This window comes from Polaribacter sp., assembly GCF_965660385.1.
Lineage (GTDB): Bacteria > Bacteroidota > Bacteroidia > Flavobacteriales > Flavobacteriaceae > Polaribacter.
The window spans coordinates 1-57,671 of record NZ_CBFHZT010000015.1 but is presented as its reverse complement, the minus strand read 5'-3'; the positions used below and the strand labels follow the sequence as shown (position 1 = coordinate 57,671).

Below are 57,671 nucleotides of genomic sequence, written 5' to 3'. Positions count from 1 at the left end.
CTTTTTTATTTTGCAACGCGTTATGAGGATGAAGTTACTAGTAATTCATGGGATGCTCCTAATGCATCAGAAAGCAATCCATTAAATGGTACAAATGACCAGGTGTTTGAAAACTGGTATATAAAATTATTATATAAATGGCATACTAATGACCCAGTTAGTCAAAGAGAAAATGTTAGGAACAATGAAGCCTTTAAATTTCAAGGAAATAGGAATCCATTTATAGACCATCCAGAATATGTAAGTCAAATATGGGGTTCTGTTTTGGCTACTGAATCTTTTTTGTCTTTAAAAGATGTAAGCGTATATCCTAACCCTTCAAAGACAAATCGTATCACAATTTCTACTCCAGATACAGTTCAGATAACATCAATTGTCTTGTTTTCTGTAATTGGTTCTAAAATTTATGAAACCAAAAATCCTAAACTCAAAAATCAAAAAATTAGTATACCAAACTTAAAAACGGGGCTTTACATTTTAAGAATAAGTGATGCAAATAGTAGCTTAACTAAAAAAATTATCATAAATAATTAAAATAATAACAAAAGTGGCTGTCTGAAAAGTGTTTTAAACTTATCAATTATTGTTTAATAAACTTTTTTGTAATTATTTTTTTTGAATCCAAATTTTGAAGCTTTAAAAAGTAAATTCCTTTTCTTAAACGATACAAGTTCATAGCATCAGATTCACTAATATTTTGTTCAAATACTTTTTTACCATTCAAATCAAATATAGTTACTAAATAATCTCCTGTATTTACTTTTATATTTAAGTGCTCTTTTACAGGGTTAGGAAATAAGGTAACTGTTTGCCCGAATTTATGATCGTCTGTAGCCAAAGAATTACCAATTAAAGATATATTTTCATTAGCATCAAAAGGGTTAGACCATTTCTCGTTGGTATAAACATCAACACCTGTAAGCGTTTTTAGAAAAGCTTCTAAGGCTAATTTTTCTGTATTTGTTAAATTTAATCTTTGAGTGTTTCCTCCAGGACGTAATCTATTATCTAAATCTGTATTTGCAGCATTATTTGGTATTTCGTTATAGTGATTAATAACCTCCATTAGCGTGGTTAAACTTCCATCGTGCATTAAAGGACCGTTTAAATTACCATCCGGATTTACCAAATCTCTTAATGTTGGTGCCTTGAAATTGGTAAGATCTATAGATGTGCTCCCTGCAACACCAATAATACCATTGTTTCTAGAATTTGGATCAATATCAAACTCATCTCCTCTATGACATCCTAAACAACCAGCTCCTCCTAAATTCGGTGGATCCCTAAACAAACGTTTTCCTTGATTTTCTTGGGCTGTAAAATTTGGAAAATTAGTATTTGGATTAGTTACCATTGCTCTACCAATATCATATTTAGAGTCAAAAGACTGAATGCTTCTAATAAATTGAGATAAAGCCAATTGAATTCTTTCTTCTGTAATAGTTTTATCGCCGAAAGCAAAATTGAACAATTCTGAATAATAATCTATTTCTGATAATTTAACTATTAAATCGTTAATATCTTCTTGACCATTAGTTCCGCTAAAACCCATTTCTGTATGATCTTGAATAGGTTGTGTAGTTTGGTTTTCTAAAGAGACTGCCCTTTCGTCCCAAAAGAATTTTTCTTCATCTGAAAAACGAGCATTAATTAAACGCATGGAATGCCTCCCTGTTAAACCTCCATCTAAACCAATACTTTGTGTAGCATCATCTCCAAAGGCATTTTCTTGTTGATGACAACTTGCACATGCAATAGTGTTGTTGGCAGAAAGTTTTTTATCATAAAATAAAACGCGCCCTAGAGTAGCTGTTTTATCATTTATAACATTATTTTGAGGTGTGTTGTCTTTAACAATGTAAATTGGTTTAGTTTGGTTGGCATAATTAAATAGATTGTCTAAATCTATAGTACCACTAATTAAAATAAATGCTAGCCCAATCAAGGCAAAGGTGTGAGGTGCTTTATTATTCATAATATTGGTTGATTTTAATACTTAGACACAACTAAACTAAAATAGTTTGAAAACTTTTGATTTTTATTTTTAAAGTCATTCGTTCTGCAATGTTAAACGATAATTAATAAATATCTTTTTTCATTATAATAAACCCAATTCATTTTAAAGAAAAAAAGTAAATTTGCACTTTTACAACAATTAGCAAACACAACTTATAATGATTCATTTCTTTGGAAACAAAAACAGCAAGGTATTTGCCGTTCAAACAACAAAAGAATTATCTGCGGAAACTATTTCTAAATTAACTTGGTTATTTCATAGTCCTGAACTTGGTGCAGGAGCTCCTAAAATAGAAGCGTCTACAATCGACGCTTTTTTTATTGGACCAAGAGCTGCAATGATTACACCTTGGAGTACCAATGCTGTAGAAATCACTCAAAATATGGGGATTGCTGACATTGTTAGAATTGAAGAATTCACAGCGTGTTCAGAAGATTTTGCTGATTTTGACCCAATGATTTCAGAAAAATTCAAAGGTTTACACCAAGATACTTTTACTATTTATATTAAACCAGAACCAATTCTAGAAATTGATGATATTGCAGCTTATAATGCACAAGAAGGTTTGTCTTTAAGTGATGAGGAAGTAAGTTATTTAGAAGGTGTTGCAAAAAAAATAGGAAGAAAATTAACAGATTCTGAAGTTTTTGGATTTAGCCAAGTCAACTCAGAACACTGTCGTCATAAAATATTTAACGGTACGTTTGTAATTGATGGAGAAGAACAACCTACTTCTTTATTTAAAATGATTAAAGAAACTTCGAAACAAAATCCTAACGATATTGTTTCTGCGTACAAAGACAATGTGGCTTTTATAAAAGGCCCAAAAGTGGAGCAGTTTGCACCTAAAACTGCTGATAAACCAGATTTTTACCAAACGCAAGATTTTAATTCTGTAATTTCTTTAAAAGCAGAAACACATAATTTTCCTACAACTGTTGAACCTTTTAACGGAGCTGCAACAGGTTCTGGAGGAGAAATCAGAGACAGGTTAGCTGGAGGTAAAGGTTCTTTGCCTTTAGCAGGAACAGCTGTATATATGACTTCTTATTCTCGTTTAGAAGAAAACAGACCTTGGGAGCAAAAGTTTGAAGCCAGAAAATGGTTGTATCAAACTCCTATGGATATTTTAATAAAAGCCTCAAATGGAGCTTCCGATTTTGGTAATAAATTTGGACAACCCTTAATTACGGGTTCTGTATTAACTTTTGAGCATGAAGAAAATGCAGCTTCTAGCAATGCAAAAGCAAGAAAATTAGGTTTTGATAAAGTGATTATGCAAGCTGGTGGTATTGGATATGGAAAAGCAGAACAAGCCCTAAAAGATACGCCAAAAGAAGGAGATAAAATTGTAATTCTAGGTGGTGAAAACTATAGAATTGGTATGGGTGGTGCTGCTGTTTCCTCTGCAGATACAGGTGAATTTGCTTCAGGAATTGAGTTAAATGCAGTACAACGTTCTAACCCAGAAATGCAAAAACGTGCTGCAAATGCAGTTCGTGGAATGGTAGAAAGTGATGAGAATTTTATCGTTTCTATTCATGATCATGGTGCAGGTGGCCATTTAAATTGTTTGTCTGAATTGGTAGAAGATACTGGTGGTAAAATCGATTTAGATAAATTACCTGTTGGAGATCCTACCCTATCATCCAAAGAAATTATTGGTAACGAATCTCAAGAAAGAATGGGATTAGTCATTGCCGAAAAACATACCAAAACCTTACAAAAAATTGCAGAACGCGAGCGTTCGCCAATGTATACTGTGGGTGATGTTACTGGTGATGACAGGTTTACGTTCGAATCGAAAACCAATGGTGCAAAACCTATGGATTTGGCGATGGAAGATATGTTTGGTTCATCTCCTAAAACTATATTAACAGATCATACTGTTAAGAGGAACTACAAAAATCCAAGATATAAAACGAAAAACTTACAGGTTTACTTAGAGCAAGTTTTACAGTTAGAGGCTGTGGCTTGTAAAGATTGGTTAACGAATAAAGTAGACAGATGTGTGGGTGGTAAAGTTGCCAAACAACAATGTGTTGGTCCTTTACAGATTCCTTTAAATAATGTTGGAGTTATGGCTCTAGATTATAAAGGTAAAGAAGGTATTGCTACTTCCATTGGGCACTCTCCTATTTCTAGTTTAATTCACCCAGAAGCTGGTAGTAGAAATTCGATTACAGAAGCCTTAACCAATATTATTTGGGCTCCTTTAAAAGATAATTTAGCATCTATTTCTCTTTCTGCCAATTGGATGTGGCCTTGTAAAAACGAAGGTGAAGATGCGCGTTTGTACAAAGCTGTTCAAGCAGTTTCAGAATTTGCCATAGATTTAGGAATCAACGTTCCTACAGGAAAAGATTCATTGTCTATGAAGCAAAAATATCCTGATGGTGATGTAATTTCTCCAGGAACTGTAATTATCTCTGCTGCTGGTAATTGTAACGAAATCAACAAAGTTGTAGAACCTGTTTTACAAGCTGATGGCGGAAATTTGTATTACATCAATATTTCTCAAGATGATTTTAAATTGGGTGGAAGCTCATTCAACCAAGTGTTAAATACCATTGGTAATGAAGCTCCTGATGTAAAAAATGCTTCTTATGTAAAAACTGTTTTTAATACAATTCAGAAATTAATTAAGGCTGATAAAATAACAGCTGGACATGATGTTGCCTCTGGTGGATTAATCACAACTTTGTTAGAAATGTGTTTTGCTGATATAAATTTAGGAGCTGATTTTAATCTATCTTCTTTACATGAAGAAGATTCAATTAAGGTTTTATTTGCAGAAAATTCTGGAATTGTTTTTCAGGCAGATGCTTCTGTAGAAACCATTTTATCAGAAAACAATATTGAATTTTATACGATTGGAACTGCAAATACTTCAGGAAAAGTAAACATCAAAAATAATGAGGATAATTTCTCTTTTGATGTTGCTGAACTAAGAGATGTTTGGTACAAAACATCGTTCTTATTAGACCAAAAACAAACGGCTAATAATTTGGCTGAAACGCGTTTTAACAATTATAAAAATCAACCTTTACAGTATACTTTTCCAAAGAAATTTACAGGTAAATTGCCTGTCATTTCGAGCTCACGTCCAAAAGCAGCAATCATTAGAGAAAAAGGTTCTAACTCAGAACGTGAAATGGCAAATGCAATGTATTTGGCTGGTTTTGATGTAAAAGATGTACACATGACCGATTTAATTTCTGGTCGTGAAACGCTAGAAGATATTCAGTTTATTGGTGCTGTAGGTGGTTTTTCAAATTCTGATGTATTAGGTTCTGCTAAAGGTTGGGCAGGTGCATTTATGTATAATGAAAAAGCAAAAAAGGCATTGAGAAATTTCTTTGACAGAGAAGATACCTTATCAGTAGGAATTTGTAACGGATGTCAATTATTTATGGAATTAGAGTTGATAAACCCAGAACATACTGTTCATGGAAAAATGCATCATAATGATTCTCATAAACATGAAAGTTCTTTTACCTCTGTAAAAGTTCAAGAAAATAACTCAGTTATGTTAGGTTCTTTAGCAGGCACAGAATTAGGTGTTTGGATTTCTCATGGAGAAGGAAAATTCAATTTACCTGAAAGTGAAAGTAATTATAACATTGTTGCTAAATATGGCTATGAAGGTTATCCCAATAACCCTAATGGTTCTGATTTTAATACAGCTATGTTGTGCGATAAAACGGGACGTCATTTGGTAACTATGCCACACATTGAAAGATCAATTTTTCAATGGAATTGGGCAAATTACCCACAAGGAAGAAAGGACGAAGTTTCTCCTTGGTTAGAAGCATTTACAAACGCTAAACTTTGGATTGATAATAACTAAAACCTAATAAACATACATTTCGTCTACAAATAACTTTCTTTCAACGAAGCTAAGTTCTTGTTTTTTTATTATTTCAATATATTTAAATTCCCAAATCCTCTATTAGCCTATGGAAATTAAATGTTTTGAATTAAAGGACAAAAATAATTTGATTAACAAATTGTTTAAAATCTCTTACGCTGAAGAAGATTTACCCTATAAATCTATTTATATGCCCTCTGGATTTACAACATTAAGTTATAGCAGCGCTAAAACAAATGTCGAAATGCCTAAAGGCATACAGAAAAACGATATAGGTTTAAGATTAACTGGACAACATTTTCGCAGTTATGATTTTACTATAAACTCAGAGGGAATAATTTTTGGTGTAGAATTTCATCCTACTGCATTCTATAAAATATTTAAAACTGATTTATCTACTTTATCGAACAAACACATTGATTTAGATTTAATTGACAAACATAAATCTGAACAGTTTATGCAAGTTTTTCAACACGCCAATGGCAATGAAACTGTATTTATAAACGATATGGTTGCTTTTTTAGAAAATATTGACATTTATCAAGACGAAGATATTTTCCAAATTGATAAAGCAATCCATTTAATTTTTAAAAAGAAAGGAATTTTGCACCTTAGTGATGTATTAAATTTAGTTCCTTTTAGTCAAAAAACATTAGAAACTAAATTCAAAAAAATAATTGGTTTAACACCTGGAAAATATATCAGACTAATTCGTTTTAGATCTTTAATGAAAGCATACGAAAAATGTAAAATAGACCTTAAAACTTTAATGTATGATTACAACTATTACGATGAATCCCACTTAAAAAAAGACTTTAAACAATTTTTAAACAAAACACCGAACGCTTACTTAAAAGAAGATTATCCGATTATTAAAAAATATTTACAAAACTAACATATCTTAAAGATTCTTAATATTCATTTGATTCTTTTTCGACTACTATTAATAGATTCATAAAAATAGGTATCAATATTTTTCTTTCATATAATTTTTAGTACAAATACAATATTATCAATAAAATGATTAATTGAATGTTAATTTACGATTTTTTACCCTCTAAATATAAATTATAATATTATTTTTGGGTATGATTATATAAGTTTTGGGGGAAACTAATAATTAACTATAAGAGAGCTAATATTTATATTAGCTCTTTTTTTATTTAAAACTGTCACAATTTTATTTTGTTGATGTCTTTATAAAAAACACTTAAACTTACAAAATGAAATCTAAAATTATCTTTACAAGCTGCCTTTTTTTAACCCTTTCTTTATTTGCCCAAAAAACAATTGAAGCTTCTGATGTGATGAAAGATATTAAAAATGGTAAAGATATTTCTTACCAAAATGCAACTATTGTTGGTACTTTAGACTTTACCTATATGGATGAAGCTTTAGAAAAATTGCCCACAAAAAAGAAAAATAGTTGGTGGAATAACGATAATGACAATCATATAAAAAAAGTAATTGAAGTTAGTATTTCTTTTACAAATTGTGTTTTTAAAGATGATGTTTTAGGCTATATACCCGATGAAAGTTCTGGTTATACATTTACTGCTGATTTTGAAAATAGTGCAGTTTTTAAAAACTGTGATTTTCAAGGTAAAAGTATGTTTAAATACTCTCGTTTTGAAAAAAACACTAATTTTTCTGGAGCTATTTTTAAAGACGACACCACTTTTAAATATGCTGAATTTGAAGAAAGTGCTAGTTTTGAAAACACAAAATTCAAAGAAACAGCTAGTTTCAAATATACCAAATTCAGTAAAAATGTAAGCTTTGCAAATTCAATTTTTGAAGATTCCGCAATTTTTAAATACACTGAACTTAAAAATGGTATTTCTTTTCAAAACACCATTTTTGAAGAAGATTTAAATATAAAATATATGAACGTTTCTGGGGAATTTAATATTTCAAAAATGAAAGTTGGTTATGATATTGACTCAAAATACACCAAAATAAATGGAAAAAGTTTCAATAAATATGTTTTAGAAAGTAGCAATTAAATTACAACGTGATTTCTGCTTAAAAAACACTCTTTAGTAAATAGTTACGTTTTTAATATTTGATACGAATGTCATTTTTATTGAAAACGAAGAAATCTTAGTCTGAATTTGAGATTTCTCAACTACACTGTGTTTCGTTCGAAATGACAACAAGTTAATTTTCAAACAAATAACCTATTTCAGCCTGAGAAGTTAATTCGAACTCACTTTTATTCTTTCATCAAAAGATATATTTAAAAAATGCTATTTAATTTGATGAAAATTATAACATAAAAAGAGGTGTCTGAAAAGTGTTTTAAACCTGTCATTTCGACTTCAATGTTAGCTTCGCTAGCTACTTTCTATCAAAATATATATTGATTTCAGTAATGCTCAAAATGACAAAATTTAGTATTTTTCAGACAGCCTCTTTTTAATGGCCATTATTTGCAATAATTAGCCTATTATTTGCTAGCAAAAAGTTTTACATCGTTTCCAGAAACTTGTTTTTCACCTAAAATAATCAAACGTTCAACTACATTTCTTAGTTCACGAATATTTCCAGTCCAATCGTATTTTTGCAACAATTGAATAGCTTCATCAGAAAATGTTTTTTGAGGAGTACCTTGCTCTTGAGATATCTTTGTCGCAAAAAAATCTACCAATAAAGGAATGTCTTCTCTCCTGTCATTTAATGCGGGTACTTTTATTAAAATCACGGCTAATCTATGGTATAAATCTTCTCTAAATCTACCTTCTGAAATTTCCGTTTTCAAGTCTTTATTGGTTGCAGCAACAACCCTAACATTTACTTTAATATCTTTATCAGATCCTACTCTAGATATTCTGTTTTCTTGCAAAGCGCGTAAAACTTTGGCTTGTGCAGATAAACTCATATCACCTATTTCATCTAAAAAAATAGTACCTCCATTTGCAGCTTCAAACTTACCTGCTCTATCTTTATTGGCACCTGTAAACGAACCTTTAACATGACCAAACAACTCACTTTCAATTAATTCTGATGGTATTGCTGCACAATTTACTTCAATCATTGGTGCTTTAACACGATCAGACTTTTCATGCAACCAATGGGCAACTAATTCTTTACCTGTTCCATTTGGCCCAGTAATTAAAACTCGAGCATCTGTAGCAGCAACTTTTTCTATGATTTCTTTAATATGATTGATGCTATCACTCTCACCAATCATTTCGTAATTTTTACTTACTTTTTTCTTGAGTCTTTTATTCTCTACTACCAATACTTTTCTATCTAAAGCATTTCTAACGGTATTTAATAGCCTATTTAAATCTGGTGGTTTAGAAATATAATCAAAAGCACCTAAACGCATTGTGTTCACAGCGGTATCTAAATCGCCATGACCAGAAATCATAACAATAGGTATTTCTGGTTTTATTTTTTTTGCTTTTTCCAAAACCTCAACACCATCCATTTTTGGCATTTTAATATCACATAAAACCAAATCGAAATCATTATTTTTAATCATTTCAATACCTTCTAAACCATCTTCAGCTTGCTCTACATGGTAAGCATCATTTTCTTCAGAAATAATTTTTGATAACACTCTTCGAATTGCAGCTTCGTCTTCTATGATTAATATTTTACTCATTATTTAGATTTTTAGATTCAAGACTAAAAGAAAAAAGATTCCTTTCTTGCTTATGTTATTTTAATATTTTTTGAAAGCCAGAAATCATTTTTTGAAGTTCTTCTATTTTAAGTTCGGTTTTCTTTAATTCAATTTGATTTATATAATTTTTGTAACGGGATAAAATAATTTGTGTTTGTAATTCAAACAAAGAACCTAAAGATATTTCTAAAAATCTATTAAAATCTTTATTTGAACTTCTACTAGAACCTTCTGCAATATTAGATGCAACTGAAACTACAGAACGATTTATTTGAGATGTTAAGGAATAGACTTCATTTTTAGGAAAAGTATTTGTCAATTTAAAAACTAAATCACATAACTCCATTGAACTTCTCCAAATTTTCAACTTTTTAAAATTATGCTTACTCATATTCTTGCCTCTTTTCTCTAATTATCTTTTGTCTTTAAGATATGAACATCTCTCTGTGGAAATGGTATGGTTACATTATTTTCTCTAAACGCTTTATCAATCTCAAAACGAATATTACTTTGTGTAAAGCGGACTTCAAAACTATCGTTTAAGGTAAAAACCAATCGAAAATTGAGTGAACTATCTGCAAAATCTGTAAATAAAACAACTGGAGCAGGACTTTTTAAAACAGTTGGTTGTGCATGAGCAATATCAAGTAAAATTTTCTTTACCAATGCTACATCAGATCCATAAGCTACACCAACCTCTACAACCTCTCTTGTTTCTGTTCCATTTTCTGTCCAATTGAATAAAATGTTTGTTAAATACAAATGATTAGGAATCACTAAAACCTTATTATCAATAGTTACAGCTCTTGTTGTTCTTAATCGTATATCCAAAACCCTGCCAACTTTTCCTTCAAGCTCAATAATATCACCAACATGCACAGATTGATCTACTAATATAAAAATGCCAGACAAAATATCTTGAAAAAGGGTTTGCAGTGCCAAACCTACACCAATCAATAAGGCAGCAGACGCAGCAAAAACAGCTGTAACATCTACACCAGATGCGTTCATAGCGATTAAGAAAATTATTAAAAACACAAACCACCTGATATAACCAAAAACTGTTACAAATTTTTGTTTGTTATTCTCTGGCATATTCCTAGTGATAAACCTTCGAGATAATTTTAATACAAAAGAAGTAACAATAAGCGTTAAAATAATAAATATTAACCCTTTTACAGTAATACTTATTTCTTCACTAAAAACAAATTTATAATCTAAAATAGAGGTAGCTTCATCAACTATTGTATTTTTAACTGTATCAATTGTGTCTTGCATTTATCCTTTGTATTTTAACCATTTATACAAATCTTTATAGGTTGGTTTCTTGCCATACATTAAGATTCCTACTCTGTAGATTTTTGCTGCTAACCAAACCATAAATACAAAGGTTACAACCAATAAGGCCATTGAAATTGCCAATTCATACCAAGAAACCCCAAAAGGTACACGCATTAACATTACTATTGGACTGGTTAATGGAATATAAGAAAATGCCAGAGAAACTGGTCCATGAGGATCATTAATTACAGTTGCAAAGCCTACGTAAACTCCTAAAATTAAAGGCAACATTATAGGTAACATAAATTGTTGGGTATCTGTTTCATTATCAACAGCTGCACCTACAGCCGCAAATAAAGAACTGTACAACATATAACCTCCTAAAAAGTAAAAAATAAATAAAAGGAACATTTTTAAAATTGGCAATCTTAAAATTTCTTGAATAACTAATTGCATTTTATCGCCACCAGCTACTTGCTTTGCTGCCTCTAACTGTTCTGATGATAACCTATCCGCTTGCATTTCTGCCATATCAATTCCGAAAACAGACGATGCTATTGTAGAGATGATAAACAACAAAAGTCCCCAAATAAAGAACTGTAACAAACCTGCAGAAGCATTACCAATAATTTTACCCATCATTAATTGAAAAGGTTTTACAGAGGATACAATAACTTCTATAATTCTACTTGTTTTTTCTTCGATAACACTTCGCATTACTGAAGAACCATAAATGATTACAAACATCATTAATAAATAACCAGCAATAGCACCAACCCCAATTTTTAGACCATTGATAAGTTTTGAAGATTCTTCACCCGAAAAATTATACATTTTAATATCAGACTGAATTTTAGAGGCATTAATCTTATCGATATCAATACCAAAATCATTCAATTTTTGATTTCTAATTTTTCGTTCAATCTTATTCTCAATAGTATTCATTATAGATAAACCTGGCGAATCTTTAGAGTAAAATTCAATAGATTTTGCTAATATTTCTAAACTATCTTGTTTCGGAATAATTAAGGCACCATAATGGTTTCCTTCTTCTACTTTCTGTTTGGTTTCTTCGATTCCTAATGCTGTGAAATCTTGATAATGTACCGTTTTTGTGTCTTTAAAATCTTCTTTAGAGAATAAACCAGACTCATCTACGTACACAATTTCTTTTACTTTTTCGTCATTTTTTTTCATCAAAAAATACACCAAAGCCCCCATACCAATCATAATTAACGGACTCAAAAAAGTCATCACTATAAACGATTTATTGCGCACTTTAGCAATAAATTCTCTTCGTATAATTAGTTTTAACTTGCTCATTTTCTTAACTATTTTTATTTACGGCTTGAATAAAGATATCATTTGCACTTGGTATCAGTTCTACAAAATGTTGTACTTCTCCTCTACTGGTTAAAAACGATAACAGATCGTTGGCAGAATCGGTTTTTCCTAATTTTACGTTCATGGTCAATTCATTTCCTAACAAATTAAAATCTGCTGGATATACCTCAAAATTGGCCTCTATTTCAGATTTCACTTCATTAGAATGAGCAGTATTTAACCCAACCTGAAAAGTATTGGTTCTAAATTCTCGTTTAATATCGTTTAATTTTCCATCTAAAATTAAGTTCGATTTATTAATCAAGGCAATTTCATCGCACATTTCTTCTACAGATTCCATTCTATGTGTAGAAAAAATAATTGTAGCCCCTTCATCTCGTAATTGCAAAATTTCTTTAGCAATTAATTGTGCATTTATAGGATCAAAGCCAGAAAAAGGCTCATCAAAAATTAATAATTTAGGATTGTGCATTACAGTTACAATAAACTGTACTTTTTGTGCCATTCCTTTCGATAATTCTTCAATTTTTTTGCCCCACCAAGCAGAAATATCAAATTTCTCAAACCAATATTTTAAACGTTTTTTAGCCTCAGTTTTGCTCAACCCTTTTAACTGCGCTAAGTACAAAGCCTGCTCACCAACTTTCATTGATTTGTATAAACCTCTTTCTTCTGGCAAGTAGCCAATATCTGCTGTATGTTTTGGCGCTAGTGGTTCTCCATCTAACAAAATAGCACCTGCATCTGCCATGGTGATTTGATTAATAATTCTGATTAAGGATGTTTTCCCAGCACCATTTGGGCCTAACAAACCATAAACACTCCCTTTAGGAATGTGAATGGAAACATCATTTAAAGCTGTAAAATCTCCATATTTTTTTGAAACATTATTAATTTCTAGTAAGTTACTCATTAAATTCTGTTTATTTTTTCTTGAAAAATTTGCTTTATAACAAACTTACATATTTTCTATCTATTAGATAGAAGATATGTAAGTTTGTTACAGGAAAATCCTTAATAATTTCAAAAAAAATAATAACTTTAAACAAATTTCTAGCTATGTTAAAAAAAATATTTTTTTCTTCTCTATTTCTCTTTTTTACCGCAAATTTGATCTCTCAAGAGTACAAACCAATCCTTAAAGAAGGTTCTTTTTGGGATATTGAAACTATACAACAAGGTTTTGATGGCCATAATTATTTAAGAAGAATACAGGTTGATGGTGAAATTAAAATTAATAATAAGAGATACACAAAACTAAAACAAACTATAATTACAGATAGTAATAAAAATACTTTTAATATCACGCCTCCTTATTTCATTAACCCGTCAGAATTTAAAATAATTAAAGATATATATTTAAGAGAAGATGTAAATGAAAAAATCTTATACATATATTTTATAGACAAAGAATATGTTCTTTGTAATTTTAACTTAAAAAAAGGCGACAAACTAGAAAATGTGTATTTACCATATACAGAGGAGGCAGACATATTTATTACAGATGTAATTATAAATAAAAATGGTAAAAAAGTTTTCTACACAGACCAAGGTATTTTTTATACAGAAGGCATTGGGAAAAGTGATAATAATTTAACTCCCTACATCAATACTTTAGATGGTATTTTAGAGAAACTAAATTGTTATGGAAACGCTCAAAATCAAAATAACTGTGCAAAAACTTTAAGCACACAAAACAATCAATTAAATTATGTAAAAGTTTTTCCAAATCCAGTAAAACATATTTTACAAATACAAAACACAGAAATTTTAGATATAAAAATTTATAATGTAATTGGTGCTTTATTAAAAAAAGTAACATCTATTTCTAAAACAGAGATTGATCTTTCTACTTTTAAAAAAGGAATATATATCCTTGAAATATCTAATAAAAAGGGTACAAAAAGACAAAAACTTCTTAAAATATAATCCTAAACTTTTTCTTGTAATTTTATTAACGAAGTAAACTTTATGTTAAAATTTATTATGCACGCATAACTTTTTGCAATTTACTATGCATGCATAGTAATATTTTAATATCTTTGGCAAAATGGATAAAAGTATTTCAATAGATCATCAATTAAGAGCCACTTGGCAAGCGGTTGCCAAAATGTATAATGAACAAGCTGCAAAACACGATAGCACAATGGCTACAGCCTTTGTTTTATTAACTATTGATAAAATAAACGGAACACCATCAACAGCACTTGGGCCCTTAATGGGTATGGAACCTACAAGCCTTTCTAGAATCTTGAAAAATATGGAGGAAAAAGGGGCAATTTGTAGAGAAAAAAATCCTGAAGATGGCAGAAGCGTTATTATAAAATTAACGGATTATGGAATAGAAATGCGAAAAGTTTCAAAAGGGCATGTGTATCAATTTAATAATGTAGTTAGAGAATATGTGACACAAAATGACTTGGATGCATTTTTTAAAGTGATGAAAATTATAAATACATTAATTGCTGAAAAGAAAATATTCGATAAATAAATCAAGATAAATTAGTAGTTAAAACGAAATATAAAATGACAAGAAGAATTAAAAAAGTAGCAATAATAGGATCTGGAATTATGGGATCTGGTATTGCAAGTCACTTTGCTAATATTGGTGTAGAAGTTCTTTTGTTGGATATTATTCCAAGAGAATTAACTGATAAAGAAAAAGCAATGGGACTTACGTTGGAAGACAAAGTAGTTCGTAATCGTTTAGTAAATGAAGCATTAGCTACTTCTTTAAAATCGAAACCATCTCCTATTTATAATCAAAAATTTGCAAGTAGAATTACAACTGGTAATTTAGATGACGATTTACATTTAATTAAAGATGTGGATTGGGTGATGGAAGTTGTTGTAGAACGATTAGATATTAAAAAATCTGTTTTCGAAAAAATAGAAAAATTCAGAACTCCAGGCACACTAATTACTTCAAACACTTCTGGAATTCCTATTAAATTTATGAACGAAGGCAGAAGTGAAGATTTCCAAAAGCATTTTGCAGTTACTCACTTTTTTAATCCACCAAGATATTTAAAACTTTTTGAAGTAGTTCCAGGACCAAATTGTAAGCAAGAAGTTACAGATTTCTTAATGCTATATGGTGATAAATTTTTAGGTAAAACTTCTGTTTTAGCCAAAGATACTCCAGCTTTTATTGGAAATAGAATTGGGATTTTTGGAATCATGAGCTTATTCCATGTTGTAAAAGAGATGGACTTAACTATTGAAGAAGTTGATAAATTAACGGGTCCAGTTATTGGTCGTCCAAAATCTGCAACTTTTAGAACTATTGATGTTGTTGGGTTAGATACTCTTGTACATACTGCAAATGGAGTTAAAGACAATTGTCCTGAAGACGAGATGAGAGCGCAGTTTGTGATTCCTGATTTTATAAATCACATGATGGAGAACAACATGTTAGGTAGTAAAACTGGCAAAGGTTTTTATAAAATGACAAAAGATGCTAATGGTAAAAAGAACATTTTATCATTAGATTTAAATACATTAGAATACAGGGAAAAGAAATCAGCAAAATTTGCAACTTTAGAATTAACAAAATCAATTGATAATGTTGCTGATCGTTTTAAAGTGTTAGTTGGTGGCAAAGACAAAGCAGGTGAATTTTATAGAAAATCATTTGCTGCAATGTTTGCCTATGTACAAAATAGAATTCCAGAAATCTCAGACGAATTATATAGAATTGATGATGGTTTAAGAGCAGGTTTTGGTTGGGAACATGGACCATTCCAAATTTGGGATGCCATTGGTGTAGCTAAAGGTATAGAAATCATGAAAGCTGAAGGTCATGAAATTGCATCTTGGGTAGAAGAAATGTTAGCAAACAATAACGATTCTTTTTACACAATTAAAGATGGTGCAACCTATTATTATGATGTTGTTAGCAAAACACAAACTAAAAAACCAGGCCAAGATGCATTTATCATTTTAGATAATATTAGAAAATCAAACGAAGTTTGGAAAAATTCTGGTGCAGTTATCGAAGATTTAGGTGATGGAATTTTAAACTTAGAGTTTCAATCTAAAATGAATACCATTGGTGGTGATGTTTTAGCAGCTGTCAATAAAGCTATTGATTTAGCTGAAAAGAATTATCAAGGTTTAGTAGTTGGTAATCAAGCAGCCAACTTTTCTGTAGGTGCCAATATTGGTATGATTTTTATGATGGCTGCAGAGCAAGAATATGATGAGTTAAACATGGCTATCAAGTACTTTCAAGACACAATGATGCGTATGCGTTATTCAGCAATACCAACTATTTCTGCTCCTCATGGAATGGCTTTAGGTGGTGGTTGTGAAATATCTTTACATGCAGATAAAGTTGTTGCAGCTGCAGAAACGTACATGGGATTAGTTGAATTTGGAGTAGGTGTAATTCCTGGTGGAGGTGGTTCTAAGGAAATGGCTCTAAGAGCATCAGATTTATTTCATAAAGGTGATGTTCAGTTAAACGTATTACAAGAACATTTCTTAACAATTGGAATGGCAAAAGTTGCAACATCTGCCTATGAAGCTTTTGACTTAGGGTTATTACAAAAAGGAAAAGATGTAGTTGTTGTTAATAAAGACAGACAAATTGCACAAGCTAAGAAACATGCAGTTTTAATGGCAGAAGCTGGTTACACACAACCAGTTAAGCGTAAAGATGTTTTAGTTTTAGGTAAACAAGCTTTAGGTATGTTTTTAGTAGGAACAGATTCTATGCAAGACAGCAATTACATTTCTGAACACGATCAAAAAATAGCAAATAAACTAGCTTATGTTATGGCTGGAGGAGATTTATCTGAACCAACAAAAGTATCAGAGCAATACTTACTAGACATAGAACGTGAAGCTTTTTTAAGTTTATGTACAGAACGTAAAACTTTAGAAAGAATTCAGCACATGTTAAAAACGGGTAAACCACTTCGTAACTAAAGCTACTTAGCTATAAGCCTTAAGCTGTAAGCTATAGGCAAAATTAAATAACAACTAAAGCTTAAAGCTTATTGCTTAAAGCCAAAAGCACAAAAAAATGAAAACAGCATATATAGTAAAAGCATACAGAACAGCAGTTGGTAAAGCACCAAAAGGTTTGTTTAGATTTAAAAGAGCTGATGAATTAGCTGCGGAAACCATTCAATATATGATGAATGAACTGCCTGATTTTGATAAAAAGAGAATTGATGATGTAATTGTTGGAAATGCAATGCCTGAAGGTTCTCAAGGTTTAAACATGGCACGTTTAATTTCTTTAATGGGATTAAAAATTGAAGATGTTCCTGGAGTAACTGTAAACCGTTTTTGTTCCTCAGGATTAGAAACTATTGGAATGGCAGTTGCAAAAATTCAATCTGGAATGGCAGATTGTATAATTGCAGGTGGTGCAGAAAGCATGAGTTCTGTTCCTATGACAGGTTTTAAGCCAGAATTAAATTATGATACAGTAGCAGCTGGACATGAAGAATATTACTGGGGAATGGGTAATACTGCAGAAGCAGTTGCTAAAGAATTCAAAGTTTCTAGAGAAGACCAAGATGAATTTGCCTTAAACTCACATTTAAAAGCCTTAAAAGCTTTAGAAGAAAATAGATTCCAAGATCAAATTGTGCCTATTGATGTAGAGCAAACCTTTGTAGATTCTAATGGAAAAAAAGCAACAAAAAAATATACTGTAAATAAAGATGAAGGTCCACGTAAAGGATCTAATATTGAAGGCTTAGCCAGATTACGTCCTGTATTTGCAGCAAATGGTAGTGTAACAGCTGGTAATTCATCTCAAATGAGTGATGGTGCAGCTTTTGTTATGGTAATGAGTGAAGATATGGTTAAAGAACTAAAACTTGAGCCAATAGCAAGAATGGTTAGTTATACAGCTGCTGGTGTACCTCCAAGAATTATGGGAATTGGACCTGTTGCTGCAGTTCCTAAAGCATTAAAGCAAGCTGGTTTACAACAAAATGATGTAAACTTGATTGAGTTAAATGAAGCATTTGCTTCACAATCATTAGCTGTAATTCGTGAATTAGGCTTAGACAATAACATCGTTAATGTTAATGGTGGTGCAATTGCTTTAGGACATCCATTAGGTTGTACAGGCGCAAAACTATCTGTTCAATTATTTGATGAAATGCGCAAAAGAGACATGAAAAACAAATACGGAATGGTAACCATGTGTGTTGGTACAGGTCAGGGTGCAGCAGGTATTTTTGAATTTTTAAATTAAAAAGCCCATCTAAATCTTCCCAAAGGGAAGACTTTTAACAAGCTAATGAATAAAAAACATACAATAAATTAACGATTAAAACCTGCAAAACCCTTGGCAGGACGTTTTCCCCCTTTGGGGGACAGGGGGCTTATTATGGAAACAACAAAGAAAGACATTTTAAGAGGAGGACAATTCCTTGTAAAAGAATCAAAATGTGAAGATATTTTTACTCCAGAAGATTTTTCTGAAGAGCAAATAATGATGAAAGAAGCTGTAAAAGAATTTACAGATAGAGAAATTGTTGCTAACAGAGATCGTTTTGAAGCGAAAGATTATGCTTTAACAGAGGAAGTAATGAAAAAAGCTGGTGAACTTGGCTTTTTAGGTGTTGCTGTACCAGAAAAATATGGTGGAATGGGTATGGGTTTTGTATCAACAATGATTACTTGTGAGTACATTTCTAGTGGAAATGGTTCTTTAAGTACTGCTTTTGGTGCACATACAGGAATTGGTACTATGCCAATTACATTATATGGTACTGAAGAACAAAAACAAAAGTATGTTCCTAAATTAGCTACTGGTGAATGGATGGGTGCTTACTGTTTAACAGAACCAGGTGCTGGTTCTGATGCGAATTCAGGAAAAACCACAGCTGAATTATCAGAAGATGGTAAATCATATAAAATCAACGGTCAAAAAATGTGGATCTCAAATGCAGGATTCTGTAATTTGATGATTGTTTTTGCTCGTATTGAAAATGATAAAAACATAACAGGTTTTATTGTAGAATATGATGATGCAAATCCAAATGGTATTACTTTAGGTGAAGAAGAACACAAATTAGGTATTCGTGCATCATCTACAAGACAAGTATTTTTTAATGACACAGTTGTTCCTGCAGAAAATATGTTATCTGTTAGAGGTGGTGGATTTAAAATTGCAGTAAATGCATTAAATGTTGGTCGTATTAAATTAGCAGCTGCATGTATCGATTCTCAAAGAAGAGTGTTAACTACTGCATTACAATATGCTAATGAAAGAAAACAATTTAAAACACCTATTTCAGATTTTGGAGCTATCAAAGCAAAATTAGCAGAAATGGCAACAAACTGTTATGCTGGAGAATCTGCAAGTTACAGAGCTGCTAAAGACATTGAAGATAGAATTGCTATGCGAATAGCAAGTGGAAATACACACCAAGAAGCAGAATTAAAAGGTGTTGAAGAATATGCTATTGAATGTTCTATTTTAAAAGTAACCGTTTCTGAGGATGTACAAGCTTGTGCAGACGAAGGAATTCAGATTTTTGGAGGAATGGGATTCTCTGAAGAAACACCAATGGAAGCTGCTTGGAGAGATGCTAGAATTGCTAGAATATATGAAGGTACTAACGAAATTAACAGAATGTTATCTGTTGGTATGTTAGTTAAAAAAGCAATGAAAGGTCATGTTGATTTATTAGGCCCTGCAACTGCAGTTGCTGATGAATTAATGGGTATACCTTCTTTTGATACTCCAGATTACTCAGAATTATTTGCTGAAGAAAAAGAGATGATAGCAAAGATGAAGAAAGTATTTTTGATGGTAGCTGGATCAGCTATACAAAAATATGGTCCAGATTTAGAGGAACATCAACAATTATTATTAGCAGCTGCTGAAATTTTAAACGAAATTTATATGGCAGAATCTACTTTATTACGTGCGGAGAAAAATGCGAAACGTTTTGGAGAAGATGCACAAGAAGGACAAATTGCAATGGCAAAATTATACCTTTACAATGCAGTAGAAATCATAACTAAAAAAGGTAGAGAAGGTATTGTTTCTTTTGCTGAAGGTGATGAACAACGCATGCTATTAATGGGCTTAAAACGATTCACGAAATATGCAAATTACCCAAATGTTATTTCATTAAGAAACACAATTGCTGAAAAACTAAAAGCAGAAAATAAGTATTGTTTTTAATTTGTTACCCTCACAAAAAAAAATCGAAACTTAAAAAAAATTTAAAATTTAGTTGTTTATTCAAAAAGACCATTATTATTAATGGTCTTTTGTTATATTTGTGACCGAAAATTCCCTAATTGATTTAAAAATATGTTACAACTATGAAAAAAACATTTTCAGTTGTTGCTTTTTTGATAGTATTCGGGAGCTGCAAGGAACCTAAACAAATAGATATTAATACTGAAAAGTTATTAGAAACTATAAAAACGCTTTCTGATGATTCTTTTGAAGGTAGAGCATTTTCTAGACCTGGTAGCAAAAAAGCACAACAATTTATTATTGATAAATTTACAGAATTAGGATTAAGACCTGCTGTAAATAATAACTACCTGCAAGAGTTTTCGCATACATTTAAAAGAAAACCAAGACACGAAGTTTTTCCTGTAGTAAAACCTAAACCTTTAAGTGATTTTTCTAATGTGCCAGATACTACAGCAACTGGAGCAAACATCATTGGTATGCTTAAAGGAAAAACAAATAAAGATTTTATAATTACTGCTCATTATGATCATTTAGGAGTTAGAGAAGGGAAAATTTATAATGGTGCTGATGATAATGCATCTGGTACTGCTGCGTTATTTACAATCGCAGAATACTTTAAAGATAAGCCAACAAAACACAATTTAATTTTTGCAGCTGTAGATGCCGAAGAAATTGGGTCGTTAGGTGCTGACTATTTTTTAAAAAATTATAATAATAAATCAAATATTGCTTTAAATATAAATTTAGACATGATTGCTCATAGCGATTATGATCCAGAGTTATTTGTATCTGGTTTATATCATCACCCAGATTTAAGAGATCCTTTAGAAGCTATTTATTCTGAAAAAATTATGTTGCTTTTTGGCCATGATGATCCTGAAAATAAAGAACAATCAGACTGGACTCTTTCTTCTGATCATAGAGTTTTTTATAAAGAAAAAATACCTTTTATTTATTTTGGTGTTCCAGATCATAAAGACTATCACAGAGATACGGATACTTATGATACTATTAATGAAGATTTTTATATAGAAGCAGTAAAAATTATCATACAAGCCATTGAAAACTTTGATGAAGAATTAGCCGAAAAATAAGATTATCAAGCAATTTAAAAATTCATAAACGATAGATTTTACAATAAATCTGTCGTTTTTGTTTTTTTACAAAGTAAATATTGATAGAATTGTAAGTTTTCCTTAATTTCGGAACATAAATTCTCAACTTACACATACATTATGAAAAAAATTCTACTCTTTTCATTGATTTTGGCATTTTTAATTCCAACGGAAATGGAAGCTCAAAAGAAAAAATCAAAAAAAAACCAAACTGAACAAGCGCCTGAAAAGCCCAAAAAAAGTAAAAAACCTAAATACACAGATTTTGTAAAAGCAACAACTAAAACTGATGACGGTCTTTTTAAGGTACATCATAATAAAAGTTCTTATTTGTATGAAATTCCAAAAAATCATTTTGGAAAAGAAATGCTTTTGGTGACAAGAATCAAAGAAATTCCTGCTGGTTTAGGAGGTGGTTATGTAAATGCAGGATCTAAAATAAATACACAAGTTATTGTTTGGGAAGAATTTCAAAATAAAATTTTATTAAAAGTAAAATCATACAATGCCATAGCAAATGATTCGCTACCTATTTATCAATCTGTAAAAGTGAATAATTTAGAGCCTATTATTTATGCTTTTGATGTAAAAACACAAAACACAGATTCTACTGCTGTTTTAATTGACGTCACCAAATTTTTCTCATCAGATATTAAAGCAATAACAGCATTACCTGCAAGGTATAGAAGAACCTATAAAGTAAGAAGATTAGATGCTTCAAGAAGTTTTATCAACTCTATAAAAAGTTATCCAAAAAATATTGAGGTTGTACAAGATTTTACTTTTGATGCAGATGCACCACCAAGTAATTCAAGAACCAATACCATTACAATTCGCGTAAACCAATCTATGATTGTACTACCCGAAGATAAAATGATGCCAAGACTTTATGATAAAAGAGTTGGATATTTTTCAATTGGTAATGTAGATTATAGTTCTGAAGCCTTAAAAGCAGATGATAAAAGGTATATTAGGCGTTGGCGATTAGAACCAAAAGATTTAGAAGCATACAATCGTGGAGAATTAGTAGAACCTATAAAACCTATTGTTTATTATTTAGATCCTGGAACTCCAGATAAATTAAGAAAATACATTAAACAAGGTGTAGATGATTGGGCTAAAGTTTTTGAAACAGCTGGTTTTAAAAACGCAATCATGGCAAAATATCCACCAACTAAAGAAGAAGATCCCGAATTTAGTATGGAAGATGTTCGTTATTCTTCTATAAGATATGTAGCAAGTACTACAAGAAATGCAGTTGGCCCAAGCGTTTCTGACCCAAGAACTGGAGAAATCATAGAAAGTGATATTATTTGGTATCATAATCATTTACGTTCTTACAGAAATCGTTATTTATTAGAAACAGGCGCTGCAAATCCTTCTGCAAGAACTTTAAATACACCTGATGAAGAAATAGGAGAAATGATGCGCATGGTAATTTCTCACGAGGTTGGTCATGCCTTAGGTTTACCACATAATATGGCTGCTAGTTTTGCATATCCTGTAGATTCTTTACGTTCTGGAAAATTTACTCAAAAAATGGGAATTGCAGCTACCATAATGGATTATGCACGTTATAATTATGTTGCACAACCAGGTGATGAAAATATCAGATTTATTCGTCAGCTTGGACCTTATGACCATTATGCTATCAATTGGGGATATCGTAAAATTCCAAATGCAAAAACCCCATTTGACGAAATAAAAACACTAGATAAATGGATTGAAGAAAAGGCAGATAATCCTATTTATAGATTTGGAGCTCAACGTTTTGACCCATCAGCACAAACAGAAGGTATTGGAAATGACCAAGTAAAAGCATCTACATATGGAATAAAAAACCTAAAAATAGTAGCTGAAAATTTACCTGAATGGACATCAGATCAAACCAATAATTACGAAGATTTATCTGAATTATATGGTGAATTATTGGGAGTTTGGAGCAGATATGTAGGACATGTAACAGGAAATATTGGGGGCATTTATGAGTACAATAAAAAACCGAGTCAAGATGGTTTGGTTTATCAACCAGTAGCTAAAGAAAAGCAAGTTGAGGCAATGGCTTGGTTGCAAAAAAATGCTTTTAAAACACAAGATTGGTTGTTAACACCTAAAATTTTAGCAAATATTAATGAAAGTGGATACACTGCAAGAATGTTAAGTTTACAAAACAGGCAGTTGTACAGTATTTTAAATTCAACTAGATTATCTAGAATGATTGATGCTGAAATTATAGACTCAAAATCCTATAATGTTATTTATATGATGCGTGATTTACGATCAGGAATTTTCTCTGAAGCAAGATATACCAGAAATGTAGATGTGTTTAGACGTAATCTACAAAAGTCTTTTATAGATCGATTAGGAATGTTATTGAATGATAAAAATTCTAAAAACTCTGATATTTCTTCAATTGCAAGAGGCGAGTTAGAAACATTAAATTTTCAACTTACCATTGCTAAGAATAGAAAAGTAAACAGAATTACCAAATATCATTATAGAGATTGTTTGGCAAAGATTAAAGAAATTTTAAATCCTAAATAGTATATAAAAAAATTGATTTTTATTTTTTTAAAACATTTAATTGTACTTTTTACGAGTGTAATTAAATGTTTTTTTATGTTTAAAAGTTATCCATAATAAATTTATTTCAAAATACTGTAACCTTCACACAAAAGTATTCGTCAAAGCTACAACACATATATAAAAAATCAATTTAAAACTTTAAGTAACAAATTATGGAAGAAATAGCAGTATTAATTGTAATTTTTGGAACCCTTTTCGGAATCGTTTATTTATTCTTTTCTACAAGAAATAAAGAAAGAATGGCATTAATAGAAAAAGGCGCAGATGCTAGTATTTTTGTAAAAGGGCAAGCTAAAAACGCTGCACCTTTTTGGAAAGTTATTATTTTAAACCTATCACTTTTATTAATGGGTATTGGTTTAGGTGTTTTTATCGCCTCTATTTTAGATGCGTATTCTAGTTTAGATGATGATGCCATTTACCCAGCAACCATTTTCTTTATGGCAGGTGTAGGCTTATTCATCGGCTTTAATCTTACCAAAAAATTAGATCAAGAATAGGTTTGTGAAAAATGTTTCAATCACCTAAAATAAACCATTTCAATTTCAGTTGAAGTGGTTTTTTTGTTGTTTAGAAAGTAGTATATTTAAACAACTTTTAAAAAATGAATAAAGAAAGGCAAAATTCTACTTTTAAAGCGCTTTTAGATAAACTACAACAAGAAAGTTGGCAGTTAGAATTACTGATTTCTGGTTTTGCCATTTTAGGGCTATTCTCTGCCACAGACACTTTATTTCTTAAATTTAAAATTGCACAATATGAAAACCATTTAGCAGAAAATTTGGTTTGGTTTGCTGTTTCTATTTCTTGTTGGATTTTAATTGCAAACCTATTAATTCATGTAATTTTAAGAGGCTTGTGGATAGGAGCTTTAGGATTGCGTTATGTTTCTGGAGATATTGATTATGAAGAACTAAATTACTCCAATAAATTTACCAAATATCTTAAAAAAAGAATAGGCTCTTTTGATAATTATATAGCAACATTAGAAGATTATTGTAGTATAGTATTTGCTGTTTCATTTTTATTTATCTTTTACTTTTTAGCAAGTTTCCTATGTGTAATTACCTTACTTATTATAGCATTCGTTTTTCTAGACAATGATTTTAATGGTGTTTGGGAAAATATATTTCAATACACAGGTTTAGCACTTATAATTTTCACCTTAATTGGTATGCTTTTTACTTTTATAGATTTTGTTACTCAAGGTTTTTTAAAACGTAAAAATTGGACCAGTAAAATATATTTTCCTATTTATAGGGTTTTTAATATCATAACTTTATCTTTTTTATACAGACCTTTGGTTTACAATTTTTTAGACAATAAATTTGGTAAACGTTTAAGCTTTATTTTAGTTCCTGTATATTTAGGAATACTATATTTAAGTTCATTTCATTATATAGATTCTAACTATCTAGATAAAGACAGAAGATCTTCAGAGTATGTAGCAAATTCAGGTAATTATGAAAATTTAATAATTAATGAAGATGATTTTATAAAAAAAGCTACCATTCAATCTAAAGTAATTACAGAGAATTACCTTAAAATCTTTATTATTTTTGATGATAATCTAGAGGATAGATTATTTGACTTTAATCCTGATTTAAAACCCAAAACAGATCAAAGAGGTTTAAGTTCTGGCATTGTATTTAATAATAATTTAAACATCAGTTACAGAGAAAAAGATAGTTTAAGGAAAGTGTACTACAAAACGTTTAATGAAGTTTACCTTACTAAAATTAATAAAACCTATTACAAAACAAATTATGTGGCTTCTACAAATAAAAATAAAAAATTAGGTTTTGAAACCTATATTAAAATTGATAGCTTAAAAGAAGGAAAACATCTATTAAAAATTAATAGAAAATACATAAACAATAAAAAAGATACTATTTTACTTAACGTAGTACAAATACCATTCTGGAAATTTTTAAATTAAATATAATGAAAAAAATTACACTATTACTTTTATTATTTACAGGCTTTATTTTTTCGCAAACTGATGCAAAGATTTATGACATTATAGAGGCTGTTTCTGCTGATAGAATTAAAGCGGATGTTAAAACCTTAACTGAATTTGGCACAAGAAATACCTTTTCTGATACCATTTCTGATACTAGAGGAATTGGTGCTGCAAGAAGATGGATAAAATCTGAATTTGATAAAATTTCTAAAACTTGCAATAATTGCTTAAATGTTTTTTATCAAAAAGATTTGGTTACCAAAGAAATGGGAAGAAGAGTACCTCATGATGCTTATGTTGTAAATGTGGTAGCTATTCAAAAAGGCACAAAATATCCAAACAAATATATTATTATGAGTGGCGATATTGATTCTAGAGCAAGCAACACCATGGATTTTAAAACAGATGCACCAGGTGCTAATGACAATGCTTCTGGTATGGCTGGAACTATAGAAGCTGCAAGAGTTTTAAGCAAATACAAATTTGAAAGTAGTATTATTTATGTAGGCTTATCTGGTGAAGAACAAGGACTTTTTGGTGGAGCTGGATTAGCAAAATATGCCAAAGAAAAAGAATGGGACATTATAGGAATTTTAAATAATGATATGATAGGAAATATAGAAGGTGTAGATGGTGTAATTGATAATAGAACCTTTAGAATTTTTAGTGAACCAGTGCCTGCCAATGAAACTGAAAGACAACGTAGAATGCGCAGGTTTTATGGTGGTGAGGTTGATGGTATTTCGCGTCAATTGGCAAGATATGTGCATAAAACTACTAAAACCTACATGCCAGAAATGAACCCAATGATGATTTATAGATTAGATAGATTTGGACGTGGAGGACATCATAGACCTTTTAACGATTTAGGTTTTGCAGGAATTAGAATTATGGAGGCTCACGAAAACTATACGCAACAACACCAAGATATTAGAACCGAAAATGGCATTGAATATGGTGATACTTTTGAACACGTTAACTTTCCTTATGCCAAAAAATTAACAGCAGTAAACGCTATTAATTTAGCTTCTTTGGCTTGGGCTCCAGCAGCACCAAAAGAAGTAGCAATTGGTGGTATTGTGCAAGCATCTGCTAAATTTAAGTGGAATAAAGTAGATGGTGCAAAAGGCTACAAAATTTATTGGAGAGATACAACATCGCCAACTTGGGACCATTCTAGATATGTAGAAGACACTGAGTTTACTTTAAAAGGTATCGTAATCGATAATTTCTTTTTTGGGGTTGCTGCAGTTGGTGAAAATGGTCATGAAAGTGTTGTTGTTTTTCCGAATAAAGTATTTCGATAATTGTTAAAACATTTTTTGATGAAGTTTTATTGGGGTATTATCATCATCATTGTATTTGCATGCAACAGTCAAACAAAGAAAATTAAAAAACCATCTTATATTAATTTTAAAATAAACAAAGACTCTTTAATTGTTAGTGCAAAAAATCCTCTTTCATGTCCAACTTTTATCACTTTTAATAAAGGCACTCTAGATAGCAAAATTAATATACCTCCTTTTGAAGAAAAAATTATTTTAAAACTAAAAGATTCATTATTAGACACTTTAAGCGTTATAAAGAAATACAATCCTAAAATGAAATATGGTAGTTATCCGTTTAAAAATTACGATACTACTTTTAACTATAATTTACCATTTGCCAAAGGCAAGCGTTATAAAATTATGCAAGGGCATTTTGGTAAATTTTCTCATAATTCAGATTTTTCTAAATATGCCATAGATTTTAAAATGAATGTGGGGCAACCTGTCTGTGCAATGAGAGATGGCGTTGTTGTTGCTATTAAAGAAGATTCTAACGAAGGTGGAAAAAGTAAAAAGTATTATGATAAAGCCAATTACATTTTAATCTATCATAAAGATAGTACTTTTTCTCAATATGTGCATTTAAAGAAAAATGGAGCAATTGTAACAAAAAATGATACTGTAAAAAAAGGACAACGTATTGGTTATTCCGGAAACACAGGATTTTCTACAGCACCACATTTGCATTTTGGCGTTTTTAAACCCACAAAAAACGGGTTTGTTTCGATACCCTATACCTTAGATTCCATACCATCTAAAAGATATAAAAAAGGAAAATACGCCTTTAATAATTAAATTAGTCTTGTAAAAAATTATTAATTTCTTCTTCAGTAATTATTGGGTTTGCTCCAGATTTTTTAGCAACTAAAGCACCCACAGCACATGCAAAATTCAAAGCTTTTTGTGCAGGCGCTTTTACAATTAATTTATGGGTTAATGAGGCTAAAAAAGAATCACCAGAACCAACAGTATCTTCTACATTGATAAGAAAACCACTGTTGTAATACAAATTACCTTCAAACAATAACACAGCACCGTGTTCACCTTTGGTAACGCAAATGGTTTTTGTGTTTGTTTTTGAGGCTATAAAATTTAAATTCTGTTCTAAATTATGAAAAGGTGAATCTAAATCTGCTGCAATTTCATACAATTCTTCATCGTTAAATTTGATAAAATCTGCCTTTTGCATCAAATCGAATAAAGTATCAATCTGATAAAAAGGTTTACGAATGTTAACATCAAATATTTTGTAAGATGCTACTTCTAAAAGCTGAAATAAGGTGTTTTTAGATACTTCATCTCTAGTTGCCAAACTACCAAAAACAAAAGCATCAGCGTCTTTTACTACCTCTAATGCTTCTGTTGTAAGTTGTATTTTATCCCAAGCTTTTGGATGCTCAATAACATAACTTGCAGCTCCTTTTTTATTTAAAGTTACGGCTACCTTTCCAGTTTCAAAATCATTTAAAACTTGAATAGTACTGGTTTTTATCTCTTGTTTTTGTAAAAAGTCTACAATGGGTTTTCCTAAATCATCATCACCAACAGCACTGATTATTTTAACATCATTTAAAAAAGACCGTAATCGCGAAGCTACATTTAAAGGTGCACCTCCAATTTTTTTATGCGTTGGAAAAACATCCCATAATACTTCACCAAAACAAACAAATTTATTCATTTTAATAAATGTTAGATTCAGAAGTTCTTTGGTTAATAGAGCTTCTAAAAATATTTAACATTCGCTTGGCAATACCTGTCCAACCAAAATTACGCCTTGCAAAACGTGCACCTTCTACAGACATTTCGTTTCTTAATTGAGGATATAATAATGGCATAGCCATCATTGCACCAAACTCTTTAGGTCTGTGAGGATCTGCAAATAAAGCTTGATTACCAAAATCAATCAAATCGCATAAACCTCCATGCACAGTAACCACACTTGGTGTACCACAAGCCATGGCTTCTATAGCAACCATACCAAAAGGTTCGTATCTTGATGGCATTGCAAAAATACTTGCAGAACGATATACATTGGCTAAATCTTCATCTGCAATATAATTTTTCCATTTAATTTTATCCATAACTCCTATTTCAGAAGCTGCTTTTTTTAGCTTTTCTACACCATCTCTATCTTGTTTAGAATCTCCACCAATTGCAGCTACAAGTCTTGCTTCTGGACATAATTCAAAAAGTGTTGGTAACGAATTTATAAGTAAATCATAGCCTTTATTGTGCGCCATTCGTCCTAATGCCAATACATCTGTAGGCTGAATATCATATTTTACACGAATTTTATCATTTTCTTTAGAAGGGACAGGAAAAAATCGGTTTTCATCTATTCCTGGAGGAATCATACTACAATTTTTAGGCAGCACATCGTATTGTTGCGTCAGCAAATCTACCTGTGGTAAAGTAGTTGCAATTACAAAATTACACATTTGATACACAAAATATTCTTTTCTAATTCTTTCTTTAAAACGATAGGTTTTTTCCATTTCCTTTTCGTCCATATCACTACCCATAGTGTGCTGTTTCCACCAGCCTAAAGAATGTGGTGTATGTACATGACAAATACCTAATTCTTCTGCAATTTTTTGACCAGCCCAACCTGCATCCCAATAATGAGAATATACAACGTCATATTTTTTATTTTCTTTCTTAATAGCAGCTAAAGTATTGGTTACAAACTTTTTAAGATGATCGTGCATGTCTTCTTTTCTGATGAATTTTTTACCACCAAAAGGAATTCGCCAAACATCGTAATTTTCATTTACATGATCGTACTCAGGTTGATCTTCGAATTGACGTGTTACCAAATCTACTCGCTTACCCAATCTACTAAATCTTTCTGCTAATTCTAGAACATATACTACTTGACCCCCTGTATCTGGTTTTCCTAATTCTGCATTTGCTGCAACATACCCATGTAAAGAGATCATTAATATTGATTTCATAATTTTATTTTTTTGTTTTAATTAATTTTAATTCGTTACAAGCAGAAATATATTGTGCTGCTGACCAAGCTTGATAAGCTTTACCCATTGGTTTACCTGTTACACCATGTGCCCACTCTGTAAACTCCCATTCGTTATTAATACCTTCTTTGTTGATTAAAGCCAACTTATGCAATTCAGAAATGGCTACATCTCTAAAGCCTAATTTGTTTACAAATTTTACCCAAAAACCACCTACAAAAGGCCAAATACCTCCATTATGGTAATGATTTGGTAAATTCAATAAGTTTACGGTGTAATAAGGACGCCAATCTGGATCTCCTGGGCTTACTACAGGATATACATTTGATACAGGAAAAGGATCATTTACACCTACACCTAGCATAAACTTAAATGTTTGGTGTGCTTTTTCTGCATCAATTGTTCCATGTAAAAAAGCAAGAACATTACCAAATACATCACACCTCCAACTAAAATCGAAAGGTGTAGTTTGTGCAATTAAATAAGAAGTATCACCTAATGTAAATTGTTTTTCTGCAAATGAAACTGATTGAAATAATTGCTGTTTTGTAGAAGGCCAAAAATTATCTACAATTTCTTTTTTAATAACCTGTGACCATCTAATATATTCTCCAGCCTCTTCGTGATTGCCTAACATTTCCATTAACCTACCAAAACATACATTGGCTCTATACCAAAGTATTTCATCGTATAAAATATTATAACTTCTACCAAAAAGATCTGTCCAATCACCAGCTTCTGGAATTTCTAACAACGCATCATTATTACTATCATGAGCACCCAACCAACGCATTGTTTCTTTAATGTCGTCAATATACTTTCTTAAAAAATCAAAATCTTTGGTTACATTAATATATTCATAAAAGGCAATAATTACCCAAATACCACTATCAATTGAACAGATTCCACCAACACCTGAATAGTCTGGTTCGTTATCTTTGATGCGAACATTTGATGGAATTTGACCATTTCTTGATATGTGCCCTAATAGGGTTTCTAGTGTTTTACGTTGACAATTATGAATTTCTTCATCATGCACTAAAGAGAGTGATCCAATTACGGTTATTGCACCATCTCTAGCCCATACACTATAATAATTCTCATCTGTACCATGTGCAATATTATCTTCAATAGAACATGCAGAAAAGCCTAAAGGTGTTATATTTTTCTTTAATGCCTCTATGGCTTTTTGATACCCTTCTTGTATTAATGCAATTTTTTCATCATCATCTTCTAAGGCAATTATATCTAATTCTTTTTGTATAAAAAAATCATCTGAATGATCAATGATAGTATCTTCTTTTGCATCTTTTGGTAAAATACCAAAGTAAATTAGTCCTTCAATAATACCATCTCCTTTTTCTTTTTCTGAATGGTATACATTTTTATATTTTGTATAATCGTATAATTCTCTATGTGCATTGGCAACTACAATTCCGTTTACGTTGGGTAAATCGAACATTGCAGAATCATTACCACTATCACCCGCAACTAAAACTTGATTTGATTTAAGATGTAATTGGTTAATTAACCATTGTAAAGCATTTCCTTTATTTGCAAATTTTGGTAAAACATCTAAAAATTTATTGCCAGAATAGACTACATTTAAATCCATACCTTCATTAATAAATTTTTGAGATATGCTGTCTAAAAGCTCTGCAGAGGCATCATATAAAAAATAGCTTCTTTTATATGAGTGCTGAAATTTAGAGGATTGCTCGCTTACAGGGTGTGCTAAAGAATTTATTACTTTTTCAACAGCGCTAATATCCCAACCGTCTTCTAAAATATCATTAAATTCCTTTTCTGTAGAAGCTTTTTTATAATTATAAATATGAGTACCAACACCAGATATAATGTAATCTGGCTCTGGCAGTACTTTCTTTTTAATTAAGTCTAAAACATCATCTATTAATCTACCCGTGTTAAAAGTTAGCAAAACATCTGTTTCTTTGCTATATTTTTTCCAAACTTTTCTAAAATTACTTTTAAAAGTATAAAAATCGATAAGTGTATTATCGATATCAAAGGATAGTAATTTTATTGATTTTGTTTGCTTGTTTTCTTCGATCATTTAAATTTTGAATTGGTTTTAAATCTCTAATTTAAATATTTTTAGAGAGTATATAAAACATTATGGCTTTTATATTTTTAATATTGAGGATAATATAAAATTTTAAATTGATTACTATTAGATAGAAAATTATTACCTATATAATTCCACTATTTACAATTATTATAAATGCTAATTATTTATTTATAAGTTAATCCTATGGTTTTTTGTTGTTTTTAATAGTAATACTTTTATATTTGTAATAAAAACTACTAATCATGAGAAAAACATTTTACATACTACTAATTGTTATTAATCAAGTTGCTTTTTCTCAAGTTGAAAAAGCTGAAATTTCATTATTAAATGATAAAATTTTTGAAGGTGAATTAAGCGAGCGTCGTTTTAAATCTACAAAAAGAGTTTCACCTCTTTTTTCTGAAATTATTAAGATTGAATTAAAGGATATTAAAAATAACTCTGAAGGTAAATTTTCTTTAAACAATGCTCATAAAAAATACTTTACTGTTGAAAAAAATGAACAATCAATTTTTAACAATAATAACGAAGTTCAAAAAACTAAAATTTCAAAAAACTTATCTACCAATGTAAAGAAAGAATTTGTGAATACCATTATTCGCAAAAAAATTGCTGAAGAAATATTAAGATATATGCAAATTAATGAAGCTTTAACTTATGGAGATAAAAATATTGAGTATTATAAAAATTATATTGAATTAGAAAATCAACTCATTGTAAACATACCAATAACCTCCGAAATCGAAGCACAAATTGGTAAAGACATTTACCCTTATTTAAATAAAATACAAAAAACAGAACTCGACAAAACTTTACAAAATAGTTTAAATCTGTTTGTTATAAATTTTTAAAGTATTATTTAATTATTATTTTGGTTGATTGATAAATTGGCATCTTAATTTTATTAAGGTGTCAATTTTATATTATTGTATATTTAAGCTATGAACAACAAAGAACAATTGTATTTTAAGAATGACGTAGAATGGCGAAATTGGTTATCTAAAAATTACAATACTTCTAAAGGTATTTATTTAGTCTTTTATAAAATTAGTAATTCAGAACTCTCAATGAGATGGGAAGAAGCTGTAAAAGTTGCGCTTTGTTTTGGTTGGATAGACTCTACTGTAAAAAGTTTGGGAAATGGAAAAAGACAACAATATTTTTGCCCAAGAAGCGCTAAAAGTGTTTGGAGTGCTTTGAATAAAAAATATATAACAGAGCTTAAAGCCAAAAAATTAATGCACAAAAGCGGTTTAGATATTATTAAAATTGGTAAACAAAATGGTTCTTGGACAGCTTTAGATAATGTTGAAAAAGGAGTAATTCCTAAAGATTTAAAAGAGGGATTTACTAAAAATAATACTGCATTTATCAACTATAAAGGATTTGCACCAAGTTATAGAAAGAACTATTTATATTGGCTAAATCAAGCTAAAAGAGAAACTACAAGACAAAAAAGAATAACTGAAATTATAGATTTATGTGAACAAAACATTAAATCTAGAACTATTGGATAGTTATAAAAACTGAACTTTAAAATAATATACAAATTTATACTATTCTTATTTGTTTTTATTTAGCTGGCAACACCACACAATCAACTTCAATTTTATTTTGTACTAAGCTTTATGTTCATAAAAATGAGCTTCAACTTCATCAATATTTTTAATAGTTTTCTTTACCCAATGGTAGTATAAGTCTTCTTTTTCTTCTTTAGATAGTTGCCAATTTACATTAGAATTTCTCAATTTTGTTGTAACGTCTTGCAAAAGTATAGCAACAGCAACAGAAATATTAAGGCTTTCAGTGAAGCCAACCATGGGTATTTTTAAAAAACCATCAGCATTATCTTTCACATCATCAGAAACTCCCTCTGCTTCAGAACCAAACACAAAAGCTGTTTTTTTATTAATGTCAAAATCTTGTAATAAAGAATCTGTGTGAGGTGTTGTTGCAATTATTTGATATCCATTTTGTTTTAATTGTTCTAAACAAATTTGAGTGTTATTTCCATCTGATTTATATCTGTGTGAAGTAATCCATTTTTGAGAGCCTTTAGCCACGTATCTCGAAATTCTATTCACAAATTTATTTTCGATAATGTGTACATCTTGTACACCAAAAATATCGCAAGTTCTTACAACAGCACTTGCATTGTGTGGTTGATATATATCTTCTAAAACTGCTGTAAAATATCGTGTTCTTTGCTCTAAAACCCTTTTAAAAGTATTTTTTCTTTTTAGTGTTAAGTAAGTTTCTAAATATTCTAAAAGTTTTTTATCCATCATAATTACAAACTTATGATTTTATTCTTATTTTTAGTTGAGAAGTATAAAATTAAACTCATGAAAAAAATAGTGATTTTAACAGGTGCAGGAATTTCTGCCGAAAGTGGAATAGAAACGTTTAGAGATGCAGATGGATTATGGGAAGGACATGATGTAATGGAAGTTGCTACCCCAGAAGGTTTTCATAAAAATCCAAAATTAGTTTTAGATTTTTACAACCAACGTAGAAGACAGCTATTAAAAACAAAACCCAATAAAGCACATTATAATTTGGCAAAATTAGAAACTTATTTTGATGTAGAAATTGTTACACAAAATGTAGATAATTTGCATGAAAAATCAGGTAGCACAAAAGTTACACATTTACATGGTGAACTGTTAAAAGTAAGAAGTTCTGTAGATGAATCTTATGTTTTAGACTGGCATAAAGACCTTATTATAGGAGATTTATGCAAATATAAAAGCCAGTTAAGACCTCATATTGTGTGGTTTGGTGAAATGGTGCCTATGTTAGATTATGCCATTAAGGTTACCCAAGAGGCTGATATTTTAGTAATTATTGGTACATCTATGCAGGTATATCCTGCAGCAAGTTTAATAAACTATATTACCCAAAATGTACCTATTTATTTTATAGATCCAAAACCTTCTGTTACCGAAAATGATTTTAATAATTTAAAAATCATAAAAGATGTGGCGAGTTCTGGAACAGATCATTTAGTAAAAATTTTAATAGAAAGATTTATTTGATTTACTAATGCAAAATGATTATAATTTTCTACATCACCCATATTAAGGTGTTGAATTTTTATTATTTACAACTATAATCTATGTACTTTTATTGGTAGAACTTGATGATTAATCGCTTTAGCCTCTTAAACATTTAACATGCTATACTTCAACTATTTAATGGTATAAGAGTTAAGATTTTTTTTTACTAGAAAGCTTTATAACAAATCTAATCTTTTCATAAGTTCGGGTCTGTTAGACCTACTTACAGGAACAACATCTTTTTTTATCAAAACACTATTATCTTCTATATCTATAATCTTTTTTACATTGATGATATAAGAACGATGAACTTTTAAAAATAAAGAATCTGGTAACTTTTCTTGAATTTTTTTCAAGGTAGAATGTACAACATAATCTTTATCTTCTGTTTTAATTTGAATATAATCTCCATTAGCTTTAATTAAATAAATGTGAGACAAATCTATTTTAATTAACCTTCTATCAATATTTACATAAAAATCATTTTTGATTTCTTTTTTTGCAGCAGGCACAACTTTACGTTGTTCTAAGTTTAATTTTTGTGCTTTGATAATGGCTTTTTCAAAACGAGGTAGCTCTATAGGTTTTAATAGGTAATCCACAATAAAATCGTACTCAAAAGCTTCTAAAGCAAATTTAGGATCTGAAGTTGTAAAGATTACTTTACAAGGGTTTTTTAGTGTTTTTATAAAATCTAAACCACTAAAATTTGGCATATGTATATCTAAAAAAATTAAATCTACTTTGTTTTCATTTAAGTATTTAATAGCCTCTATAGCACCAGAAAATTCTTTAACAAGATTTAAGGATTTAACTTCATTACATAGCGTTTGTATAATGACTCTTGCCATTTTCTCGTCATCTATTACGATACAGTTCATAGAGGTTACCTGTCTAAATAGTTTTTAAATACTGAGAAATAGCTGTTAGATTTTTTTCGAAATTTTCTTTTTGAGCGGGGTTTAAATGATGTTCTCTCAAATTTTCTTCAAACTCATTAGCTTTTTCATAATTTTTTTCGAGTCCTAAAATACTAAATTTATGTTTAATTCGATGAACATTTGCTTCAATTTCTTTAAAATTTTCATTTTCAATACTTTTAAAGTACTCTTTTTTTTCAATAGGGAATTCAGACTTTATAACATCTATCAATGTTTGCTTGATAGATTCATCTCCTCTAGCTAATTTTTCTATATATGTGATATTGGGTTTTTCCAAATCTATTTTTTTAATGTAAACACAAAAGTAGTTGATGTATTTGGTTCTGACTCTAATGTAATTTTTCCATTGTAGGCTTCTACTATTTTTTTAACTATAGATAATCCTATACCTGTGGCTTTATAATCATTTTCTAATTTTTGAAAAGCAATGAAAATTTTATCAAAGTACTCTTTATCAATACCTTTACCATTGTCTTTTATTTTAAATTCCCAAAAATTTGTATAATCTTTAAAGCTAATTTTAACATAACCATTTTCTCCTTTATCGTTAAATTTAACTCCATTATCAATTAAATGAAAGAATAATAACTCTATTCGTTGATAATCTCCATAAATAGTGGGTAAATTATCTGGGTATAAAATTTTTATATTATTAGGGTTGTCAATAGTAAGTAATAAATCGTAAATGAGTATGTTTAAGTCAATTTCATACCGTTTTTTCTCAACTTTGCCAATGGTAGAGTATTGTAAAATACCTTTAATAAGCGTATCCATTTTCTCTACATTTTCAATAATTAAATTTACAATTTCTCTACCACCTTCACCTAAATCATCAAAATAGTCTTCTTTTATCCAAGATGTGAGTGCATCTATACTTTGTAAGGGTGATTTTAAATCGTGCGAAACCATGTGTGCATAATCGTTAAGTTCTTGATTTTGCTTTTCTAGGCTGCGTACTAATTTATCTTTTTCTTTGTTAATTTCTATGATATCCTTGGTTTGGCTATCAATAAAATCTACTAATTTTAAGGAATCTGAATTTTCTAGGTTTTTTACATCATCTAAATTATAGAATTTTAAAGTATTAATTACGTTATTTAATTTAGAGATTACTTTTTTTTGTGATTCAGATTCTTTTTTTAATTTTTTATTAAATTCAAAAAGTTCTTCTGAGCTAATAGCAGCTGCTCTTTGCAACATTGTAAATTGCTCATCAGAATTATTGTAAGATTTATTTACCGCATCTAAAAACAGTTCTAGGTCTGGGCTAGAATGTAATTCTTTTGGCAAATACTTCCTTAATTGTCTTTTTAATAGAGAATTCATTATTCGCTAATTAAAGTAATGACAATAGTTTGGTTGTGTAATTGGCAATTTTTCTCGCCATTAAAAGGTGCTATTTCTCCATAAGAATAAAAACCACAAACAGTAACATCTTTACCTATAACTTCAACAACCTCTTCCACTTCTTCCTCTACTCTTTGGTCTAAGACTAATTTTCTACCAATACAACTTACCAAAATAGCTAAATCTGGTTTATTTTCTCTGTAATTCAAAGCTTTTACTGCACCCACTTCAGCAGCATTTACTATGCTGTCTACGTTAGTCATCATTAATTGCACCATAGAACCCTCTTTTATATCACCTGCTAAAATCATGGAGTTTTCATCTTCATTAATATTTAAAATTGTTCTAACAATAGATTTTTTTTCATCTGAAGATTTCACCTTTAATGGATACAACAGGGCAGCACCAGGTAATTCTTTTGATTTTTCTCCTAAATAGGTTTTATATAAATCTAATGCAGGCTTACCATCAATTTCGTAGAGTATGTTGTCTTGAGATTTTGTTACCACACGTTCTGGACCAAAAGGAGTCCAACCTCCATTTGTAGCAAAAGAAACCTCTAAAGTATCGCCATATAAACCCACAATAACAATTTCACCTTCTTTGGGTTGTTGGTTGTAAGAAGCTACTGTAGCTTCAAAGTTTGCTCCATCACCACACAAAGCCCCAGTAATAAGTAAATTATCTTGAGTGGCAGTATTCATACCAATGGTTAATTGACTACCGTTTACAAAGCTTCCCTCAGAAACCACAAAGACATATTTTAAATTATCTTGAGGTAGTTGTTGTATTAAATCTCTACCTATAAGGTTGCTGTTAATTTTTTTATCTGAATTTAAAACATTGGCAGTTTTTACAATAAAATTACTTTTTTCAAACTCTATAGCTGTAATCGAAATAGATTCATCATCTACGGAATTTGAAGTAATATCTCCAGAAGTAGAACCAAAAATAAAATGTCCGTCTTTAAAAACTGCTCTTATTTCTTTGTAAATATTTTCGTCTTGCAACATTTTTCTGTCACCAAACACCAAAACTAAAGGTTCTTTTAGCAAATGAGCTTCAGACAAATATCTTAGCTTTTCATTACGAACTTTTTTTAATTGAACAGTTTTCATTTCTTTATTTTTTAAGCTGAAAATAAAAAGTAGACATTCACTTTGTTTTCTTTAATTTAAAATCTTCTTGCTATAAATTTACAATTTTTTAATAATTTATAAATCTTTCTTCAAAAATTCTTTTTTTTTAATTATATTTTTCTGAATTTAATTGATTCGCTGTATACCAAACTTCAATCCTATCATCATAATTATTTTAAAATAGCTGTAAGATTGATAAAAATTTAAAAGTTTTGGAATCGATATCGTATTCTTCAAAAACGTTCATATCTACCTCTAGATATTTTTACCACTTAAATGTTTTGAAATACAGAAATTATTTTTATTCTAATTATTAGTAGGAGCAAATTTACCTTCTACAAAATCTAAAAATTTGGCAAATACACTGCCTGTAATTATAGTTTTCTAAGTTCATTTAAGCTCCAATAAGCTAAAACTGTCTCTATCTTTTTTACATAATCTTCATATTTAAGAGGCTTTAATATGTATCCAGACATTCCTGTTCTATAACACTCTAATAAATCTTTTTGATTGCTAGATGTTGTTAATATTATTGTAGGTATATGTTTTAAATCGTCATTAGCTTTTATAATTTTTAGAAATTCAATTACATTTATTTTAGGCATATTCCAGTCTAATAAAATAATATCTGGAATATTAGATTTGTCTTCTAAAAGATGTAGAGCGTCTTCCCCATTTTTAGCCTCTTGCAGTGTATGTTTTAATTTTAATAATGAAATTGTTCTTTTCATTTTCATTATTTCAATTAAGTTATCTTCTACCAATAAAACTTTTAAACATTTTTCCATATTTACTAACACATAGATTTAGGGCTAATACAATACAAAATAAAGTTATACTTATTTATTTTTAACTGAATCGTGTTTAAAGGTATAAAAGGTAAGTTAAAATGCAAAAAAGTATCGATAAACTGTATTTTGAAAAAGTTTAGGTGTCTTAACCAATCAACTGACTGAAGTATTCAAAAATCTCTCCTTTAGAGATAATACTTCCTTTTTCAATAAGATCAAAAATTTCTTTATTTCTATTGGTTGTATAGGCTTTTGACCCTCTAAATATATCAACAGAATTGTCCATTGGGTTTTTCACTAACCATTCAAAGCCCTCTTGTTCTAAAAGGTTAATATCCCAATTAACTTTTATGGCTATTCTGTGCATTTGATTTGCATCGCATTTAAACAAATTTGCCGAAGTTTTAGAATAATGCTCAACATATTTTGTTTTGGTTAGCACATCATCCCAAACTATATCAGAAAAAATATTCATTTCATCTTCTGCTACATTTGGTTTTTCTTTTTTTATAAGATTCCATTCTTTTACATCAATACTTTGGGTTGCTAAAAATGTAGCAAACTCTTTATGTAAACTATCAAACTGTTCTTTTGTAAGTTGTCTGTATTTCATAATTCATTGTAATCTTGAAAAAGGCAAAAGTAAGTTTATTCTATTTTACTTTTGTAACAAGATTTATAGATATCTTCATAAACAGGTAAGATATTTGCTAAAGAAAATCGTTTGGTATGTTCTCTTGCATTATGCTTAAAAGATTCTAAAACATCATTATCTTTAAGAATGTGTATTGCATTTTTAGCCATATCATCAACATCACCCAAATTGCTTAAAAAACCAGTTGTTCCATTTAAATTCACTTCTGGTAAACCACCTGTATTTGTTGATATAACAGCTGTTTTTGCAGCCATAGCCTCCAATGCAGCTAAACCAAAACTTTCTGTTTTAGAGGGCAATAGAAAAACATCTGAATAACATAAAATTTTATCAATTTCGGTACTATTTCCGAGAAAGAAAACCTTGTTTTTAATCCCTAATTTTTTGGTTAGAGCTTCTGCCTTTTTTCTGTCTGGTCCTTCACCAATCATTAGTAATTTAGAAGGTATTTCTTTTTGAACTTTATAAAAAACTTTAATGACATCTTCAACTCTTTTTACAGGTCTAAAATTGCTAATGTGCGTTAAAATACGTTCATGGGTTTTAGCTAAAGCTCCTCTTTTACATTCTTCTCCTTCTACTTTAGCGTATTTTTCAACATCAATAAAATTATAAATAACTTGTATTTCTTTATCAATATTAAAAAGATTGTTTGTAGTATCTTTTAAATTATTGGAAACCGCAGTTACCACATCAGAGTTATTAATACTAAACTCTACAGCCGTTTTATAAGTTGGGTGACTGCCTACTAAAGTAATATCTGTACCATGTAAAGTAGTTACCACTCGCACAGCAATTCCTTTTTCTTTTAACATTTGCTTTGCCATAAAAGCTGCGTAAGCATGAGGTATGGCATAATGCACGTGCAATACTTCTAGTTCGTATTTTTGAACCACTTCTACCATTTTTGTTGATAATGCCAATTCGTAAGGTTGATATTGAAATAGTGGATATTCCTCAATCACAACTTGATGAAAATGCAAATGATGAGATAAAAAATCTAAACGAACTGGCTGGTTATAAGTGATAAAATGAACCTCATGCCCATTATCTGCTAAAGCCATACCTAATTCTGTTGCTACTACTCCACTACCTCCAAAAGTTGGATAACAAACAATGCCGATTTTCATATTTTATTGAAGATTAAATATTTTAAAAATTAAAGCAAATCGCTCTAATTGTTAGTTGTAAAGATAAAAGTATTCTTACAAAACCATCAAAATGAAATCATAAAAAAAACTAAAATGCAAATTGTAGGCATATATTTTAAAGATACTGAAACAAGTTCAGCATAAAATTAATAATCTCCTAAAGTTGCTGGGTTTTGTGCTAATGCACTTTCTAATTAGGCATCATTTGGTGCTTTTCCATGCCAAGCATGCGTATGCATCATAAAATCAACACCATTTCCCATTTCTGTATACAATAGTATACAAACTGGTTTTCCTTTTCCTGTTAATGATTTTGCTTCTGCTAAACCTGCCAAAATAGCTTCTATATCATTACCTTTTTTTACTTCTAATACATCCCAACCAAAAGCTTCAAATTTTGCTTTGATGCTTCCCATTGGTAAAACATCGTCTGTAGCACCATCAATTTGTTTTCCATTTAAATCGATTGTAGCAATTAAATTATCCACTTTTTTTCCAGATGCATACATAATTGCTTCCCAATTTTGCCCTTCTTGTAACTCTCCATCTCCATGCAAAGTATACACAATTTTATCATCACCATTTAATTTTTTAGCTTGTGCTGCCCCTAAAGCAACAGACATACCTTGCCCCAAAGAACCAGATGCAATTCTAATTCCTGGTAAACCTTCATGCGTTGTTGGGTGTCCTTGTAAACGTGAATCAATTAATCTAAATGTTGATAATTCTTCTACTGGAAAAAAACCACTATGAGCCAAAACACTATAAAAAACTGGAGAAATATGTCCATTTGATAAAAAGAATAAATCTTCATTTTTACCATCCATAGTAAAGTCTGTAGAATATTCCATTACCTCTTGATACAAACAAGTAAAAAACTCAGCACAACCTAAAGAACCTCCTGGATGACCAGAATTTACTTTGTGTACCATTCTTAAAATATCTCTACGAACCTGTTGTGTAAAATCTTGTAACTCTTTTGTTGTTGGCATTTTTATAAAATTTTAGCTTGACAAAAATACAAAAGTGATTGAATAAGAAATGGCATAAATCCTTATTTATTTTAGATTTTTACACGCATATTATTATGTTTTCTGCTTCTTCTTTTTTGCTGCAGGAAACAATACATTGTTTAAAATTAAACGATATCCAGGTGATGTAGGATGCAAATCTAATTCTGTTTTCGGGTCACCAACTCTGTGTGTATAATCTTCAGGATCATGACCTCCGTAAAAAGTAAACATGCCTTTTCCTTTGGTTCCATGAATGTATCTGGCTTCTCTATTTACTTTATTCTCACCCAAAACTAACACATTACTTTTTACTGTACTTCTATCAAAAGAAGTGGTTTGCCCCATAAAACCTTTAACTAAAATGGTATGATTTTGTGTTAACATGGTAGGTACAGGATCCCATTTTGCAGAAAATTCAATCAACGAAAAATAATCTGAAGTTTTAGGAATTCTACGTTTACGAGTCATATCAATAGAAGAAAACTCGTAAGTAATTGGATTTCTTTCTAACTCAAAATTTGTAAAAGCAAAGGTTTTATTATAGTTGATTTTAGACTGATAATTTGGAGTTGAGGCATCTCCATCAAACATCGCTTCTGCAATATCTACCCCTTCTGCTGCTAAAGCAATATCAAAACTATCTGTTGCAGAACACATGGCAAACATAAAACCACCACCAATAACATAATCTCTAATTTTTTTTGAAACAGCTAATTTTTCTTCAGATACTTTATTGAAACCTAATTCTGTAGCCAATTTTTCTGCATCTTTTTTACCTTGTATATACCAAGGTGTGGTTCTAAAAGAACCATAAAACTTACCATATTGACCTGTAAAATCTTCGTGATGCAAATGCAACCATTCGTATAACAGTAGTTTATCTGATAAGACTTCTTTATCATAAATAACATCAAAAGGAATTTCTGCATAGGTTAACACCATGGTAACTGCATCATCCCAAGGCATTTTATCTTTTGGAGAATACACTGCAATTTTTGGTGCTTTTTCTAAAGTTACTGCATCTTGATTAGAAGATGGTGAAGCTATTTCTTGCAATATTAATTGCGCTTTTGCATCTGAAACTATTTGATAAGAAACGCCTCGAATTCTGCATTCGTTTTCTATAGCTTTGTTGTTTTCAATTAAAAAAGCACCTCCATCATAATTTAATAACCACTTTGATTTTAAACCTGCTTCTAATCCAAAATAGACAATTCCGTATGCTTTTAAATGGTTTCTTTGGTTATCATGATTCATAGGCACATAAATAAAAGATGCACAAATTGAATTTGAGATAAATATTAGTAAAAGTATAAGTAGCTTTTTCATAAATCAAATGTAATAAAAAGGTTTTCAACTCTAATTTCTTTAACTATCTTTTATGGGTTTTGAATACATTGAAGTTCATACCTTTGATTTTTAAAACTATTATTTTAAAATATACTTAGTAAAATGGATACAATTAACTGGGGAATTATTGGTTGTGGTGACGTTGCCGAAGTAAAAAGTGGTCCTGCATTTCAGAAAGTAAAAAACTCGAAACTAATTGCTGTTATGCGAAGAAATACTGAAAAAGCAGAAGATTTTGCAAAAAGACATAAAGTTGCTTTTTGGTTTGATGATGTTGATGAATTATTACAACACCATGCAATAAATGCTGTGTATATTGCTACACCACCTTCAACGCATTTAGAGATGGTAAAAAAATGCTTAGATGCTAAAAAATTTGTGTATTTGGAAAAACCGATGACCTTAAATTTTTCTGAAGCAAAAGAATTAGATAAAATCACTACCAATAATGATAAGGTAGTTATTGCTCATTACAGACGAAGATTACCTGCTTTTGAAAAGGTAAAAGAATTAATTGAGACTAATATTATTGGTAAAATACAATTTGCAGACATACAAATTCTACAGGCTAAAAATAATAGTATTATTGCTAAAACAGAAACAAACTGGAGGTTAAAACCAGAAATTTCTGGTGGTGGATATTTTTACGATATTGCACCTCATCAGTTAGATTTAATGTATTATTATTTTGGTGAAATTAAAAATGCGAAAGGTTTTTCAACTTCATTTAAAAATAATAATGTAAATGATTTGGTGAATGGAATTATTGAGTTTAAAAATGGCATTCAATTTAGAGGCGTTTGGAACTTTAATGCTTCTGAAAAGGATACAAAAGACGAATGTAAAATATATGGAGAAAAAGGTACAATTACGTTTTCATTTTATGGTGAAAACGTATTGGTTGCTACCAATGAAATTGAAGAAGTTTATAATTTTACGAATCCAAAACATGTTCAACAACCTATGATTCAGCAAACTGTGAATTATTTTCTAGGTTTAGATAAAAATCCTTGCACCGTAAAAGATGGTGTTACTATAATGAAAACAATGGAACTTTTTACAAAATAAAATTAGTTACCATTTAAAAAGGAACATCATCAGAATCATCACCAAAGGCATCTTTAGGCTCAATTCTTTGATTGATAGAAGTATCATTATCAAAAGGATTGTTCATAGACGATTGAAATTCTGAACTAAAACCTTCTTCTAAATCAGAGAATTTTGCCAAATGGCCTGTAAACTTTAAACGAATATTATCTAAACCACCATTTCTATGTTTGGCTACAATAAATTCTCCTTGTCCTTCACAAGGTGTGTGCTCATCATCATCCCATTCTGTCATTCCATAATATTCTGGTCTAAAAATAAAACTTACAATATCTGCATCTTGTTCAATGGCTCCAGATTCACGTAAATCGGATAATAAAGGTCTTTTAGAACCTCCACGAGTTTCTACAGCACGTGATAACTGTGAAAGTGCAATTACAGGCACAGACAATTCTTTTGCTAATGCTTTTAAGTTTCTAGAAATCGTAGAGATTTCTTGTTCACGATTACCTCCACCTTTTCCATTTCCTCCTGCTGTCATCAGCTGTAAATAATCAATTACAATAATTCTTACGTTGTGCTGAGACACTAAACGTCTTGCTTTTGCACGTAAATCGAAAATTGAAAGTGATGGAGTGTCATCAATAAAAATAGGTGCATCAGATAAACGTTTTACTTTTACGTTCAACTGTTCCCATTCGTGTGGCTCTAAGTTTCCTTTTCTTAATTTTTCTGAAGTTAATCCTGTTTCAGAAGAAATCATCCTTGTAATTAATTGTACAGAAGACATCTCTAAAGAAAATACAGCGACAGCGTGATTAAAATCAATCGCCATATTTTTAGCCATAGAAATTACAAAAGCTGTTTTTCCCATACCTGGACGTGCAGCAATGATAATTAAATCAGATGGTTGCCAACCTGAAGTTAACGCATCTAATTTGGTAAAACCTGTTGCCAAACCAGACATTCCTTCTTGATTTCCAATTTCTTGAATCTTTTTCAAGGCTTGTTTTACAAGAGACCCTGCATCTTCACTACTCTTTTTTAAATTCCCTTGGGTTACTTCGAACAATTTCCCTTCGGCTTCATCTAACAAATCAAAAACATCCGTAGATTCATCATAAGAACTTTCAATAATTTCTGAGGAAATTGAAATTAATCTACGTTGAATGTATTTCTGTAAAATGATTCTTGCATGGAATTCAATATGCGCAGAAGAAGCAACTTTTTGCGTTAAACGAATTAAATAAAAATCACCACCAACCATTTCTAACTTTCCATTCTTTTTCAACAAGTTAGACACTGTTAATAAGTCGATTGGCTGTGAATTTTGGAACAATTCGTAAATAACTGCATAAATTTCTTGATGCTTGGCATCGTAAAAAGCATCAGAATGTAAAATATCAATTACATCATCAATTCCTTTTTTATCAATCATCATAGCACCCAATACAGCTTCCTCTAATTCTACTGCCTGTGGTGGTATTTTACCTTTTTCAAGGCTTATAATTCTTGATTTATCAATCTTTTTACCTGCTATCGTATTCGTTTTTTCCATTATTACAAAAGTAATTTTTTAGGTTGATGATTCCCCAAAAAATAGCACTTTAATTTGTTGACAATTATTGTAAACAAAATTGTTATTATCTTGTTAATAACCAGTGAACTTCTATTTTGATTTGCTATTTTTACAGGGATGAAGTGGAACAAATCTCATATTTTACTTGCAATTTTCTTGCCAATTCAAGTGCTTTTGGTGCAACTTGCAGCAAAAAACCCAGCTTTTATTGAACGTTATTATTCAAACGGAATTTATCCTTACATTTCTTCGTTTTTTAGAGTTGTTTTTGGGTGGATTCCTTTTTCTTTTGGTGATGTATTACTTGCATTTGGACTCTTTATTTTTCTGCGTTTTATATTTCGATTGATAAAAACAAGATTCCGCAATTTTATTCCAAAAATAATTCATTTTGTAGCGGTTTTATCAATCATCTATTTTTGTTTTTACTTGTTTTGGGGCTTAAATTATTACAGAGAACCTTTAGCCAAAAACTTAAATTATCAACAAAAAAAGTACACTACAAAACAATTACAAAAGGTTACAGAACACATTATTACAAAATTAAACAGGCATCAAGTAAAAATTACTAAAAACGATACTTTACAAGTTAAAAATCCGTATCAACCTAAAGAAATGTATACAATGGCTGCTTTAGGTTATCGTAATTTAGCCCAAGATTATCCTCAATTAGCTTATCAATTTTCATCTATAAAAAGTTCGCTGATGAGTTTATTACAAAGTTATAATGGTACTTCTGGGTATTTAAACCCTTTAACTGGTGAAGCGCATGTAAATGATAAAATTCCAAAAACAAGTTACCCAACAACTACGTGCCACGAAATGGCGCATCAAATTGGTTTTGCTGCAGAAAATGAAGCTAATTTTGTAGGTTTTTTAGCGGCGAATTATAATGATGATGTTTACTTTAAATATGCAAGTTATAGAATGGCTTTTGGGTATTGTATTCGAGAAATTAGAAAACGTGATCCTGAACTATCTAAGACACTTTGGCAAAGCGTACACAAAGGCATTATTAAAGATTTTAACGCTAGCTATCAGTTTTGGCAACAATATCAAAACCCTTTTGAACCAATAGTAAAAAAAGGGTATAATGCATATTTAAAAGCCAACAAACAAGCCAAAGGAGTTGAATCTTATAACTATGTGGTAGATTTGTTAATCTCTTATTTTGAGACCTCAGAAAAGCGTTAGATATTCTTAAAAAATTGTTAAAAAATCACCTTTTAACATTTAACAAATTGCTTATGAATAAATTTAGCGATAATTCAAATAATTCAAATACATGAAAAAACTTTTATCATTACTGTTTTTCTTGTGTCTTGGTGTCATACAAGCTCAAGATTATTTTCCTACGGATGCAGGAGTAAAAACAACAGAAAACTCAACCTTTGCATTTACCAATGCTACTATTTATGTAACGCCAACTGAAGTTATAAAAAAAGGAACTTTACTTATTAAAGATGGTAAAGTTGTAGCTGTTGGAAAATCTGTTAAAATTCCGAATGGCACAAAAACAACAGATTTATCTGGCAAATCTATTTATCCATCATTTATTGATATTTATACAGATTTCGGAATTGCTAAACCAAAAAGAGAAAGAAGCAACTCTAGAATTACACAATATGCTGCAACTAGAGAGGGATACTATTGGAACGACCATATAAGACCAGACACCAACCCTATTGAAAATTTTAAATTTGATAACAAAAAAGCCAAAGATTTAATTAATGCTGGTTTTGGAGCTGTAAACACACATTTACACGATGGTATTATTCGTGGTAATGGACTTTTAGTGGCATTAAATCCGAATTCTACAGATGCTTACAGAATCTTAGATACCAAATCTGCACAATTTTTATCGTTTTCTAAAAGCGTAAAATCAAGACAAGCTTATCCTGGTTCTCGAATGGGAGCTATGGCTTTATTGCGTCAAGTTTATTTAGATGCAGACTGGTATGCAAAAGGCAATATGCAAAATAAAGACATGGCTTTAGAAGCCTTAAATAGCAATAAAGACTTAGTTCAAATTTTTGAAACTGGCAATCATTTAGATGCTGTGAGAGCAGATAAAGTTGGTGATGAATTTTCAATTCAATATACCATTGTAGGTTCTGGTGATGAATATGAACGTGTTGCAGACATCAAAGCAACCAATGCTAATTTTATAATTCCTATTAATTTTAGCAATGCTTTCGACGTTTCTAATCCGCTTTTAGCGCAACAAATTTCTTTACAGGATATGCGTAAATGGAATCAAGAACCTTCTAATTTAAGTGTTTTAGCTAAAAATGGAGTGAATTTTGCTTTAACAACACACAAATTAAAATCTGTAAAATCATTCCATAAAAATTTACAAAAAGCCATTAAATACGGTTTTGATAAGGAAAAAGCATTAGCTGCATTAACCACAATACCTGCAAATATTATTGGAAACACCGCTATTGGAAATTTAAATAAAGGGAGTTACGCAAACTTTATAATAACTTCTGGTGATATTTTTGACACAAAAACAACAATGTATGAAAATTGGGTACAAGGTGATAAAAATGTAATTAATGATATGAACATTCAAGATATTACAGGTACCTATGTAATGGCTGTGAATGATAAAAGTTACGAATTAGTTATTTCTGGTAAAGCTGCCAAACAAACAGGAACAGTTACACTAGATAGTGCGAAAGTAAAATCTAAATTTTCATTTAAAGATGATTGGATTTCTATCACTTTAAACGAAAATACGGGGTATACTAGAATGATGGGGAAAGTTATTAATAACGCAGGAATTATTCAAGGAACTGCTTACGATAGCGAAGGAAATGAAACCTCATGGTCTGCAGGAAAAGTGGTTAAAAAAGACGATAACAAGAAAGATTCTAAAACCAATTCTGAAGCTAAGAAAAAGAAAGAAGACGAAGCTGTAACTGTTTTACCTGTAAGTTACCCTAATATTGGTTTAGGTAATTTCACGCAACCTAAAACCGAAACTATTTTAATTAAAAATGTTACCCTTTGGACAAGTGAAGATGAAGGTATTTTAGAAAATACAGATGTTTTATTAGAAGATGGCAAAATTGCAAAAATTGGCAAAGAGCTAAAATCTAGAAAAGCAACTGTAATTGATGGTACAGGTAAACATTTAACTGCTGGTATTGTAGATGAACATTCTCATATTGCAGCATCTGCTATTAATGAATGGGCGCAAAACTCATCTGCAGAAGTAACTATAGAAGATGTTATAAATCCAAGAGATATTAATATTTATAGAAATATTTCTGGTGGTACAACCTCATCACAAATTTTGCACGGTTCTGCAAATCCGATTGGTGGTCGTTCTGCAATTATCAAACTAAAATGGGGAGAAAATGCAGAAAATATGATTTACGATAATACTCCTAAATTTATAAAATTTGCGTTGGGTGAAAACGTAAAACAATCTAGAAGTCCTAATGGCACACGTTTTCCACAAACAAGAATGGGTGTTGAGCAAATGTTTGTAGATTACTTTACCAGAGCAAGAGAATACGAAGCCAAAAAGAAAAGTGGACAACCTTATCGTAAAGATATTGAAATGGAAACTTTAGTTGAAATTTTAAATGGTGAACGTTTTATCTCTTGTCATTCTTATGTACAATCAGAAATTAATATGTTAATGAAGGTTGCAGAACAGTTCGATTTTAGAGTAAACACATTTACACACATTTTAGAGGGTTATAAAGTGGCTGATAAAATGGCGGAACATGGTGTTGGAGGTTCTACTTTTTCAGATTGGTGGGCCTATAAATATGAGGTAAATGATGCCATACCTTACAATGCTGCCATAATGCACAATGCAGGCGTTACTGTAGCGATTAACTCGGATGATAGAGAAATGTCGCGTCGTTTAAATCAAGAAGCTGCGAAAACCATGAAATATGGTGGAATGTCTGAATTAGAAGCATGGAAAACAGTTACAATCAACCCTGCAAAACTATTACACATAGATGACAGAGTAGGAAGTATAAAAGAAGGCAAAGATGCTGATGTTGTTTTATGGACAGCGCATCCTATGTCTATTTACACTAAAGTTGAAAAAACAATTATTGATGGAAAAGTGTTTTTTGACAGAAATGAAGATCTTAAAAAACGAAAAGCAATCAAAGAAGAAAAAAGCACATTAATTAATATGATGTTAAAGGAAAAAATGGGTGGAGGTAAAACCAAAGCACCTATGAAAAGAAAAGACAGAAACTTTGAATGTGATACTTTAGAAGAACTAAAAAGCTAAAAAAATGATAAAAAAAATAATATATAGTTTACTGTTTTTCTTTATAGTAGGAAACATAAACGCACAACAAACTCCTGCTAACAAACAAAGCACTGCTATCTCTATAGAAGGCGCAACTGCACACTTAGGAAATGGCAAAGTAATAGAAAACTCATTAATAATGTTTAATGAAGGTAAACTTACTTTTGTAGGCTCTGCAATGGCTAAAATTGCTAGGCAAGGAACCATAATTGATGCAAAAGAACATCACGTATATCCTGGATTTATTGCAGCAAACGCAACATTAGGACTGGTAGAAATTGATGCAGTAAAAGCAAGTGATGACGAAGATGAAATAGGCCCAAACAACCCACATATTAGAAGTTTAATTGCTTATAATGCAGAAAGTAAAGTTGTGGAATCTATGAGACCCAATGGAGTTTTAATGGCACAAATTACACCCAGAGGTGGTACTTTTTCAGGCACATCATCCATTGTTCAATTAGATGCTTGGAATTGGGAAGATGCAGCTATAAAGGTTGATGATGCTATTCACATGAATTGGCCTGGTAGTTTTACAAGTGGCAGATGGTGGTTAGGAGAAGATCCTGCATTAAAAGCAGATCCTAAATATCCTGCAAACATTGGCAACATTAAAACCTATTTAACAAATGCTAAAAACTATTTATCTGGCACAAAAACAAAAACTCACCTTCCTTATGAAGCTACAAAAGGACTCTTTGATGGTACACAACGCTTGTTTATTCACGTAAGTGGAGAAAGAGAAATTACAGATGCTATAACAATTTCTAAAGACTTAGGCATTAAAAACATAGTTATTGTTCATGGTGAAGGAGCTGAAAGTGTGGCAGATTTATTAGTAAAAAATAATATTCCAGTAGTTTTAGACAGACCACATAGAAACCCAAATTCTGAAGATGATGCATATGATTACACCTACACTATAGCTAAGGTTTTAACCGATAAAGGTGTTGTTGTTAGTTTAGGAATGGAAGGTCAAATGGAGCGTATGAACACAAGAAACTTACCTTTTTATGCGGGTACTTTTGCTGCTCATGGTTTAGACAAAGAGGTTGCTTTGCAATTATTAACAGGAAATACTGCAAAAATATTAGGCATCGATAATATGGTTGGAACACTAGAGGTAGGAAAAGACGCCACTTTATTTATTTCTAAAGGTGATGCTTTAGACATGAGAGGAAATCAACTAACCAAAGCATTTATTCAAGGTAGAGATATTAGCCTAGAAACCCATCAAACAAAACTTTGGAAACGCTACAGTAATAAGTATAAAACAAAATAATTATAAATTATTAATACACAAAAGGCTCGCAAATGCGAGCCTTTTTAATGAAATTCATAATAATTAAAATATTTTATGATTCTTTTTCACAACTAAATTTATTCAAATAACAAAGACAAATACCTAATTACTAACAATGTAAATATCTAATAATTTTCAATTGTTCACAATACCTACTATTAGGTATATTTGTAATGATGAAAGAAATTACAAGCATTCAAAATAGTTACATTAAAAATCTTCTTAAACTTCAAGAAAAATCTAAAGAACGTAAAAAACAAGGATTGTTTTTAATTGAAGGTAAAAGAGAAATTGTTTTAGCCAATCAAGCTAATTATGAGTTTGATACTATTTTATTTCAATCAGATTTAATTTCAGAAGAAGAAATCGTACAACTAATTTCGGAAGAAATTCATCTGATAAAAATATCAAAAGAAGTTTACAACAAGTTAGCTTACAGAACCTCGACAGAAGGGCTTATTGCAGTTACAAAAACCAAAAATTTTTCTTTACAAAATATCAATTTTAAAAATTCAACTCCTTTAATTTTAATAGCTGAAAGTATTGAAAAACCTGGAAATATAGGGGCTTTGTTAAGAACTGCTGATGCTGCCAATGTTGATGCTGTTTTTATTGCCAATCCAAAATCAGATGTATACAATGCAAACGTAATTAGATCTAGTGTTGGTTGTTTGTTTACCAATCAAATTGCAGTAGGTACATCAGAAGAAATCATCACTTTTTTAAAAGAGAAAAATATTAATATCTACAGTGCTACATTGCAAAACTCAAATGAATATCATAAAGAAAACTACAAAAAATCGTCAGCCATAGTTGTTGGTACTGAAGCAACTGGCTTATCAGAAATTTGGCGAGAAAATGCTACACAAAATATAAACATCCCAATGCAAGGCAAAATTGACTCTATGAATGTGTCTGTTGCTGCAGCAATTGTTATCTTTGAAGCTAAGAGACAACGAAATTTTAAATGATAAGACATGAAAATACTAGGTTTTGATATAGGAGGCTCAGGAATAAAAGCTGCTGTTGTAGATACCAAAACAGGAGAGTTGCTAACAGAAAGACACAGAATTCCCACCCCAAAACCAGCTACTCCAGAGGCTGTTGCAAAAGTGGTAAAGGAAATGGTGCAACATTTTGATTGGAAAAAAGCGGTTGGCTGTAGCTTTCCAACAACAATTGTAGATGGTAAATGCATTCATTCAGGTAATTTAAGCCCTAAATGGTTAAATGTTAAAGTGGATAAGCTATTTAAAAAAGAAACCAAACTCCCTTTTTACATTAGTAATGACGCAGATTTAGCTGGTTTAGCAGAGGTAAGTCTAGGTGCTGGTAAAAATGAAGAAGGAGTAACCATTGTAATTACCATTGGTACAGGAATTGGCTCTGGTTTGTTTTATAAAGGTTCTTTAATACCTAATTTAGAGTTGGGTAAAATGTTGCATTCTAATGGTAAAATTATTGAATTGTATACTGCAGATTCTGTAAGAAAACGAGAAGAGTTGACCTTAAAGCAATGGGCTTTACGTTTTGATGAATTATTAGAATATGTAAGGATCGTTTACTCGCCAAGCTTAATTATTTTAGGTGGCGGAATTAGTAAAAAATATGACGATTTTAAAGAGTATTTAGCAACAGATGTAAAAGTTAAAGTTGCCGAGTTTAGAAATAATGCTGGTATTATTGGTGCTGCTATGTATGCACATAAACAGATAAAGTAAATTCCACTTATTTTACTATTTTTTTATCGACTAATTTTTAAAAATTAGTCCATAAAAAAACCGAGAATACCTTCGATTTTAAAGTTCTGAAATCGATTAATTTTATAATATTAATGATGTTCAATAAATGAAACCCACTACACTATTTTATATTCTAATAGCTATTCTTATCCTTAGTTTTATTATTGATAAAATTTTAGACGCCTTAAACACAAAACATTTTGATGATAAGCTTCCTGAAAAGATAGCAGATGTTTATGATGAAGCTGAATACAAAAAATCGCAAGCCTACAAAAAAACAAATGCAAAGTTTTCTAATTTAACATCAACCTTTTCAATAATTTTAACTTTAGGGTTCTTTTTTTTAGATGGATTTAAATATGTTGATGATTTTGCAAGAAGTTTTACCAACAACCCAATTTTAGTGGCTTTAATTTTCTTTGGAGTTATAATTTTGGGCGCTGATATTTTAACGACTCCTTTTTCTTATTACAAAACTTTTGTAATCGAAGAAAAATTTGGGTTTAATAAATCTACAAAAAAAACATTTTGGTTAGATAAATTAAAAGGTTGGCTCATGTCATTGATTTTAGGAGGAGGAATTTTAGCACTTATCATTTGGTTTTATCAATTTGCTGGAGCCGATTTCTGGATATATGCATGGGTTCTAGTGGCTGTTTTTTCGCTTTTTATGAATATGTTTTATGCAAAACTAATTGTGCCACTATTCAATAAACAAACTCCTTTAGAAGATGGCGAATTAAAAACTGCTATCGAAAAGTACGCTAAAAAAGTAGGTTTTACACTCAATAATATATTTGTAATTGATGGCTCTAAACGTTCTACAAAAGCCAATGCCTATTTTTCTGGATTTGGTACTCAAAAAAGAATCACACTTTTTGACACTTTAATAAATGATCTAAATACAGATGAAATTGTAGCTGTTTTAGCACACGAAGTTGGACATTACAAAAGAAAACACATCATTTTTAACTTGGCTTCCTCTATCCTACTCACAGGTTTTACCTTGTTTATTTTATCACTTTTTATCAATTCATCTATTTTATCAGAAGCTTTAGGAGTTGCTACACCAAGTTTTCATATAGGCTTAATTGCATTCGGAATTTTATATTCACCAATCTCAGAAATTACAGGCTTATTTATGAATTATATGTCGCGTAAATTCGAATATCAAGCAGATAATTATGCTAAAGAAACCTTTGCTGGTTTGCCTTTAATTACATCACTTAAAAAATTATCTAAAAACAGTTTGAGTAATTTAACGCCACATCCTGCTTACGTTTTTATGCATTATTCTCATCCTACTTTGTTGGAAAGAATTGAGAATTTAGAGCGTTAATTTAAACATAAATTTCAATAAGATATTGTTATACAGATTGTAGATAAGGTTTATGAAATTCAAATCATTTTTTTTGAGCCAGAGTTTCATCATTTTTTTAAAATTTAAAAAACTTATTTTTTGGTTGTTAAAATAGTTATTCCTAAATTCACTTAGTCTTAGAAGCAGAGATTATGGAATATACAGCAACCATAGAAGAAGAAAATAAAGAGATTGCAAATCGTTACAAAGATTTGTTAAAAGGTACTTACGAGGTTTTATCTAAAGAAGATAAAGACTTGATTAGGAAAGCCTTTGATATTGCTGTAGATGCACACTCTAAACAACGAAGAAAAACAGGCGAACCGTACATTTTTCATCCTATTGCTGTAGCTAAAATTGTAGCTATGGAAATTGGCTTAGGGGCAACCTCAATTGCAGCTGCTTTGTTGCATGATGTGGTAGAAGATACTGAGTACACCATTGATGATATGGAGCATATGTTTGGCGAAACTATTGCTAGAATTGTAAACGGATTAACCAAAATATCTCGTTTAAATAAAGAGCAAGATGCTTCCATACAAGCAGAAAATTTTAGAAAAATGCTCTTAACGCTGCATGATGATGTAAGAGTTATTTTGATAAAAATTGCAGACCGATTGCATAATATGCAAACTATGGATGCTATGCCTTCGCATAAACAAGTTAAAATTGCTTCAGAAACTTTATACATTTACGCGCCTTTAGCACATAGATTAGGGTTGTACAACATAAAAACTGAATTAGAAGATTTAGGATTAAAATATACTGAGCCTGAGGTCTTTAATAGCATTATTAATAAAATAAAAGAAAGTAAAGAAGAGCAACAAGCATACTTACAAGAGTTTTCTAAAATTTTAGGAAATGATTTAACTAAAGAAAACTTTGATTATGAAATAAAAGGACGATTTAAATCCATTTTTTCTATCAGAAAAAAAATGCAAAAGCAAAATGTAACTTTTGAAGAAGTTTTTGATAAGTATGCCATAAGGATAATTTTTAAGCCTATCTCAAAGGATGTAAAACATGATGCTTGGAAAATTTACTCGATAGTAACAGATAATTTTAGACCTAATCCTGCACGTTTAAGAGATTGGATTTCACAACCCAAATCTACAGGCTATGAAGCGCTGCATATTACTGTTATTGGTCCAGATGCAAGATGGGTAGAAGTTCAAATTCGTTCAGAACGAATGAACGAGATCGCAGAAAAAGGGTATGCTGCACACTTTAAATACAAACAAGGTGCAGATAATGAAAGTGGTTTAGAAACTTGGCTTAATAAACTAAAAGAAACGTTAGAAAATCAAAATATAAATGCAGTAGACTTTGTTGAAGATTTTAAACTCAATTTATACGCAAAAGAAATTTATGTTTTTACTCCTAAAGGAGACTTAAAATCGTTACCAAAAGATGCCTCTGCCCTAGACTTTGCATTCTCTATTCACACCGATGTTGGTCTTAAGTGTAGAGGTGCAAAAGTAAATGGTAAATTAGTGCCTTTAAGCCATACTTTAAAAAGTGGTGACCAAATTGAAGTTATTACCAGTTCTACAAATAAACCGAACTCTCGATGGTTAGATTTTGTAATAACAGCAAGAGCAAGAACTAAAATAAGAGCTGCATTAAAAGAAGAAGAAAAATTAATTGCAGAGGAAGGTAAAGCCATTTTAACACGTAAATTACGTCATTTAAAAATACCTTTTAACGAAAAAACCATCAATGAATTGGTGGTGTATTTTAAATTAAAAACCAGTTTTGACTTATTTTATAGGTTTGGTAATGGTGCCATAGATAACACACAACTTAAAGCATTTGTTAATCAAAGAAATAGTACAATTTTAAATTTCTTTAAAACCAAATTAAGAAGAAGCCCATCTAATACCGAAGTTGAAGATACTTCTGATGAAGTTAATAGTAAATATGATGCCTTAGTTTTTGGTAAAGAAGAAGAAAAATTAGATTACAAATTATCTAAATGCTGCAACCCTATTTCTGGTGATAAAGTTTTTGGTTTTTTAACCATTAATGATGGTATTAAGGTTCATAAAATGAATTGTCCCAACGCAATTTCTTTACAATCTAATTACGCCTACAGAATCATGAAAGCTAAATGGATTGATTCTACAAAACAAGACTTTAAAGCTGTTTTACAAATAAACGGAGTTGATCACGATGGTATTGTAAACAACCTAACAAGAATTATTTCTAGCAGTACAGGTGTGTATTTGCACAAAATAAATATTTCTGGTGATGAAGGTATTTTTGACGGAAAAATATCATTAAGTGTAAAAAACAGTTCGCAATTAACTAAGTTAATTAAACGAATAGAAAAGGTTGAAGGTGTAAAAAAAGTTGAACGTGTTAATAGAATGTAAATATCATTTTTATAAAAGTGCATTTTAATTCAGAAATAACTGTAAATTTGTTTTTTCGTAAAATGTAAAACGATGAGTAGTTCTCAGGACAACCAAGAAATAGTTAAAAAAGTTTTTACCTCTTATTTACAAGAGCATAA

46 protein-coding genes (1 of these 46 running past the window's edge) are annotated in these 57,671 nt (G+C 30.4%); 26 read left to right on the top strand and 20 right to left on the bottom strand.

Annotated elements, in window-relative coordinates; translation table 11 throughout:
* Positions 1–534, top strand: partial view of an endonuclease gene (locus tag ACTG3V_RS06665; protein ID WP_439131368.1) — the final stretch only. Its footprint begins 570 nt before the window's first position; 534 of the gene's 1,104 nt are visible here — the last part of the coding sequence; its start codon lies beyond the left edge, outside the window; it ends in the stop codon at positions 532–534.
* A 46-nt stretch (positions 535–580) separates the two neighbouring features.
* Here the strand turns inward: ACTG3V_RS06665 and ACTG3V_RS06660 are convergent, their stop codons facing one another.
* Positions 581–1,975, bottom strand: coding sequence for a cytochrome c peroxidase (locus tag ACTG3V_RS06660; RefSeq protein ID WP_439131367.1), 1,395 nt, complete (start codon positions 1,973–1,975; stop codon positions 581–583).
* Between the two features lie 199 nt (positions 1,976–2,174).
* Here ACTG3V_RS06660 and purL point away from each other — a divergent pair, with 199 nt between their 5' ends.
* From purL to ACTG3V_RS06645, 3 genes are all read left to right on the top strand, one after another.
* Positions 2,175–5,867, top strand: coding sequence for a phosphoribosylformylglycinamidine synthase (gene purL, locus ACTG3V_RS06655; protein WP_439131366.1), 3,693 nt, complete (start codon positions 2,175–2,177; stop codon positions 5,865–5,867).
* Positions 5,868–5,976: 109 nt separating this feature from the next.
* Positions 5,977–6,783, top strand: coding sequence for a helix-turn-helix domain-containing protein (locus ACTG3V_RS06650; protein WP_439131365.1), 807 nt, complete (start codon positions 5,977–5,979; stop codon positions 6,781–6,783).
* Between the two features lie 328 nt (positions 6,784–7,111).
* Entirely contained in the window at positions 7,112–7,894 is a 783-nt protein-coding gene (locus tag ACTG3V_RS06645) for a pentapeptide repeat-containing protein (RefSeq protein ID WP_439131364.1), read from the top strand.
* Between the two features lie 443 nt (positions 7,895–8,337).
* Here the strand turns inward: ACTG3V_RS06645 and ACTG3V_RS06640 are convergent, their stop codons facing one another.
* The 5 genes from ACTG3V_RS06640 to ACTG3V_RS06620 are packed head-to-tail and all read right to left on the bottom strand — an operon-like array spanning position 8,338 to position 13,060.
* Complete coding sequence (locus tag ACTG3V_RS06640; protein WP_439131363.1) at positions 8,338–9,501, bottom strand: sigma-54-dependent transcriptional regulator; 1,164 nt, start codon at positions 9,499–9,501, stop codon at positions 8,338–8,340.
* Positions 9,502–9,556: 55 nt separating this feature from the next.
* Complete coding sequence (locus tag ACTG3V_RS06635) at positions 9,557–9,913, bottom strand: four helix bundle protein (protein ID WP_439131362.1); 357 nt, start codon at positions 9,911–9,913, stop codon at positions 9,557–9,559.
* Positions 9,914–9,930: 17 nt separating this feature from the next.
* The gene (locus tag ACTG3V_RS06630) at positions 9,931–10,800 is read right to left on the bottom strand and encodes a mechanosensitive ion channel family protein (RefSeq protein ID WP_439131361.1); all 870 of its coding nucleotides are present in this window, start codon (positions 10,798–10,800) and stop codon (positions 9,931–9,933) included.
* Complete coding sequence (locus ACTG3V_RS06625; protein ID WP_439131360.1) at positions 10,801–12,126, bottom strand: ABC transporter permease; 1,326 nt, start codon at positions 12,124–12,126, stop codon at positions 10,801–10,803.
* 4 nt (positions 12,127–12,130) lie between these two features.
* Entirely contained in the window at positions 12,131–13,060 is a 930-nt protein-coding gene (locus tag ACTG3V_RS06620) for an ABC transporter ATP-binding protein (protein WP_439131359.1), read from the bottom strand.
* Positions 13,061–13,206: 146 nt separating this feature from the next.
* On the opposite strand from ACTG3V_RS06620, the gene ACTG3V_RS06615 reads away from it, so the two are divergent.
* The 11 genes from ACTG3V_RS06615 to ACTG3V_RS06565 all read left to right on the top strand — a co-directional run bounded on the left by ACTG3V_RS06615 (position 13,207) and on the right by ACTG3V_RS06565 (position 28,122).
* On the top strand, positions 13,207–14,076 hold the full coding sequence (locus tag ACTG3V_RS06615) for a T9SS type A sorting domain-containing protein (RefSeq protein WP_439131358.1): 870 nt from the start codon (positions 13,207–13,209) through the stop codon (positions 14,074–14,076).
* A gap of 121 nt (positions 14,077–14,197) precedes the next feature.
* A complete protein-coding gene (locus ACTG3V_RS06610) occupies positions 14,198–14,638 on the top strand; it encodes a MarR family winged helix-turn-helix transcriptional regulator (protein WP_439131357.1) in 441 nt (146 codons plus the stop codon).
* Between the two features lie 35 nt (positions 14,639–14,673).
* A complete protein-coding gene (locus ACTG3V_RS06605) occupies positions 14,674–17,079 on the top strand; it encodes a 3-hydroxyacyl-CoA dehydrogenase/enoyl-CoA hydratase family protein (RefSeq protein WP_439131356.1) in 2,406 nt (801 codons plus the stop codon).
* Between the two features lie 97 nt (positions 17,080–17,176).
* Positions 17,177–18,367: an acetyl-CoA C-acyltransferase gene (locus tag ACTG3V_RS06600; RefSeq protein ID WP_439131355.1), complete on the top strand. Its 1,191-nt coding sequence runs from the start codon at positions 17,177–17,179 to the stop codon at positions 18,365–18,367.
* Between the two features lie 135 nt (positions 18,368–18,502).
* The gene (locus tag ACTG3V_RS06595; protein WP_439131354.1) at positions 18,503–20,311 is read left to right on the top strand and encodes an acyl-CoA dehydrogenase family protein; all 1,809 of its coding nucleotides are present in this window, start codon (positions 18,503–18,505) and stop codon (positions 20,309–20,311) included.
* Between the two features lie 143 nt (positions 20,312–20,454).
* Complete coding sequence (locus tag ACTG3V_RS06590) at positions 20,455–21,429, top strand: M20/M25/M40 family metallo-hydrolase (protein WP_439131353.1); 975 nt, start codon at positions 20,455–20,457, stop codon at positions 21,427–21,429.
* Between the two features lie 141 nt (positions 21,430–21,570).
* Positions 21,571–23,994, top strand: coding sequence for a zinc-dependent metalloprotease (locus ACTG3V_RS06585; protein WP_439131352.1), 2,424 nt, complete (start codon positions 21,571–21,573; stop codon positions 23,992–23,994).
* Between the two features lie 194 nt (positions 23,995–24,188).
* Positions 24,189–24,536: a DUF6249 domain-containing protein gene (locus ACTG3V_RS06580; protein WP_439131351.1), complete on the top strand. Its 348-nt coding sequence runs from the start codon at positions 24,189–24,191 to the stop codon at positions 24,534–24,536.
* A gap of 104 nt (positions 24,537–24,640) precedes the next feature.
* Positions 24,641–25,975 carry a hypothetical protein gene (locus tag ACTG3V_RS06575; protein ID WP_439131350.1) on the top strand — a complete coding sequence of 445 codons (1,335 nt, stop codon included), beginning with the start codon at positions 24,641–24,643 and terminating at the stop codon, positions 25,973–25,975.
* Positions 25,976–25,980: 5 nt separating this feature from the next.
* On the top strand, positions 25,981–27,306 hold the full coding sequence (locus ACTG3V_RS06570; protein ID WP_439131349.1) for a M28 family peptidase: 1,326 nt from the start codon (positions 25,981–25,983) through the stop codon (positions 27,304–27,306).
* Positions 27,307–27,324: 18 nt separating this feature from the next.
* Complete coding sequence (locus ACTG3V_RS06565) at positions 27,325–28,122, top strand: M23 family metallopeptidase (protein WP_439131348.1); 798 nt, start codon at positions 27,325–27,327, stop codon at positions 28,120–28,122.
* A 1-nt stretch (position 28,123) separates the two neighbouring features.
* Here the strand turns inward: ACTG3V_RS06565 and ACTG3V_RS06560 are convergent, their stop codons facing one another.
* From ACTG3V_RS06560 to ACTG3V_RS06550, 3 genes are read right to left on the bottom strand one after another with little or no spacing between them, the layout of a single operon-like run.
* Positions 28,124–29,005 (bottom strand): carbohydrate kinase family protein, encoded by an 882-nt coding sequence (locus ACTG3V_RS06560; protein WP_439131347.1) that lies wholly within the window; start codon positions 29,003–29,005, stop codon positions 28,124–28,126.
* Between the two features lies 1 nt (position 29,006).
* A complete protein-coding gene (locus ACTG3V_RS06555) occupies positions 29,007–30,281 on the bottom strand; it encodes a glycosyltransferase (RefSeq protein ID WP_439131346.1) in 1,275 nt (424 codons plus the stop codon).
* A 4-nt stretch (positions 30,282–30,285) separates the two neighbouring features.
* Positions 30,286–32,376 carry an HAD-IIB family hydrolase gene (locus tag ACTG3V_RS06550; RefSeq protein WP_439131345.1) on the bottom strand — a complete coding sequence of 697 codons (2,091 nt, stop codon included), beginning with the start codon at positions 32,374–32,376 and terminating at the stop codon, positions 30,286–30,288.
* A gap of 257 nt (positions 32,377–32,633) precedes the next feature.
* Between ACTG3V_RS06550 and ACTG3V_RS06545 the strand changes: the two genes are divergently transcribed.
* On the top strand, positions 32,634–33,242 hold the full coding sequence (locus ACTG3V_RS06545) for a hypothetical protein (protein WP_439131344.1): 609 nt from the start codon (positions 32,634–32,636) through the stop codon (positions 33,240–33,242).
* Between the two features lie 90 nt (positions 33,243–33,332).
* A complete protein-coding gene (locus tag ACTG3V_RS06540) occupies positions 33,333–33,908 on the top strand; it encodes a YdeI/OmpD-associated family protein (protein WP_439131343.1) in 576 nt (191 codons plus the stop codon).
* 102 nt (positions 33,909–34,010) lie between these two features.
* On the opposite strand, the gene ACTG3V_RS06535 is transcribed toward ACTG3V_RS06540, so the two are convergent.
* Entirely contained in the window at positions 34,011–34,679 is a 669-nt protein-coding gene (locus tag ACTG3V_RS06535; protein ID WP_439131342.1) for a TrmH family RNA methyltransferase, read from the bottom strand.
* Between the two features lie 57 nt (positions 34,680–34,736).
* On the opposite strand from ACTG3V_RS06535, the gene ACTG3V_RS06530 reads away from it, so the two are divergent.
* Positions 34,737–35,429 (top strand): SIR2 family NAD-dependent protein deacylase, encoded by a 693-nt coding sequence (locus tag ACTG3V_RS06530; RefSeq protein WP_439131341.1) that lies wholly within the window; start codon positions 34,737–34,739, stop codon positions 35,427–35,429.
* A gap of 197 nt (positions 35,430–35,626) precedes the next feature.
* Here the strand turns inward: ACTG3V_RS06530 and ACTG3V_RS06525 are convergent, their stop codons facing one another.
* From ACTG3V_RS06525 to ACTG3V_RS06485, 9 genes are all read right to left on the bottom strand, one after another.
* Positions 35,627–36,331: a LytR/AlgR family response regulator transcription factor gene (locus tag ACTG3V_RS06525; RefSeq protein WP_439131340.1), complete on the bottom strand. Its 705-nt coding sequence runs from the start codon at positions 36,329–36,331 to the stop codon at positions 35,627–35,629.
* A gap of 13 nt (positions 36,332–36,344) precedes the next feature.
* On the bottom strand, positions 36,345–36,668 hold the full coding sequence (locus ACTG3V_RS06520; RefSeq protein ID WP_439131339.1) for an Hpt domain-containing protein: 324 nt from the start codon (positions 36,666–36,668) through the stop codon (positions 36,345–36,347).
* 2 nt (positions 36,669–36,670) lie between these two features.
* The gene (locus ACTG3V_RS06515; protein ID WP_439131338.1) at positions 36,671–37,717 is read right to left on the bottom strand and encodes a sensor histidine kinase; all 1,047 of its coding nucleotides are present in this window, start codon (positions 37,715–37,717) and stop codon (positions 36,671–36,673) included.
* Positions 37,717–38,856, bottom strand: coding sequence for an FIST signal transduction protein (locus ACTG3V_RS06510; protein ID WP_439131337.1), 1,140 nt, complete (start codon positions 38,854–38,856; stop codon positions 37,717–37,719). The genes ACTG3V_RS06515 and ACTG3V_RS06510 overlap by 1 nt, the downstream gene beginning before the upstream one ends.
* A gap of 395 nt (positions 38,857–39,251) precedes the next feature.
* Positions 39,252–39,665: a response regulator gene (locus tag ACTG3V_RS06505; protein WP_439131336.1), complete on the bottom strand. Its 414-nt coding sequence runs from the start codon at positions 39,663–39,665 to the stop codon at positions 39,252–39,254.
* Positions 39,666–39,813: 148 nt separating this feature from the next.
* A complete protein-coding gene (locus ACTG3V_RS06500; RefSeq protein ID WP_439131335.1) occupies positions 39,814–40,281 on the bottom strand; it encodes a DUF6495 family protein in 468 nt (155 codons plus the stop codon).
* A gap of 35 nt (positions 40,282–40,316) precedes the next feature.
* Positions 40,317–41,453, bottom strand: coding sequence for an N-acetyl-alpha-D-glucosaminyl L-malate synthase BshA (gene bshA, locus ACTG3V_RS06495; protein WP_439131334.1), 1,137 nt, complete (start codon positions 41,451–41,453; stop codon positions 40,317–40,319).
* 215 nt (positions 41,454–41,668) lie between these two features.
* Positions 41,669–42,466, bottom strand: a complete 798-nt coding sequence (locus tag ACTG3V_RS06490; RefSeq protein WP_439131333.1) for a transketolase — start codon at positions 42,464–42,466, stop codon at positions 41,669–41,671.
* Positions 42,467–42,559: 93 nt separating this feature from the next.
* A complete protein-coding gene (locus ACTG3V_RS06485) occupies positions 42,560–43,816 on the bottom strand; it encodes an asparagine synthetase B (protein ID WP_439131332.1) in 1,257 nt (418 codons plus the stop codon).
* A gap of 123 nt (positions 43,817–43,939) precedes the next feature.
* Between ACTG3V_RS06485 and ACTG3V_RS06480 the strand changes: the two genes are divergently transcribed.
* Positions 43,940–44,905, top strand: coding sequence for a Gfo/Idh/MocA family protein (locus tag ACTG3V_RS06480; RefSeq protein WP_439131331.1), 966 nt, complete (start codon positions 43,940–43,942; stop codon positions 44,903–44,905).
* A 13-nt stretch (positions 44,906–44,918) separates the two neighbouring features.
* Here ACTG3V_RS06480 and dnaB read toward each other — a convergent pair whose 3' ends face one another.
* Positions 44,919–46,442, bottom strand: a complete 1,524-nt coding sequence (gene dnaB / locus ACTG3V_RS06475; protein ID WP_439131330.1) for a replicative DNA helicase — start codon at positions 46,440–46,442, stop codon at positions 44,919–44,921.
* 138 nt (positions 46,443–46,580) lie between these two features.
* On the opposite strand from dnaB, the gene ACTG3V_RS06470 reads away from it, so the two are divergent.
* From ACTG3V_RS06470 to ACTG3V_RS06440, 7 genes are all read left to right on the top strand, one after another.
* Entirely contained in the window at positions 46,581–47,657 is a 1,077-nt protein-coding gene (locus tag ACTG3V_RS06470; RefSeq protein WP_439131329.1) for a DUF3810 domain-containing protein, read from the top strand.
* A 91-nt stretch (positions 47,658–47,748) separates the two neighbouring features.
* On the top strand, positions 47,749–50,730 hold the full coding sequence (locus ACTG3V_RS06465; RefSeq protein WP_439131328.1) for an amidohydrolase family protein: 2,982 nt from the start codon (positions 47,749–47,751) through the stop codon (positions 50,728–50,730).
* A gap of 7 nt (positions 50,731–50,737) precedes the next feature.
* Positions 50,738–52,033 carry an amidohydrolase family protein gene (locus tag ACTG3V_RS06460; RefSeq protein WP_439131372.1) on the top strand — a complete coding sequence of 432 codons (1,296 nt, stop codon included), beginning with the start codon at positions 50,738–50,740 and terminating at the stop codon, positions 52,031–52,033.
* A 197-nt stretch (positions 52,034–52,230) separates the two neighbouring features.
* A complete protein-coding gene (locus ACTG3V_RS06455; RefSeq protein ID WP_439131327.1) occupies positions 52,231–53,025 on the top strand; it encodes a TrmH family RNA methyltransferase in 795 nt (264 codons plus the stop codon).
* A 6-nt stretch (positions 53,026–53,031) separates the two neighbouring features.
* Positions 53,032–53,775 (top strand): polyphosphate--glucose phosphotransferase, encoded by a 744-nt coding sequence (gene ppgK / locus ACTG3V_RS06450; RefSeq protein ID WP_439131326.1) that lies wholly within the window; start codon positions 53,032–53,034, stop codon positions 53,773–53,775.
* A gap of 127 nt (positions 53,776–53,902) precedes the next feature.
* Complete coding sequence (locus ACTG3V_RS06445; protein WP_439131325.1) at positions 53,903–55,135, top strand: M48 family metallopeptidase; 1,233 nt, start codon at positions 53,903–53,905, stop codon at positions 55,133–55,135.
* A 173-nt stretch (positions 55,136–55,308) separates the two neighbouring features.
* Positions 55,309–57,531, top strand: coding sequence for a RelA/SpoT family protein (locus tag ACTG3V_RS06440; RefSeq protein ID WP_439131324.1), 2,223 nt, complete (start codon positions 55,309–55,311; stop codon positions 57,529–57,531).
* Positions 57,532–57,671 lie beyond the last annotated feature (140 nt).

Coding starts and splice junctions, on each gene's coding strand:
- ACTG3V_RS06550 (WP_439131345.1), bottom strand. CDS start 32,376: ATGATCGAAGAAAACAAGCAAACAAAATCAATAAAATTACTATCCTTT.
- ACTG3V_RS06440 (WP_439131324.1), top strand. CDS start 55,309: ATGGAATATACAGCAACCATAGAAGAAGAAAATAAAGAGATTGCAAAT.
- ACTG3V_RS06650 (WP_439131365.1), top strand. CDS start 5,977: ATGGAAATTAAATGTTTTGAATTAAAGGACAAAAATAATTTGATTAAC.
- ACTG3V_RS06465 (WP_439131328.1), top strand. CDS start 47,749: ATGAAAAAACTTTTATCATTACTGTTTTTCTTGTGTCTTGGTGTCATA.
- ACTG3V_RS06660 (WP_439131367.1), bottom strand. CDS start 1,975: ATGAATAATAAAGCACCTCACACCTTTGCCTTGATTGGGCTAGCATTT.
- ACTG3V_RS06585 (WP_439131352.1), top strand. CDS start 21,571: ATGAAAAAAATTCTACTCTTTTCATTGATTTTGGCATTTTTAATTCCA.
- ACTG3V_RS06625 (WP_439131360.1), bottom strand. CDS start 12,126: ATGAGCAAGTTAAAACTAATTATACGAAGAGAATTTATTGCTAAAGTG.
- bshA (WP_439131334.1), bottom strand. CDS start 41,453: ATGAAAATCGGCATTGTTTGTTATCCAACTTTTGGAGGTAGTGGAGTA.
- ACTG3V_RS06570 (WP_439131349.1), top strand. CDS start 25,981: ATGAAAAAAATTACACTATTACTTTTATTATTTACAGGCTTTATTTTT.
- ACTG3V_RS06500 (WP_439131335.1), bottom strand. CDS start 40,281: ATGAAATACAGACAACTTACAAAAGAACAGTTTGATAGTTTACATAAA.
- ACTG3V_RS06605 (WP_439131356.1), top strand. CDS start 14,674: ATGACAAGAAGAATTAAAAAAGTAGCAATAATAGGATCTGGAATTATG.
- ACTG3V_RS06610 (WP_439131357.1), top strand. CDS start 14,198: ATGGATAAAAGTATTTCAATAGATCATCAATTAAGAGCCACTTGGCAA.
- ACTG3V_RS06595 (WP_439131354.1), top strand. CDS start 18,503: ATGGAAACAACAAAGAAAGACATTTTAAGAGGAGGACAATTCCTTGTA.
- ACTG3V_RS06565 (WP_439131348.1), top strand. CDS start 27,325: ATGAAGTTTTATTGGGGTATTATCATCATCATTGTATTTGCATGCAAC.
- ACTG3V_RS06485 (WP_439131332.1), bottom strand. CDS start 43,816: ATGAAAAAGCTACTTATACTTTTACTAATATTTATCTCAAATTCAATT.
- ACTG3V_RS06455 (WP_439131327.1), top strand. CDS start 52,231: ATGAAAGAAATTACAAGCATTCAAAATAGTTACATTAAAAATCTTCTT.
- ACTG3V_RS06600 (WP_439131355.1), top strand. CDS start 17,177: ATGAAAACAGCATATATAGTAAAAGCATACAGAACAGCAGTTGGTAAA.
- ACTG3V_RS06525 (WP_439131340.1), bottom strand. CDS start 36,331: ATGAACTGTATCGTAATAGATGACGAGAAAATGGCAAGAGTCATTATA.
- ACTG3V_RS06535 (WP_439131342.1), bottom strand. CDS start 34,679: ATGATGGATAAAAAACTTTTAGAATATTTAGAAACTTACTTAACACTA.
- ACTG3V_RS06645 (WP_439131364.1), top strand. CDS start 7,112: ATGAAATCTAAAATTATCTTTACAAGCTGCCTTTTTTTAACCCTTTCT.
- ACTG3V_RS06480 (WP_439131331.1), top strand. CDS start 43,940: ATGGATACAATTAACTGGGGAATTATTGGTTGTGGTGACGTTGCCGAA.
- ACTG3V_RS06590 (WP_439131353.1), top strand. CDS start 20,455: ATGAAAAAAACATTTTCAGTTGTTGCTTTTTTGATAGTATTCGGGAGC.
- ACTG3V_RS06555 (WP_439131346.1), bottom strand. CDS start 30,281: ATGAAATCAATATTAATGATCTCTTTACATGGGTATGTTGCAGCAAAT.
- ACTG3V_RS06515 (WP_439131338.1), bottom strand. CDS start 37,717: ATGAATTCTCTATTAAAAAGACAATTAAGGAAGTATTTGCCAAAAGAA.
- ACTG3V_RS06505 (WP_439131336.1), bottom strand. CDS start 39,665: ATGGAAAAATGTTTAAAAGTTTTATTGGTAGAAGATAACTTAATTGAA.
- ACTG3V_RS06510 (WP_439131337.1), bottom strand. CDS start 38,856: ATGAAAACTGTTCAATTAAAAAAAGTTCGTAATGAAAAGCTAAGATAT.
- purL (WP_439131366.1), top strand. CDS start 2,175: ATGATTCATTTCTTTGGAAACAAAAACAGCAAGGTATTTGCCGTTCAA.
- ACTG3V_RS06540 (WP_439131343.1), top strand. CDS start 33,333: ATGAACAACAAAGAACAATTGTATTTTAAGAATGACGTAGAATGGCGA.
- ACTG3V_RS06620 (WP_439131359.1), bottom strand. CDS start 13,060: ATGAGTAACTTACTAGAAATTAATAATGTTTCAAAAAAATATGGAGAT.
- ACTG3V_RS06640 (WP_439131363.1), bottom strand. CDS start 9,501: ATGAGTAAAATATTAATCATAGAAGACGAAGCTGCAATTCGAAGAGTG.
- ACTG3V_RS06630 (WP_439131361.1), bottom strand. CDS start 10,800: ATGCAAGACACAATTGATACAGTTAAAAATACAATAGTTGATGAAGCT.
- ACTG3V_RS06560 (WP_439131347.1), bottom strand. CDS start 29,005: ATGAATAAATTTGTTTGTTTTGGTGAAGTATTATGGGATGTTTTTCCA.
- ACTG3V_RS06530 (WP_439131341.1), top strand. CDS start 34,737: ATGAAAAAAATAGTGATTTTAACAGGTGCAGGAATTTCTGCCGAAAGT.
- ACTG3V_RS06545 (WP_439131344.1), top strand. CDS start 32,634: ATGAGAAAAACATTTTACATACTACTAATTGTTATTAATCAAGTTGCT.
- ACTG3V_RS06470 (WP_439131329.1), top strand. CDS start 46,581: ATGAAGTGGAACAAATCTCATATTTTACTTGCAATTTTCTTGCCAATT.
- ACTG3V_RS06445 (WP_439131325.1), top strand. CDS start 53,903: ATGAAACCCACTACACTATTTTATATTCTAATAGCTATTCTTATCCTT.
- dnaB (WP_439131330.1), bottom strand. CDS start 46,442: ATGGAAAAAACGAATACGATAGCAGGTAAAAAGATTGATAAATCAAGA.
- ppgK (WP_439131326.1), top strand. CDS start 53,032: ATGAAAATACTAGGTTTTGATATAGGAGGCTCAGGAATAAAAGCTGCT.
- ACTG3V_RS06575 (WP_439131350.1), top strand. CDS start 24,641: ATGAATAAAGAAAGGCAAAATTCTACTTTTAAAGCGCTTTTAGATAAA.
- ACTG3V_RS06580 (WP_439131351.1), top strand. CDS start 24,189: ATGGAAGAAATAGCAGTATTAATTGTAATTTTTGGAACCCTTTTCGGA.
- ACTG3V_RS06615 (WP_439131358.1), top strand. CDS start 13,207: ATGTTAAAAAAAATATTTTTTTCTTCTCTATTTCTCTTTTTTACCGCA.
- ACTG3V_RS06635 (WP_439131362.1), bottom strand. CDS start 9,913: ATGAGTAAGCATAATTTTAAAAAGTTGAAAATTTGGAGAAGTTCAATG.
- ACTG3V_RS06490 (WP_439131333.1), bottom strand. CDS start 42,466: ATGCCAACAACAAAAGAGTTACAAGATTTTACACAACAGGTTCGTAGA.